Below are 57,671 nucleotides of genomic sequence, written 5' to 3'. Positions count from 1 at the left end.
GTGGTGAAGTATCGCGGCTCGGCCCACGGCACCAACGAGTACCCGTTCCTGATCGACGCCGAGGGCATCAGCGTCCTCCCCGTGACCTCGGCCGAACTCGATTACCCCGTCTCCGAGGGGGTGGTCGCCACCGGGATTGCCGGTCTCGACGCCATGCTCGGCGCGGGCGGCTTCTATCGCGGCTCGGGGATTCTCGTCTCGGGCGAGGCGGGCACCGGCAAGACCATGATCTGCGCCAGCCTGATCGAGGCCGCCTGCGCCCGCGGCGAGCGCTGCATGGCCTTCGTGTTCGAGGAAAGCGGCGAGCAGATCGTCCGCAACGCCCGCTCCATCGGCCTCGATCTCGCCCGTCACGTCGAGTCGGGTCTGCTCCGGTACGAGGCGGCCCGGCCGAGCCTCTTCGGATTGGAGATGCATCTCGCCCGGATGCAGCGGGACATCGACCGCTTCCGCCCCAACCTCGTGGTGGTCGATCCGCTCTCGTCGCTGCGCGGGCCGGATGCCGAACTCCAGGCGACGGTTCTGCGCATGGCCGATCTGCTCAAGAGCCGGGGCATCACCGCCGTGTTCACCAGCCTGCGCGAGGATGGCGAACTCGGCCGCGACGGCGATATCGGCGTCTCCTCGCTGATGGATGCTTGGATCAAGCTCCTCAACGTGGAGGCCAACGGCGAGCGCTCGCGCACGCTCTACGTCATCAAGGCGCGGGGGATGCGCCACTCGAACCAAGTGCGCGAGTTCGTGATGTCGGAAAACGGACTTCACCTCGTCGACGCCTATATCGGTCCGGCGGGCGTGCTGACCGGAACGGCGCGGGTGGTGCGGGAGGCGGAAGAGGCGGCGCAAGCGCTGCGTCGGCAGCAGGAGAACCGCCGCCGCCAGCGCGAGGCCGAGCGGCGGCGCCTTTCTCTGGAGCGGCAGATCGACGAGTTGCGTGCCGGCTTGGAGGCCGTGCGCGAGGAGGAGGCGATCCTCCTCGACGAGGACGAGCGGCGCGAGGCGTTGCTGGCGAGTGAGCGGCGCGACCGCGCCGCCCGCCGGGGAGGCGAAGGATGAGCGTGACCCAATCCGCCGAGTCCGAGGAGGGCCGCTACCGCCTGCGCCTCTACGTGGCCGGACAGACCGCCAAGTCGCTCGCCGCCATGAGCAATCTCAAGCGCTTCTGCGAGGAACACCTCGCCGGCCGCTACGAGATCGAGGTGGTCGACCTGTTGCAGAATCCGCAGCTCGCCGCGGGCGACCAGATCCTGGCGATCCCGACCCTGGTGCGCCGCCTGCCCGCCCCGCTCAAGCGCATCATCGGCGACCTCTCCAACACCGAGAAGGTGCTCGTCGGCCTCGACATCCGGTCCGATCTCGGTCCGTCGCCGGCCGCCGCGAAGGCCGGACGGCCTTGAGCGCGCCCGACCGCATCCGCCTGCGCCTCTACGTCGCCGGTCCGTCGCCGCGCTCGACGCGCACCATCGAGAGCGTCCGCCGCCTGTGCGAGGGGCCCCTCGCCGGTGCCTGCGATCTGGAGATCGTCGACCTGTACCAGCAGCCCGGCCTGGCCGGTCGCGATGGCGTCGTGGCGGCGCCGACCCTGCTGCGCCTGAGCCCCCTGCCCGCCCGCCGCGTCGCGGGCGACCTGACCGATGCGCACCGCGTCCTCGGCACCCTCGGCCTGGCAGACCCGGGCTCGGTCGCCGCCGCGTCGCTTCAGGTGGCCCAGCAACAGCAGCAGCAGGATCCGGCGCCCGGATTGGGAGGCCCCGATGTCGCCTGACCCGGTTCCGGGGGCCGATCCGCAAAGCGGAACCGCCGCCGCGTCCGACCCGCAGGCACGCATCCGCGAACTGGAGGCGCGCCTCGAAGAGGCCGAGGACACGCTCGCGGCGATCCGCCGGGGTGATTTCGACGCCGTCGTCGTCGAGGGGGCCGCCGGCGAGCGGCTGGTCTACACGCTGGAAAATGCCGACCGGCCCTACCGGGTGCTGATCGAGCAGATCCAGGAGGGCGCCTTCACCCTCGGGCCGGACGGGACGGTGCTCTACGGCAACCGCCGGCTCGCCGAGATGCTGGATATCCCGCAGGAGCGGCTGACCGGCCAACCGCTCGCCCGCTTCGTCGCCGAGGGCGAGGCGGAGACGCTGGCCCGGCTCCAGCAGGATGCGGCCCAGGCGCCGGCCCGCGGCGAGCTCTGCCTGCGCGACGGCGCCGGCGGCGAGCGCCCCGGCTACCTCTCGCTGAGCCGCCTGGAAAGCGGCGGGAGCGCCCTGCTCTGCGGCGTGCTCACCGATCTCACCGCCGAGCGGGTGCGCCTGCGCGAACTCGCCGAAGCCAATGCGCGCCTGCGCGCCGAGGTGACCGAGCGCGAGCGGATCGAGGAAGCCCTGCGCCAATCGCAGAAGATGGAGGCGGTGGGCCAGCTCACCGGCGGCGTCGCCCACGACTTCAACAACCTGCTGACCGTCATCAAGTCCTCGACCGACCTGCTGAAGCGCCCGGACCTGCCCGAGGAGCGGCGGCGCCGCTACGTCGAGGCGATCTCCGACACGGTCGCCCGCGCGGCCAAGCTCACCGGCCAGCTGCTGGCCTTCGCCCGGCGCCAGGCGCTCAAGCCCGAGGTGTTCGATGCCGGGCGCGGCGTCGCGGCGGTGGCCGACATGGTCGGCACGCTGACGGGCGCGCGCATCCAGGTGAAGACCCGGATCGATCCCTGTTTCGACGCGGCGGGCGAGCCCTATGCCTGCCTCGTCGAGGCCGATCCGAGCCAGTTCGACACGGCCCTCGTCAACATGGTCGTCAACGCCCGCGACGCCATGGACGGCGAGGGCACGCTGAGCATCCGCGTCGGCCATGCCACCCGCATCCCGGCGCTGCGCACTCACCCGGAAGTGGTCGGCGACTTCGTGGCGGTGTCGATCGGCGATACCGGCTCCGGCATCGCACCCGGCGACCTCAACCGCATCTTCGAGCCGTTCTTCACCACCAAGGGCGTCGGCCAGGGCACCGGCCTCGGCCTGTCCCAGGTGTTCGGCTTCGCCAAGCAATCGGGCGGCGACATCGCCGTCGAGAGCGTCCTGGGCGAGGGCACCACCTTCACCCTGTTCCTGCCGCGGGCCCGGCTCGCCCCCACCCCGACCGAGGCCGTGGAGGAGCCCGAGCCGCTGGCGCCGGGCCACGGCACCTGCGTGCTCGTGGTCGAGGACAATCGCGAGGTCGGCGCCTTCGCGACCCAGGCGCTCGCCGAACTCGGCTACGGCACGGTCTGGGCGATGGATGCGGATCAGGCGCTCGCCGAGCTGGAGCGGACGCCGGAGCGCTTCGACGTGGTCTTCACCGACGTGGTCATGCCGGGCATGAACGGCGTGGATCTCGCCCGCGTCATCCAGAAGCGGCGGCCGGACATCCCGGTGGTGCTCTCCTCCGGCTACAGCCATGTCCTGGCCGAGGATCAGCATCACGGCTTCCCGCTGCTGCACAAGCCCTACTCGGTCGAGGATCTCTCCCGGATCCTGCGCCGGGCGAGGCAGCGGAAGGGCGTGCGGCGGGGGTGAGCCCGCCGGCCCCGCTCTTCGACGTCATTCCGGAGCGTGCGGCGGAGCCCGGCATCCGCCCGTGATGCAGGGCCTCGCGAAGCGGCGCCGCCCGTCATGGATTCCGGGTTCCGCTCCGTGGCTCAGGGAACGACGGCGGGACGGTATGCGGCAAGGCCACCCACCGACACATTCCCTCCGCTTCGACAGGCGGCCACGAAGGGTGTAAAGGGGCCGCCTTCCCGGAGGCCCCCTTGCTGCACGTCTCGACCCGCGGTGCCGCCGCGCCCTTGAGCTTTTCCGATGCCCTGCTCGCCGGGCTCGCCCGCGACGGCGGCCTCTACGTGCCGCAGAGCTGGCCGCAGATCTCCCGCGATACGATCGCCGGGTTCGCGGGGATGCGCTACGCCGAGGTCGCCAAGCGCGTCCTGCGCCCGCTGATCGACGGCGAAATTCCCGATGCCGAACTCGATGCCATGATCGAGCTGGCCTATTCGGGCTTCCGCCATCCGGCGATCTGCCCGCTGGCGCAGCTCGACGACAACCTGTTCCTGCTCGAACTCTTCCATGGGCCGACGCTCGCCTTCAAGGACGTGGCGATGCAGCTCCTCGGGCGGCTGATGGACCATGTGCTGCGCAAGAAGGGCGCCCGGGCCACCATCGTCGGCGCGACCTCGGGCGACACCGGATCGGCGGCGGTCGAGGCGTTCAAGGGCCTCGATCAGGTCGACGTGTTCATCCTCTTCCCGCACGGGCGGGTCTCGGAGGTGCAACGGCGGCAGATGACCACGGTCAACGCGCCCAACGTCCACGCCCTCGCGGTGGAGGGCAATTTCGACGATTGCCAGAACCTCGTGAAGGCGATGTTCCAGCACGGCGACTTCGCCGACCGGGTGAGGCTCTCCGGCGTCAACTCGATCAACTGGGCGCGGGTCGCCGCGCAGACGGTCTATTACTTCACGAGCGCGGTGGCCCTCGGCGCGCCGCACCGGCCGGTCTCCTTCGCGGTGCCCACGGGCAATTTCGGCGACATCCTCGCCGGCTGGGTCGCCAAGCGCATGGGGCTTCCCATCGAGCGGCTGATGATCGGCACCAACGCCAACGACATCCTGGCCCGCACGCTCGAGCACGGCGCGTACGAGCCCCGCGGCGTGCAGCCCACCACGTCGCCCTCCATGGATATCCAGATCTCCTCGAACTTCGAGCGGCTGCTGTTCGAGGCGCTCGGGCGCGACGCCTCCTCGCTCGGCCGTCTCATGGACGGGCTCAAGCAGTCCGGCGGCTTCTCCCTGAGCCCCGACGTGCTCGCCACCGTCCGGAACGAGTTCGATGCCACCGCCGTGAACGAGACGGATGTGGCCGATGAGATCGCCGGCACCTTCCGCCGCACCGGCATGGTGCTCGATCCCCACAGCGCCATCGGCGTCCGCGCCGCCCGCCGCCTCTTGGAGAAGGACGCGGCCACGCCCGTGGTCGCGCTCGCCACCGCCCACCCGGCAAAGTTCCCCGATGCGGTCTCGCAGGCGACCGGGGCCGGGCGCCCGGAGCTGCCGCCGCACCTCGCCGATCTGATGACCCGGCCCGAGACGGTGGCGAATCTCGCCAACGATCAGGCCGCGGTCGAGCGCTACATCATCGAGCACGCGCGGATCACGCGGGGCGATTGAGAGGCCTCATGGAACGCCCGGGCAGCGAGGGTTCCCGTTCCCGGCGCGGCGGACGTGTGACGAGACAGAACGAGGGTCCATGAACCAGCATTTCTCGACGTTCGGCGCCTCGCCCGGCCTCACGGTGACGCGGCTCGACAACGGATTCACCGTTGCGAGCGAGACGATCCCGGGGGTGGCCACGGCGACCCTGGGCGTCTGGGTCGGGGCGGGCTCCCGCCACGAGCGGGCGGACGAGCACGGGCTCAGCCACCTGATCGAGCACATGGCCTTCAAGGGGACGGCGACCCGCTCGGCCCGCGCCATCGCCGAGGAGATCGAGAATGTCGGCGGCGAGATCAACGCCGCCACCAGCACCGAAAGCACGAGCTACACCGCCCGCGTGCTCGGCGAGGACGCCCGCGTCGCCCTCGACGTGCTCGGCGACATCCTGACCCATTCGGTGTTCGATGCCGGCGAACTCGCCCGCGAGAAGGGCGTGATCCTGCAGGAATACGCCGCGGTCGAGGACACCCCCGACGACGTGGTCTACGACGCCTTCATCGAGACCGCCTTTCCCGACCAGCCGATCGGCCGCCCGATCCTGGGCCGGCCGGAGACGATCACATCGTTCGACCGAACCGCGATCGAGGCCTACATCGCCCGCGAATACGTGCCGGGGCGCATGGTGCTGGCTGCCGCCGGGGCGGTGGAGCATGCCGAGATCGTCGCGGCCGCCGAGCGGCATTTCGGCGGGCTCAAGGCCGTGGAGGCACCCCCGGTCGTGACGGGCGTCTATGGCGGCGGCGAGCGGCGCATGAGCAAGCGCCTCGAACAGGCCAACCTCGTGCTCGGCCTGCCGGGCCTGTCCTTCCGCGACGAGGGCTACTACGCGCTGCACCTGTTCTCGCAGATCCTCGGCGGCGGCCTGACCTCACGCCTCTGGCACGAGGTGCGCGAGACCCGCGGCCTCGCCTACGAGATCCAGGCCTTCCACTGGCCGTTCGCCGATTGCGGCCTGTTCGGCATCGGCGCCGGCACCTCGGGGGCGGACCTGCCCGAACTCGTCGAGGTCGCCATCGCCACGACGCGGGAGGCGGCCGAACAGCTCGACGAGGCGGAGCTGGCCCGCGCCAAGGCGCAGCTCAAGGTCTCGCTGCTCTCGGCCCTGGAGACGCCGGGCGGGCGCATCGAGCGCAATGCCCGCCAGCTGCTCGCCTGGGGCCGGGTGATCCCGCCGCAGGAACTCATCGCCAAGGTCGATGCCGTGACCGTCGAGGACACCCGCGCCGCCGCCCGGACCCTGCTCGACGGCGCGCCGACGCTCGCCGCGATCGGTCCGCTCAAGGGGCTGCCGCCGCTCGCCAAGATCGCCGGGGCGCTGCGCGGCGCCTGACCGGAAGCCCCGCACCGGGCCCCGCGCGCGGCAGGGATCGAGGGAAGATGGGCGGTGACGCACGTTCCCGCCCTGGGTTATTTTTCGGAGCCCGGCCAGCCGACGAAGGCGCCGCCGGGAGCGGCCATCGAGCGAGCTCCATGAACCCCGTCGCCGTCGCGACCATGCTCGGCATCACCCTCGTCTTCCTCGGGCTCGTGGCCTACGCGCTGACGGTCGGTGAGGCGTGGCTGCTCGCGATCCTCGCCATCTTCGCCATCGCCCTGTTCATCCGCTGGGGAGAGTGATCCGGGCGCCATTCGGCCTCTCGCTTCGGCTCCGCCGCGGGATGACGGGGGAGCCGATCGGAGACCGACCGGGTCGGCCGAACGCCGCCTACTTCCCTTCCTCCAGCGCCGGCCCGCGGGTGGCGTCCAGCCCCTCCTTCGTCCCGGCCAGCGGCCCGACCTTGACCGTGGCGCCGGTGCGGGCCGCCTCGTAAATCGCCTCCATCAGGATCATGTCCTGCAGGCCTTCCTCGCCCGGCGTGCGGGGTTGGCGGTCCTTGAGGACGCACTCGGCCATGTGGTCGAGTTCGAGGGCGAACTGGTTCTTAGGGATCAGCACCGGCTCGTCGCGCTGCACGTGGCTGCCCTCGCGGTGGGCGATGCTGAGGCGCTGGCCGCGATAGGCGAAGGCGTTGTGCAGGGCGATGGCGCCGTTGGTCGTGTGGACCCGCAATTCGCGGCTCTCGTGCACGCCGTAGCTGGTGCCGCATTGCGCGATCACGCCGGAGGGGAAGCGGAGCGTGAAGGCGACGCTCTCCTCGACCTCCTTGAAGCGCGGATCGTTCTCCGGCGTCGCAATCTGCGCCTGCACCGAGACCGGCTCCTCGCCCAGCAGCGCGCGCACGCCGTTGAGGCAGTAGAGGCCGATATCGGGCAGCGCCCCGCCGCCCGCCAGCGCCCGGCGCAGGCGCCACTGCTCGGGGAGCGCCGTAGTCTGGCCGTTGAACGCCTCGATCATCTTCACCCGGCCGAACTCGCCCGAGCGGGCGAGCCGCACCACCGCGCGGTTGAACGGCTCGTACTGGCAGCGATAGGCGATCATCAGCTTGACGCCGGCCTGACGGCAGGCGTCGATCATCGCCCGCGCCTCGGCGGAGGAATTGGCCATCGGCTTCTCGCACAGCACGTGCTTGCCGGCGGCCGCCGCGGCCAGCACGTTGTCCCGGTGCAGGCCGTTCGGGGTCACGATGTAGACCACCTTGACTGCCGGATTGGCCTTCAGCCGGTCCCACTGGTCGTAGCCGTAGACCGCGTCGTCGGGGATCCCGTATTGGCGGGCGGTGAGCCTTGCCTTCTCCGGCGAGCCCGACATCAGCGCCACGGGCCGGGCCTTCTTCGCCTCGCCGAAGGCCGGCAGGATCTCCTCCAGGCTCAGGCGGCCGAGGCCGACGATCGCGAAGCCGACCCGCTCCCCCGGGGGCATCGGCGCGGGCGGCGGCGGGGGCGGGGCATCGCCCGCATCGCGCCAGTTCGGGAAGACCACGCGCTCGCCCTGCACCGCGCCGGTATCGGCCGGCACCGAGGGACCGGGCGGCGCGCCCTGCGCCTGCGCCCGTCCGGCGAGGCCCAGAGCCGCGCCGGTGAGGCCGGCGCTGCCCGCCGCTAGGAGGATGCGCCGCGACAGGTGCGGGGTCTTGCGCAAGTCTTCGCTCCGGTCTTCGCTCATGGGCCTCGCTCGTGGGCCTCGCTTCCGACGATACGAGGCCGGAACGTCTCACGTCGGCGGGACGGTTCCCTTGGTCGCCCCCTGGCCCGTCGTCGCGGGGGTGGGATCGGGATCCTCCACCTCGCCGCGCCGCTGAAGCTGGAGCGCCACGAACCAGCACAGGGCCGCCCAGGCGGCGCCGACGCACCAGCCGGCCACCACGTCGCTTGGCCAGTGCACGCCGAGATAGACCCGGCTGATCCCGACCGAGATCGTCATGACGATGCCGAGCCCCAGCATCAGCGCCTTGACGTGGCCCCGCCGCTCGACGCGGGCGAGCAGGGTCGCCAGCGTGAGGTAGGCGATGGCCGACATCATGGCGTGGCCGGAGGGGAAGCTCGCGGTGAACACCTCCATGCCGTGCGGCACGAGGTCGGGCCGCGGGCGGTGGTAGAACAGCTTGAGCACGGTCGAGACCGCCTCCCCGCCCCCGACCGCGGCGAGGACGAACACCGCGACCCGCCGCCGCCCCGACAGGGCGAGGTAGATCACGGCGGCGGCCGTGAGGAACACGATCGTCACCACGCTGCCCCAGCCGGTGATGTCGCGCATCGCCTCCTCCAGCCATGCGGGGCCGAGGGGATCGGCGAGATCGGCCGGGTTGCGCAGGGAGAGCAGGATCTTGCGGTCGAGGGCGGCGGTCGAGCCCTCGCCGACCTCGTAGGCCAGGGCGAAGAAGGCGTAGCCGAGCGTGCTCACCGCGAGCAGGGAGACCAGCGGGCCGACCTCGTTGAGGTGGAGCCGCAGCCAGAAGGCGGAGGAGCCGCGCCAGAGGGCGCCGCCGCCGTTGCGGGCGAGTTCGGGGATCCTCATGCCGCACCTCCGAACGGGATCGCCGCGAGCCGCTCCCAGGGGCCGCCGAGATAGCGCCACAGGATCACCCCCGGCGCCCGGAACCGCGTGGGTGCGAAATCCTGCGACAGGCTGGCGTGCAGCGCTCGCGCCTTGTCGGGCGAGACCTTGTTCTGGACCGTCACGTGCGGGCGCCAGCCCTGCCGGTCCTGCGCCGTCAGGGCCTCGCGGAACGCGCCCGCAACCCGGCCGCGGAAGGCCGCCAGGGGCTCGGAATCGAGGCTGTAGGCGACGCCCCGCCCGGTGAAGCGCACGCCCGTGACCGCGACCTCCGGCGGGCCCTCGGTGCGGGCCAGCGCCGTCACCGTCTCGATCACCGCCGCCGGATCGTCGCCCGGCAGGTGGTGGAACAGGGTCGCGTGGGCCGGGATATGGTTCAACGCCTCCGGAAAGTGGCGCCGCCGCAATCCGTCGAATTCGGCGAAGGCCGCCGCATCCATCTGCAGCGTCAGGATCAACGGGTCGGGTTCGGGCGAAGGTGGCACGAAAGGGGGCACTCGCAGCGATAGGGCGGGCAATCCTCCGGCGCTGAGGCGCGGATCAGGCAAGAGATGGCGCAGGCGCGTCGTGGTTCCAGCCATGTTGCCTGTGACGCGGCTGCGCTGTTCACGGGCCGGCGCTGCGATTAGACAGCGCCATGACCCGCAGGAACCGAGAACTCGTCCACCGGGGACGCGAGGGATGGCTGTTCCTGATCGGGGGCACCAACGGCGTCCTCGACCAATACCGGCGCACGCTGTCCGGCTGGTGGCAGTTGCGGCGCTGGGCCCGGCTGATCGAGGCCCGCACCGCCCGGGCGCAACGGCTCGGCATCCGCGCCATCCACACCATCGTTCCCGAGAAGCTCACGATCTACGACGATCGGACCCTCGATCTCGCCTACGATCCGCGCCTGTCTCCGGCCCGGCGCCTCGCGCGTCGGCTCGACCGGATGAGCGGCTTCGTCGATCTCGTCGCCCCGCTCCGGGCGGCCCGCGACGGCCCGGTGCCACTGTTCCGGCGCACCGATTCCCACTGGACCTATGACGGCTGCCTGATCGGCTACCGCGCCCTGATGCGGGCCTGCGGCGCGGTGCCCCCGCCCGACATCGCCGAGCGCCGCCGCTTCGAGACCGAAGGGCTGTGGGACCTCGGCGACAAGCTGCCCGACCGCCCCCGCGAGACGGTGGTGAACTGGGCGGTGCTGCGCGAGGCCTCGCGGAGCTACGCGAGCCCGTTGGTCGAGGCCTACGAGGCGGCGGGGCGAGCCGGCGACCTGCATGTCGGCGCCCACGTGATCTACCGGAACCCCTCGCCCCATGCCGACCCGCGCACGCTGGTGCTGTTCGGCGATTCCTACGCGCATTACGCGCCGATCCTGCTCACCAGCCTGCTCGCCGAATCGTTCCGCGAGATGCACTTCGTCTGGTCGTCGAGCCTGGACTGGGCCTATGTCGAGCGGGTGCGGCCCGACATCCTGATGGTCGAGATGGCCGAGCGCTTCCTCGCCCGCCTGCCGGACGACAGCTTCGACGTCACGGCCTGCGCGCGGCCGGAGATGGACGATCCGGTGCGCCCGGCGGAGGCCGCACCGGCGGCCTAGACAACGATCCTGGATCTTCGATCCGGGACGATGCGCCCGCCTTTCGGATGGATTCTCCCGGCCGTCGACGACCGCCGGGATCGTCCTACACCCCCGCCCGCTTCGGAAGGGCGTTGGCGGATGGCAGGTTCGGCGAGGGCGCGCCGATGAGCGAGGTCGGCGGCGCGGCGGCCTGAAGCTTGGGCGTCGGCGCCTCGTTGGCGGCGGGATCGGCGGCCTTGGGCTTGAAGCCGGCCACCAGCTCCCGCCCGCGGGCGAGATCGGCCGGGTTGAGCTTGCCGGCGACCTCGTCGCGCTTGCGGCCGGCCTCCTCGTCGCCCTGCGCCGCGGCGGCGGAGAACCAGAGGTAGGACTGGACCAGATCCTGGCTCACGCCGAGGCCACGGGCGTAGAGCACCGCGAGGTTGTACTGGCTGTCGCGCACGCCGTATTCGGCCGCGCGGCGGAAGGCGCTCGCCGCGGTGACGAAGTCGGGCCGGCCATTGGCCGCCGGGTTCTCGGCGTGCAGCACCGCGAGGTTGTGCATCGCGCGGGTGTTGCCCATGTCCGCGGCCCGGCCATACCAGGACTTGGCCTGGGCGATGTCGCGCACCACCCCCGAGCCCTTCTCGTAGGCGTTGCCGAGCTTGAACTGGGCCGGGGCGTAGCCCGCGCTCGCGAGCCGCTCGTACAGCTTGGCGGCCACCGCGAGATCGCGCGACAGGCCGCGCCCCTCGACGGCGCGGCCGGCGAGTTCCCAGATCGCGGCGCCGTCGCCGTCGAGGGCCGATTGCTTGAGGGGGGCCAGGGCCGTCGGAAGTCCCGCCAGATCCGCGCCGAGCCCGGCCATGGACGCGACATGCGGCATCGCGTGGGGCACGGCTTTCCGGCCGGTCTCGTCGGGCCGGGTCGCGGTCTCGGCCAAGGATTGCGTGGTGGCCGGATCGGCGAGAGGCGCGGCATTCTGCGACGGCAACCGGGCCGCCGCCGGGGGCGCCGCGCCGCGGTCCGCCGGGCTCTGCTCGGCCGTCTTGGCGTCGGCGGTCGCGCCCTCGCCGCCCTTCACCTCGGCACCCTTCACCTCGGCACCCTTGCCTGCGGCGATCTTGGTCGCATCCGGCGCCGCGGCGACGGCGTTGCGCTCGCTCGGCGCGGCGGCCTCTTCGGACGGCGCGCCGCCGTTGAGCTGGAAGGCCTGATAGGCGCCGAGGGCCAGCACCACCGCGGCGAGGCCGAGGAGCAGGGTCCGGCGGCGCTTCTCGAAGCCGCCGCGCATCCGCGACACGGCGCCTTCCTGGGCGCCCTCGGAGGCGATTGCGCCGGACTTCGCCCCGTGGCTCGCGCCCCCGCTGATCCGCTCGCGCAGGCGGGTCGTGAGAGGCTGCTCGGTTTCGGCTTCCGCCTGCGCGGCCTGAGCGGCGCGCCGGGCGGCGGCGATGAAGCTCGTCTTGATGTCCGAGCCTGCCGGAAGCGGTGCCTCCGCGGCCGGGCGGCCGGGAGCCGGGCGGCCGGCGCCGGGCTCGAGCAGCTCGTCGTCGCTGCGCGTCACCTCGCTCAGCACGTCCTCCGGCCGGACGGCGGGACGGGGGCGAGCCGGCATCGGCGCGGCGGATTTGTGCGGGGCGCCCTTCGGCGCGGCGGGCCGTTCGTGGGCCGCGCGCTCCCGCGACGGGACCTCTGCGAGCGACTCGGGCAGCGCGAGTTCGAACGTGCTGCCGGCGCGATCCGGCGCCGCCGCGGCGAGCGCCCCGGCCGATGTCATGGTCGCGGCGGCGGGGCGGTCGAGCTGGTCGCTCAGGCGCGACAGCAAGGCCTGCACGCCTTCCATCGTGGCGTGGAGACGCTGATCGGCATCGCGCTGGCTCGCGCGCATCTCGGCGAGGTCGGCGCGCAGCAGGCCGAGCGCCCCGTCCGAGACCGTCGCCGCCGTCACGCCCGACAGGGCTCCCTGCACCGCTTCGCGGGTGACGCGGTCGAGCACGGCCTCCAGATCCGGCCCGCCCTTGCCCGCCGCGGCGTGGCCGAGGGCCGACACTTGGCTGAGGGCCGACGCTTTGCCGAGGGCCGACACTTGGGCGACGAGCTCGCCCATGGTCCGTTCCAGCCGGCCGAGCGCGGGGTCGGCGGTCTTGGCGTCGAGGCGTTGGGCGAGGGCGACGACGTGCTGCTCCAGCGCGTCGAGACCGCGGTCGTCGGTGCCGACGCGGTCGACCTTCTCGGCCAGCGTCTCCAGCATGCCCTGGATCGAGGCGAGGTCCTTCGGCGCAGCAGGTTGCTGGCGCATGGTCTCGCCGAGCGTCTCCAGGCGTCCGATCAGGTCGCCGACGGGGTTGCCCCCCGGGGTCTCGGCGGCACGGTCCATCCGGTCGGCCAGGGCCTCGAACCGGCCGAGCAGCGCCCGCGACTCGTCGGGGCCCTTGAGCTCGCTGCGGATCTCTTCGAGGAGCGGCTTGAGGGCGGCGACCTCGGCGTCGCTGCCGCGCTGGAGCTGCGCGATCTGAGCGCTGATCGATTGCACGCTCTGCGCGAGGCTCTGGATCCGCTCCGGGCCCGCCAGGGCGGCGACGAGACGGCGAATCTCGTCGAGTTCGCGGAACACGGTGTCCAGCGCGCTCTGGTCGGCGAAGCTCGTCGCCGAGCCCGTCAGGGCGCCGTCGACCTTGCTGGCCAGCCGCTCGACCTCACCCGCGACCCGGGCATGGACGTTCTCGGCGACGTCCTCGGCCAGCCGCTCGACCTGCACCCGCATCAGCTCGATCGGGGCGGCGATGGCGGCGAAATCGCCGGGTTCGCGCGCCCGCTGGATGTCGGTCACCAGGGCGCGCATGGTCTGTTCCAGCGCGCCGACATCGCGGCCGGTGGCGAGGCCGCCGAGCGAGTCGCGCAGGCGCGTCGTTTCCTGTTGCAGCTCGACGATGGCCGGGGACGGCAGGCCGACCGCCTCCCCTGCCACGGGACGCGCGGACGCGGCGGCGTCGGCGATGGCGGCCGGGCGCTCGGCACCCTCCTCCAATTCCCGCTGACGGCGGCGCACTTCGGCCACGGCGTCGCGCATCTCGCTGGCGAGCGGCCGACCGCGGCGTCCCAGCGGACGCGGGGCGGCGAGCTGACCGGCGATCTCGCTCATCTGGCGCTCGATCTCGGCCAAGCGCCCGGTCACGGCGGCGGGCGTCTCCTCCGCCGTGGCAGCGGGGGACAGCTTCGCGGCGAGCCGCGCTTCGATTTCGCCGATCATCCGCGACGCGGCGGTCTTGGAGGCCTCGCGCTCCTCGTTGAGCGAGCGGTCGAGGGCGTCGAGTCGCTGCATCATCGCGGCGAGGGAGGCATTGAGCGGCGCCGCCTCGGCGGCGGACATGGCGCCGCGCTGCGCCTTGGCCGGCTGCGACGTCTCGGCGGCCTCCCGCGCCGGGCTCGATTCCCCGGAGCGACTGTCCGCCTTCGTGTCCTCCGGGGCGGAGCCGGGCGCGGTCACGGATTCGATCCAGGATTCCAGCGGCACGCCCGCCCGCTTGGCGACCTCGCGGGCGGCCGCGAGCACCTCCGGGTCGAAGCTGTCGATGCTGATCGGGGCGGTCTTGCTCATCGCACGGAGATCCGGTGTCGGCAGCGTCCGGGGTCCGGCCGGACGCTGACCCGTCCGGTCAGGGACGGGGCAAGGATCGGAACGGTTGATGCGACCTTTAACAATCTTGGTAAATGGCTGGTTAAGAAGCCGAGCCGGGACGAGGAAACTGCATTCCCTGATCGTTCGCGCCGGAAGCGACCCGATTGAAGAATTCGGGCGATCTACGGTTCGCCGTTAAGCCTTGCTCATCTGTCTATCATAAGATCGTTTCAGATCTCGCCGCGCCGCCGCGGAACAACGGTGCCGGACGATGTCGGAATGCGCTTCACCTCTTCGATTCATCGATTCGTGATTGAAACCTTGAACGTCGGGGCGGGCCTTGCAGTGATCCGCCGTGATAGTTTAGATATGAACTATCTGCGGGCGGCGAGGGTGGTCCGCCCGAATTCCTGCGGGAGGCTGACGCGATGCCGAGCTATCGGGCCCCGGTCGAGGACACGCTGTTCTTCCTGGAAGACGTTCTGGCCATCCACCGCCACGACAATCTGCCGGGCTTCTCCGACGCGTCGTCCGACGTCCTGCAGGCGATCCTGTCCGAGGGCGGCAAGCTCGCCTCGGACGTGTTCGCGCCCCTCAACCTGTCCGGCGACCGCGAGGGCTGTACCCGGCACGCGGATGGCCGCGTCACGACGCCGAAGGGCTTCAAGGAAGCCTATACGGCTTTCGCCTCGGGCGGCTGGATGGGCCTGTCGGTTCCGGAGGAATTCGGCGGCCAGGGCCTGCCTCACCTGCTCAGCACGGTGATGCAGGATTTCGTCTCCGGGGCCAATCTCGCGCTCAGCATGTATCCCGGCCTGACCCAGGGGGCGATCGCGGCCCTCCTCGTCCACGGCTCGGAGGAGCAGAAGCGCACCTATCTCCCGAAGATGGTCGAGGGCGTCTGGACCGGCACCATGAACCTCACCGAGCCGCATTGCGGCACGGATCTGGGGCTTCTCAAGACCAAGGCGGTGCCCAACGAGGACGGCTCCTACAGCCTGTCGGGCACCAAGATCTTCATCTCGGCGGGCGAGCACGACCTCTCCGAGAACATCGTCCACCTCGTCATCGCCCGGATCGAGGGCGCGCCGTCCGGCACCAAGGGCATCTCGCTCTTCGTCGTGCCGAAGTTCCTGGTGAACGCGGATGGCAGCCTGGGCGCGCGCAACGGCGTGTCCTGCGGCTCGATCGAGCACAAGATGGGCATCCACGCCAATTCCACCTGCGTGATGAACTACGACGGCGCCAAGGGCTGGCTGGTCGGGGAGGCGAATCGCGGCCTCAACGCCATGTTCGTGATGATGAACGAGGCGCGCCTCGCCGTCGGCGTGCAGGGGCTCGGCCAGTCCGAGGCCGCCTACCAGAACGCGGTCGCCTATGCCCGCGAGCGCCTGCAGGGCCGTGCTCTGACCGGCGCCAAGGAGCCCGGCAAGGCTGCCGACCCGATCATCGTCCATCCGGACGTGCGCCGCACCCTCATGCAGATCCGCGCCTTCAACGAGGCGGCCCGCGTGCTCGTCCTGTGGACGGCTCTCCAATCCGACATCGCCCACCGCTCGCAGGACGCCGCCGAGCGGCAGGCCGCCGACGATCGGCTCGGGCTGATGACCCCGGTGGTGAAGGGCGTGCTGACCGATCGGGGCTTCGCCAACGCGGTCGAGGCCCAGCAGATGTTCGGCGGCCACGGCTATGTCGAGGAATGGGGCATGTCGCAGTTCGTGCGCGATGCCCGCATCGCCATGATCTACGAGGGGGCCAACGGCATCCAGGCGATGGACCTGATCGGCCGCAAGCTGCCCAAGGACGGCGGCCGGGCGATGATGGCCTTCCTCACCGAGGTGCAGACCTTCATCAAGGACCACGACGAGGACGAGGGCATGAAGCCCTACGTCGTGCCGCTCCAGCCGGCGCTGAACGACCTCCAGGGCGCCGTCCTATGGCTGATGCAGAACGCCTTCACCAAGCCCGACAATGCGGGCGCCGGGGCGACCGACCTGATGCACCTGCTCGGCACTGTCGTGCTGGGCTACATGTGGGGCAAGATCGCCAAGGCGGCGCTGGCGGCCAAGGCCGAGGGGCGCGACACGGAGCGGATGGACGCCAAGCTGGTGCTCGGACGCTTCTTCATGGAGCGGATGCTGCCGGAGACGACCCTGAGGCTCGCGCGGATCAAGGCCGGGTCGGAGACGACCATGGCGCTGGCGGCGGAGGCGTTTTAAACGCGTGGCGTTCGCCCCTCCCCTCGCCGGGAGGGGACGACCGCGCGGATTGGGACGGACACGAGGAAGCGCATATGCCCGAGGCCTACATCTACGATCACGTCCGCACCCCCCGCGGACGCGGCAAGCCGGACGGGTCGTTGCACGAGGTCACGGCGCTCCGCTTGGCCGAGACGGCCCTCCGCGCCCTCAAGGACCGCAACGGCCTCGACACCCGGCGCGTCGACGACGTGGTGCTCGGCTGCGTCGATCCCGTCGGCGAAGCCGGGGGTGACATCGCCCGCGCCGCCGCGCTGGTCGCCGATTACGGCACCCACGTGCCGGGCGTGCAGATCAACCGTTTCTGCGCCTCGGGCCTCGACGCGATCAACTTCGCCGCGGCCCAGGTGATGGCCGGCCAGCACGACATGACGGTGGGCGGCGGCGTCGAATCGATGAGCCGCATCGGGATCGGCGCCTCCGGCGGCGCCTGGCCGGTCGATCCGGCGATCGCCGTGAAGTCGTTCTTCATGCCGCAGGGCATCTCCGCCGACCTCATCGCCACCAAGTACGGCTTCTCCCGCGACGCCTGCGATGCCTACGCCGTCGAGTCGCAGAAGCGCTCGGCGAAATCCTGGGCCGAGGGGCTGTTTAAGGACTCGGTCGTGCCGGTGCGCGACATCAACGGCATCACCCTGCTCGACCGCGACGAGCACATGCGGCCCTCGACCGACATGCAGTCGCTCGGCCAGCTCAAGCCCTCCTTCGTCCAGATGGGCCAGATGGGCGGCTTCGACGCGGTGGCGGTCGATGCCCATCCGGATGTCGAGGCGGTCGACCATGTCCACCATGCGGGCAATTCGTCGGGCATCGTCGACGGCGCCGCGGCGGTGCTGATCGGCTCGCGCGAGGCGGGCGACGCCGCCGGGCTGCGCCCCCGCGCCCGCATCCGGGCCTTCGCCAATATCGGCTCGGACCCGGCGCTGATGCTGACCGGCCCCGTCGACGTGACGAAGAAGGTGCTGGCGCGGGCCGGCATGGACTTGTCCGACATCGACCTGTTCGAGATCAACGAGGCCTTCGCCTCGGTGGTCCTGCGCTATCTCCAGGCCTTCGACCTCGACCCGGCCCGGGTGAACGTCAACGGCGGCGCCATTGCCATGGGCCATCCCCTCGGGGCGACGGGCGCGATGATCCTCGGCACCGTGCTCGACGAATTGGAGCGCACCGGCCGGGAGCGCGCGCTGGTGACCCTCTGCATCGGCGCCGGCATGGGCACCGCCACGATCATCGAGCGCGTGTGAGGCGAGGTCGGGCGGCGCCGCGTCGCCCTGCCCTCCGACGGCAAACGCTGTTAAGGGCCTCTCACGCCGCGCCCTTTCGCGCCGGGCGCGGGCCGAAACCAAGAACGGGAGAGACGCCACGATGAAGACCCTGACCGCCGCCCTGTGCCTCGCCACCGCGCTGGCCCTGCCCCTCGGCGCCCGCGCCGACGACGCGGCCGACAAGCTCGCCGTCGCCAAGACGCTGACCGAGAAGACGGTGCTCAAGAACCTCGATACCGGCTTCGGCGGTGCCCTGGAGAAGACGGTCTCGACCATGCCCGAGGAGCGCGCCGAGACCGTGCGCAAGGAAGCCCGGGCCGAGTTCGACAAGCAGCGCGGCGAACTGCTGGATGGCCTGTCCAAGCAATATGCGGAGAAGTTCAGCCTCGACGAGTTGAAGCGCCTCGGCGCCATCTACGAGGATCCGACCTACCAGAAGTTCCAGGCCGTCAACGCCGATCCGAAGTCGGAGATCAACCTGCTGTCGCAGGCGGTGGTGACGCGGCTCCTGAACATGCTGACGCTCGCCGCCGCGAGCGATCAGAAGGGTGGCATGCCGGGCGGGATGCCGGTTCCGGCCAAGTAACCGGGCCAAGTCGTAACGACGCCGCGGAGGAGGCCGGGCCGCCCCGGGCCCGGCCAAGGTCCGTAGGCGAGGACGGTCCCAGGCGACGATTGACAGGGGCGTCGGGGAACCGGCGCCCGAGGCGCGGGCGGCCCCGGCCGCCGGCTCGACGGGAGGTGCGAGGAAGAGCGATGAGCGAGTCCACGAAAAACTTTCGCTTCGAGACCGATGCCGACGGCATCGCCCTCGCGACCTGGGACATGCCGGGCCGCTCGATGAACGTCATCACCATGGCGGTGATGGACGAGCTGGAGGGCATCGTCGATGCGGTGGTGGCGGACGCGACCATCAAGGGCTGCGTCGTCACTTCGGGCAAGCCGAACTTCTCCGGCGGCGCCGACCTGACCATGCTGCAGGGGCTAGGCGCCGAGTACGAGCGCCTCAAGGCGGCGGAGGGCGAGGAAGTGGCCATGCGCCACTTCTTCGAGGCGTCGCGGCGCCTGAGCCTCGTGTTCCGCAAGCTCGAGACCTGCGGCAAGCCGTTCGCCGCCGCCGTGCAGGGCCTGTGCCTCGGCGGCGCGTTCGAGCTGGCGCTCGCCTGCCATCACCGGGTGCTCGCTGACGACGAGAAGACCCGCGTGGGTCTCCCCGAGATCAAGGTCGGGCTGTTTCCCGGCGGCGGCGGCACCCAGCGGGTCGCCCGCCTGATGCAGACGGGCGATGCCCTGCAGATGCTGTTCAAGGGGGAGCAGATCCGCCCGCTGATGGCCAAGAACATGGGGCTGGCCCACGAGGTCGCCCCGGCCGCCGAGATCGTCGAGCGGGCCAAGGCGTGGATCAAGGCCGGCGGTTCGGCGGTCGCCCCCTGGGACGTGCCGAAGTTCAAGGCGCCGTCCGGCAAGGTCTACTCGCCCGCCGGCATGATGATCTGGCCGCCGGCCAACGCGATCTACCGCCGGGAGACCCACGACAATTACCCGGCCGCCAAGGCGATCCTGGCCTCGGTCTACGAGGGCCTGCAGCTACCGATGGATCTCGGGCTGAAGGTCGAGAGCCGCTACTTCGCCTACATCCTGCGCACCAAGGAGGCGCAGGCGATGATCCGCACGCTGTTCATCTCCATGGGCGAGATCAACAAGGGCGCGCGCCGGCCGAAGGACGTGGAGCCGGCCCGGATCGGCAAGGTCGGCGTCGTCGGCGCGGGCTTCATGGGGGCGGGCATCGCCTACGTCACCGCGCAGGCCGGCATGGAGGTCGTGCTGATCGATCGCGACCAGGCGGCGGCGGATGCCGGCAAGGCGCATTGCCACACGCTCATCACCGGCCAGATCAACCGCGGCAAGGCCAAGACCGCCGACCGCGACGCGCTGCTCGCCCGCATCACCGCCACGTCGGATTACGCGGCGCTCGGCACGTGCGACCTCGTGGTCGAGGCGGTGTTCGAGGATCCGGCGGTGAAGGCCGAGGTCATCGGCAAGGTCGAGGCGGCGTTGCCGGAGCACGCGATCTTCGCCTCCAACACCTCGACGCTGCCGATCTCGGGGCTCGCCAAGGTCTCGAAGCGGCCCGAGCAATTCGTCGGCATCCACTTCTTCTCGCCGGTCGAGAAGATGCTCCTGGTCGAGGTGATCCGCGGCACGCAGACCGGCGACCGCGCGGTCGCCACCGCCCTCGACTACGTGCGGGCGATCAAGAAGACCGGCATCGTCGTCAACGATGCCCGCGGCTTCTTCGCCAATCGCTGCGTCCTGGCCTACGTCAAGGAAGGCCACAAGATGCTGATGGAGGGCGTGCCGCCCGCCATGATCGAGAATGCGGGCCGCATGGCCGGCATGCCGGTCGGCCCCCTCTCCCTCAACGACGAGGTGGCGCTCGATCTCGGCCTCAAGATCCTGAAAGCCACCGAGGCGCAGCTCGGCTCAAGCGCGATCGATCCGGACCAGAAGAGGCTGCTCCTCGAGATGGTGGAGAATCGCGGGCGCCTCGGCCGCAAGAACAAGCGCGGCTTCTACGACTACCCGGAGGGCGGCCAGAAGAAGCTCTGGCCGGGTCTGTCCGAGATCCAGCCGACCCGGCTCGACCCGGATTCCATCGACGTCGAGGAGCTGAAGCATCGCTTTCTGGTGGTGCAGGCGCTGGAGGCCGCCCGCACGGTCCAGGAAGGCGTCATCACCGATCCCCGCGAGGCGGATGTCGGCTCGATCCTCGGCTTCGGCTTCGCGCCGTTCACCGGCGGCGCGCTCTCCTACATCGACTTCATGGGGGCGTCCGCCTTCGTGGACCTCGCCCGTGCCTTGGAGGCCAAGCACGGTGCCCGCTTCACCCCGCCGGACAACCTGCTGGCGATGGCCGGCCATGGCGGGCGCTTCTACGACGCGCTGAAGCGGGCGGCGTAGGGCTCGCCGCTGACCCTCTCCCCTGCGCGGGAGAGGGTTGAGCGGAGAAGGTGGAACCGAGCCGCTCCGCTTTCGTTCTTGGCCCGAGCCGCACATCGCGCTTGGAGCTGCCCTTGTCGACCCTGATCAAGATCCTGATCGCGTTCTTCCTGCCGCCGATCTCGGTGCTGATGACGAACGGCTTCGGATTGCAGTTCCTGTTCAACGTCCTGCTGTGCCTGCTGTTCTACATCCCCGGCTCGCTGCACGCCCTCTACCTGCTGCTGCGCGACCGCTGATCGGGCCGACCTCAGCGACCCAGAGCCGACAACACGATCTCGCGCCGGTGACCCCGGTCGCGATGCTCGATCAAGTAGATCCCCTGCCACGTGCCGAGCGCCAAGCGCCCGTCGCGTAGGGGGACGGTGAGGCCGGAATCGGTCAGCATCGTGCGGATATGGGCCGGCATGTCGTCCGGCCCCTCCATCCCGTGAACGTAGTGCCCGTGTCGGGGCGCGAATCCGTCGAGCGCCGTCATCAGGTCCGTGCGCACGTCCGGATCGGCATTTTCCTGGATCGTCAGCGACGCCGAGGTGTGGCGGCAGAACACGCTGACCATGCCGTGACGCAATCCGCTCTCGCGCACGAAGGCGGCGACCGCGTCGGTGATGTCCGTGAATCCCTGGCCCGGCGTCGCGACGGTCACCGTCGCGCTCGCCTGCCGCGTGACCTCGCCCGCGGAAAAGCCCGCGAGCGGCCCGACCTTGTCCGCTTGCCTCATTCCGATGTCTCCATGCTCGCCCCCGGGGCGATCTCGCGCTCGCCGCGGGCCAGGATGCGCTCCAGCACCTCGATCCGGTCGGCCTCCGCGGGCGGCTTGTCCCACCGGATGCGGCTGACGCGGGGGAAGCGCATGGCGACGCCGGATTTGTGCCGGGTCGAGCGCTGCACGCCCTCGAAGGCGATCTCCAGGACGAGTCCGGCCTCGCGTCCGTGGGTCACCTCCCGCACCGGGCCGAAGCGCTTCACCGTGTTGTTGCGGACGTAGCGGTCGAGCTTCGCGAGTTCGGCGTCGGTGAAGCCGTGATAGGCCTTGCCGACCGGCACCAGCTCGTCGCCCACCTCGCCCGCGCGCCAGCAGCCGAAGGTGTAGTCCGAGTAGAACGACGAGCGCTTCCCGTGGCCGCGCTGGGCGTACATCATCACGGCATCGACGATGTGCGGCTCGCGCTTCCACTTCCACCACGGGCCCTTGGGGCGGCCGGGCAGATAGGCGCTGTCGCGCCGCTTCAGCATCACGCCCTCGATGGCGTCGGCATCCTCGCCGGCCCCGACTGAGGCCGGGTCGGCCCGTGCCGCCGCGAGATCCGCCCAGGTTCCGAACGGCACGACCGGCGAGAGGTCGATGCGGGCATGGTCGAGATGCGTCACCAGGGCCTCGAGCCGGGCGCGCCGCTCGGCGAAGGGCAGTGCGCGCAGGTCCTCGCCCTCCGCCGCCAGCAGGTCGTAGGCGCGGACATGGGCCGGGAACTCGGCGAGGAGCTTGCCCGTCACCGCCTTCCGGTTGAGGCGCTGCTGCAGCACGTTGAAGCTCTGCACGCGGCGCTCCCGCAGGATCAGCAACTCGCCGTCGATGGCACCAGTGAAGGTGATCGCCTCGGCGAGGTCGGGAAAGGCGTCGGTGATGTCCTCGCCGGTGCGCGAGTAGACTTTTCCGACCTGCTGCCCTTGGGCGTCGCGCCCGCCCGCGAGCTGCACGCGGATCCCGTCCCACTTCCACTCCGCCGAGAACGCCTCCGGGTCGAGCTTGTCGAGATCCGCCTCCTCCTCGATCGGATGCGACAGCATCGGCGGGCGGAACGGGGCGGGGTTCCGGTTTTCGGGTTGCTCGCCCCTGCCCTCGACCCAGGCGAACAGCTCGGCGTAGGGCGCCTTCAACCCGTGCCAGACCTGCTCGACCGCATCCGCCTCGTGGCCGCCGAGTGCGCCGACCGCGGTCTTGGCGAGCCGCGCCGAGACGCCGACCCGCAGGTTGCCGGTGACGAGTTTAAGCAGCGCCCAGCGGCCGGTCTCGTCGAGCGCGTCGAGCCAGCCGGCGAGATGCTGCGGGAGTGTGCGCTTCGGGGTGGTCGCGAGGGTTTCGACCACCTCGGCCAGGGTGGGGATATGGGGGGGCGGGTTGTTGTGGCCGATGCCGGGGCTGCCCGGCCGGGCGTCCGGGCCCGGCCAGATCAGCGCCGTCGTCTCGGCGAGATCGCCCACGTAATTGTGGGACAACCCGAACAGCACCGGATCGACCCGCTCCTCCACCAGCCCCCGGATCAGGGCGGGCTTGGCCTCGCGGAACGTCAGGCCCCCGGTCATGGCGGCGAGCGCCCAGCCGCGCTCGGGATCGGGGGTGGCGGCGAAGAAATCCTGCAGCAGCCGGAGCTTGGCGTTGCGGCGCGGCTCGTAGGCGAGGCGGTCGAGGAGAGCGGCGAAATCGTTCACGACGAGGCCTCCTCCAGGGCGGGGTTCGCCCCCGGATCGGGCTCGGCCTCGCCGTCGTCGCCATACCCGAGGAGATGCAGCGGCTTGGCGCGGATGCCTTGCGTGCCGCACCAATGCACCAGCGCGTCCTCCTGCCCGTGGGTGACCCAGACCTCCCCGGCGCCGGTGTCGCGGATGGTGCGGCAGAGATCCGGCCAGTCCGAATGGTCGGAGATGACGAGCGGCAGCTCGACGCCCTTCTGGCGGGCACGGGCCCGCACCCGCATCCAGCCCGAGGCGAAGGCGGTGACCGGATCGGGGAATTTGCGCGACCAGAGATCCTGGATCGAGGAGGGCGGGCACAGCACGATGGCGCCGTGCAGATCCTTGCGCTCGGCGGCCACCACCTTCGGCGTCTCCCCGAGCGGGATGCCTTCGTCCTTGTAGAGGGCCGTCAGCCGTTCCATGGCGCCGTGCAGGTGGATCGGCCGGTCCCAGCCCTCCTCCCGCAGCAGCGCCATCACCCGCTGCGCCTTGCCCAGCGCGTAGGCACCGACGATGTGGGCGCGCTCGGGGAAGAGTTTGACGGAGTCCAGAAGCTTGCGGACCTCGTCCCGCGTGTCGGGATGGCGGAACACCGGCAGGCCGAAGGTCGCCTCGGTGATGAACACGTCGCAGGGCACCACCTCGAAGGGCAAGCAGGTCGGATCGGGCGCACGCTTGTAATCGCCGGAGACGACGATCCGCCCGCCTTCCCCCTCGATGGCGATCTGCGCCGAGCCGAGCACGTGGCCGGCAGGGGCGAAGAACACGGTGACGTCGCCGATGCGCATGCGCTTGCCCAGCGGCGCCTCCTCGCGCCGGCGACAGAAATCCTCGCCGTAACGGGTCGCCATGATGCGCAGCGTCTGGTCCGTCGCCAGCACGGAGCCGTGACCGGCGCGGGCGTGGTCGGCATGCCCATGGGTGATGAGCGCCCGTTCCACCGGCCGGGTCGGATCGACGTGGAAGCGCCCGAGCGGGCAGTAGAGCCCTTCCCGCGTGAGGGTGAGGAGATCGGAGGCGCGCTGCGGCATCCGACGGGATATAGGGCGCCCATCCGCGCTTCCTCGATCCTTCCCGCACCGATGTCGCATCAGCGCTCCTCCGGAAACCTCCTCGCCGACCGCCGCTACGCCTATGCCGAGGCATGCTTGGCCGAGGGCGACCCTGCGGCGGCCGCCGATCTGGCCGCACAGGTGCTGGAGATCGCCCCGGATTTCGCCCCCGCCTGGGACCTCGTCGGCCGTGCGCGGGCGGCGTCCTTCGCCGATGGCGGCGACGCGGCCGACCGGGCGGCCGCTCTGGAAGCGTTCGGACGGGCGCTGGCCCTCGACCCCGAGGACGGGCTCGGCAGCCGCCTGCACCTCGCCGATCTCGGCGCCGGGGAAGCCGCCACCGCGATCGGTCCGGCCTATGTCCGGGCCCTGTTCGAGGGCTACGCGCCGCGCTTCGAGCGCCATCTCGTCGAGGAACTCGGCTATCGCGGCCCGCAGATGATGGTCGACGCCCTCGATGCCGGTTTTGCTGCGCCGCAGCATTTCGCTCGCGCGCTCGATCTCGGCTGCGGCACCGGGCTGATGGGCCGCGCCCTCGCAGGGCGGGTCGGGCATCTGTCCGGCTGCGACCTCTCGCCGGCGATGCTGGCCCAGGCGCGCCGCACCGGGCTCTACGCGCGGCTCGTCGAGGCCGATCTCGTCGCCTTCCTCGTCGCCGAGGCGCCCGGCTCCGCCGACCTCGTCACGGCGGCGGACGTGTTCATCTATCTCGGCGACCTCGCGCCGGCCTTGTCCGGCATCGCCCGCGTCCTCGCATCGGGCGGCCACGCGGTGCTGACCGTGCAATCGCCGCCATCGTCCCGGGAAACGGGAGACGGACCGGTGCTCGGGGCCGATGGGCGTTACGCCCATCCGGATGCGGTCGTGCGGGCAGCGGCGGAGGCGTCCGGCCTCACGGTGGCCGCCGATCTCCCGGCCGCGATCCGTCGGCAGAACAGGAACGACGTTCCAGGCCGGATTTTCATCCTTCGCAAGCTCTGCACAAACACTTGATCGGAAGCGGCGCAATACGTGCAACCCCTCCCACGTCATACCGTTGTGTTGCGAAGCAATATCTGAGGACCCGATGGCGGACGAGACGAACAAGGCCTTTCCGGCGAGCCCGGTCACACGGGTGCCCTTCGCTTTGATGCTGGCGGGATTGGCCGGAACTGCGGATTCGATCGGCTTCCTCGAATTCTCCCAGCTGTTCATGTCGTTCATGAGCGGCAACACCACCCGCTTCGGCGTCGCCGTCTCAAGCTACGATTGGGGGGGCACCACCCGCTTCGCCAGCGTCATCGCGATCTTCTGCTTCGGTGCCTTCCTCGGCACGCTGATCGCCGCGTGGTCGGGCCGCTGGCGGCTCTCGGTGCTGCTGATCATTCAGGCCATCCTGTTCGCGATCGGACTCTACGTCCCGTTCGGCACGGACGCCTTCCCGCTCCACGCCTACCCGATCGTGCTGGCGCTCGGCATCCAGAACGCGACCCTGCAGGACGAGGCGGGCCGCAGCCTCGCCCTCACCTACGTCACCGGTACCGTGGTGCGCTTCGGCGCAGGCGTGGCCAACATCCTGCTGCACAAGCCGGCGCCGTCCTTCTGGATCCAGGCGCCGCTCTGGGGGGCGCTCAGCACCGGTGCGGTGCTCGGCGGCTTCCTGCATCACTGGTTCGACGAGAAGGCCTTCCTGTTCCCGGCGGGCTTCGCCGCGCTCCTGGCCGTCGTCTCGCTCGTCCTGTCGATCGTGCTGAAGGACACCCCCTACGTCTCGGGCTGGGCGGCGCCGCAGCCCGACGCCCACCCGGAGGCGAAGCCCACCGCGACGGTCCCGGCGAGCTGATCGGCCTCGAACTCAGAGCGCCTCACAGAACGGCGTGATGCGGTTGGTGAAGCGTTGGTCGAGTGCGGCGCGACCTCCGCTGTCCACTGTTCTGGATCGAGTTGCCCCTCTCCTGCCGCCGCCCCGTCCCTACCCAAACGGCGGACGGCCTGCGATCGAAAACCATGCTGCGCTCAGGCTTGGCCTTGGGCGATGTTGCCAGCCGACGGTGCTGCTGCACCGCCTCGACGCGGCCCGGCGAAATCGACTGGCGGCGGGCGAGCCTGGACAGTGCTGGTGTCCCAGCCAAGAAGGGGGCTGCCACCGGCCGGAACCCGACGGAAAGGGGCAAGGCGGAAACGAAGCGCCGCCGCGTCATCGACGTTCGCGGCACGCCCCTCCTGGTGAGGTCGACGAGCCATCGGCCTGACGCTGACCGCGGCAAAACGACACGACCGTCCGCAGATGGCCCTGACCTGCGATGCCATTTTGCCGCTGGGCGCGGGTCGGCGGGGCCGACCGCCCCGACAAGCTGCAGGCCGACAAGGCCTAGGACGCCGCGACCTGTCGGCCGGAGTGCCGGGCGCGTGGGATCGTGCCCCGCCTTGCCTGCAAGGGCCTCGAGAGCCGTGAAAGGCTCGGCCCCCAAAGCTAGGTGGTGAAGCGCATCCAAGCCCGGTTCGATCGCTTTCGCCGCCGGCCGATCCGCTACGGGCATCGAGCCGACATTTGCGAGGCCTTCCCAAGCCTTGCGGCCAGCCTCATCACCATCGAGCGGATCAGATGGTTCTGCTAAGGCGCTCCTACATGCGCCCCCCTACTCAGGGTCAGATACGAAAAGTGCATTACACCCTCCGTCCCTTCGTGTTCGCCAGATCGACTTGATGCTCGCAGAACGCGCGGACCGGATCCCGATTGTCACAGGCAGCTAGGAACGGATCGGCCGTGTAGCTAGGCTGGACGATCTCGCGAGAAATGTGCCTGTTTTCGATCCTGGCCAGAATGGTATTGGCAACAACATCGCTCTCCCAAGACAGCGTCCTACGGCGGACCTGAGACTGCGCGTATCGGCTCCGGTTCACTCTTTGGACATCGTTCGCCGCGAGTAAATCCATAAGAGCGGCCGCTACAGATTCGGCGCTTTGGTAAGCAAGCACAGCTGTATCATTTACGTAGTCGAACAGGTTATTGTATCGGAATAGATCGACCGGAATGCAGCCGGCCGCCATCATTTCGAACGGAATCCGAGAGGGATTTGTCAGACTCAAGCAGAGCCCGGCAGAGCACTGATTGTACAATGCATTAATTTTCTTAAGATCGCGTATGAGACCAAGATTGATAATATCGATGTCGGAATTGATCGTTTGATTGCTTCCGAACGCGTAGATCGTGATGCTTGGATCATTTTGCTTAACAAGCGACAGTGCGGCAAGCGCCATCTCGGTTAAGCGACGCGGCTTCTCCGGTTGATAGAGGAAACAAATCGCGCGCTCCCGCTTTACTGTTTCGTCCTGGAAGTACACACCCGTATCCACACCCAGGCCTGACGAGATCGCAGTGCTGCCCGTCAGATTCCCAATGACGTGCGATAACCATCGGCCAACAGTGTGGTGCGTCAAGCCGTATGCATAACTGTTTTCAGCAACGATGTACCCGTTGCTCATCGGATTGAAAGATGCCTCGAAGTCTTGAACCAAGTAACCTTTGTGTGTCGCGTAAGGTAAGTCTGCGACGAATCTCGCTGAATGTGCGATTGTGGCGAGAGCATAGTCACATGGAATATGCTTGTGCCATTGTGAGTGCAGAATGGCCGGTGTATCGCCGAGCCATTCCTCAACTAGTTCGATGCCATCGCCCTCGCCATCCATGAAGCAATGCAGTTCGAAGCCCAGCGCTTGCACGGCTTTCGCCGCACTCATGATTGTCCGATGCCCCCCCGAACCAGTGAGGGGAGACGGTGTGTACACGCAAACTCGGCCGAGATCCGCTTTCAACCCGCGCCGCACTTGGAACGCCGAAATCGCGACCGGGGCAGCGAGACGCTGGTTGGTCGTCTCTTGGTCCCACCATCGAGAGACTAGCGAGCACCCGTAAAGCGCTTCCGGCCAGCGATTTTTGGAGGCAATCGACGACATCTGGTGATGGAAGTCGGCGCCGACGTGATGATGAAGGAGATGCTTCAGCTCCGTCTCGTTGTGAATGATCTCAAGCTGTCCCGTCCCGAATGTCTCATTATGCTCAAGCGCAAGGAAGGCGTCTGCGAACTCAACGGGTGGTCTTTTTGCCAACTCGACGACGAGCGATTGAGCGAGTCCCCTGAGATCACGTGACACTAACCCGTGGAGTCGGATATAATTGACGATATCAGCCGTCGCTTCCAGCATTCCACGCTGTATTGGCTCGATGTATGTGGAGACAACCTTGTCCTCCCCAGCGACGATTTGTCGAACGGGGTGTATGCTGCCGTCACTCTCCTGATATCTAATAATTGATCCACCAACACAATTGAAGAGCATCTCTAACGGTGCGACTTCTGACACGAATGAACCGACATGCTCGGTGTTTTCGTTGTAAATCCATCCAAATTTCAGGCATGTTTCGGCCTGCTTATTGATAAATCTGAACAAACCAAGGTAGTGCCCGCGCGACGGTCGGTGAATGATGTGGGCTAAATTATCCTGGATTGTTCCGCGCCATCCAATATCGACCACGCTGTATGGCTTCTTCGGGGCTTCCTTCAGACCAATTTTGTCTAAATAAGCGCGGATCTGCTGACGCTGCTCCGCACAGGAAGCCTTCAGATGTTCCTTGAACGTCTGATCCTGGAGGAGCTGTCGGAACGATTCGTCCTGCCATGGATATTGGATCGTTGCGTCGGGCGATATGCTCACGCGTCGGCAGCCGGCCTCAAGTTCTCGCATATCCAGATTGAGCGAGGCAGCAAAAGATCGCGGCGATTGCGAACTGTACAAGTTCCACATTCGCATAAATTCATCAGTCTCTCCGGCCTCGATGGAGGCTGCAAACGTTGCCCGTCTGCTCACCTCTAAAAGACGAAGGTCGGGATATTTGGTATGATACGGATCCAATGCCACAATTTTGCGAGCGACATCGAGGAAAAATTTGCCCTCTCGCGTAAAGAAATACACGTCAGGGATGCTCTCGGAAATCGCATCTTCCAGAACCGAAAGAACGAATCCGATTACGATCGGTGAGAGCCGAGCGCCGATTGCTGCCAGTCGATTGCCTTGATTCTCCAAGCGTCGCGCGACGTGCTCCGTGAGAGCCTGTAGCCGCAGTTCGTGACACTTCCCAGCCCGGTTCATGTAATCATCGTACGCCTCGTGAAAGAAGCGCGTACGACTCAGTTCGCTATCGTTTTGATAGTGTTTAGCCGTAACACCGAAAGCATCAGCTCTCTCGACATCGGCATGCTTGTGATCGCCAACATGTATCCAGTCCTTAGAAGGCTTTATATCCAGATGTTTGGATATTACATCGTACAGTTTACCGCTACGTTTCGTCTCGAATGTTTCGCAGGAAGAAAAACCGCCGACGAAAAGATCACCTGCTCCGTGATAAGACAGAATTTGCTGTATGAATTTGCTGGGAGCATAAAAATCTGAGGCAAAATACTTGCATTTTTGGTAGTTTTTGAGTGCGCGATGAGCCGGCGCGTCCAGCCGGGTCGATCGCTGCTCTGCGACCAACTCCCAATCGAGCAAGGTTTGAAGGATGTCCGAGAGGACGCCTTCGTCGACTGTGCGCAGTGTCGTGATTTGAAGCCAACGGACGAACGATGATTTCAGATCGTACTCATAGTCGGCCGTTGCAACCTCTCGCTCGGCCTCAAAACGGGCCCGCAACAGTATTGTTGGATGATTATAGTATGGCTGTAGGAGCAATTTGTGATTGATTAACAAGCTTCTGGCGGTCTGAAGTTTAATTTCGTCAGGATGACAGTTTCTTCTCAAAATTGTATCCCAAATATCGACAGTGAGAAACTTCGCGCATTGTATATCTGGGAAAATTACTTCATCATCCTTAAATAATGGTGCGGTCTGCGCGTAAATATTTTCTTGATAGTGCGCTTTAGTTGAAGGATCCGAATTTTTAATGCCGCCGGAGAGAACTCGATAGCCGAATCTGTTATTATAATCGGCTTCATTGGTAGCTCTTGATGGATAATTATTTACCAAATCGATGAGGGTAGCACTGGAGTTTTCAGACCGATCCAGATAGCGGTTTGCATACCAGCGTAGGTCGACATTCGGATGGGGGGGGCGGCCCTCTGCAAGGCCGTGAGCCAAGTAATGGAACAGCGGATTGATGCCCGAAGCGAGTACATCGGGATTGTTGTTCAAATACCAAGTCGTATTGAAGTGCCGGCTCGGGTGAAGGCCCTGCTCCCATCCAAAATTCAGAAAATGTAAAAATGCGGGCGCATCCTTGACGTCAGGGCTCTCGTTTTTCGTCGTGGCCGCCAGCTGAGAGATATAATATTGTGTATCAAACAGGGGCGAAGGGTTGCGGCCTTCGAACTGACCGTGAATCAGGAAATGACGCAAGGCCTGGATGAAGCTACCCTGTATATCGACATATTTACTTTTATAGAAATCAGCATCAAAGAGATAAAGTTTTTCGATTCTTCGCTTTTCTAAATACATAAGCATGGCATTAAAATTTTTTGGCCGCTCGTCTCGACGTGAAAAATATCCATTAACTTGAAGAAGCTTTAGCAAAAGGCTTTCGCTGGCTGTTTGCGATTCAATCTTAATCGACGACTTGAATCGTGACACAAACGACATCGTTTACAACCTCTTTTATTATTGGGGTATAATTTTGTTTTGGATCTATTTACTTGACATCAGATGGTATGTATCGGTGTATGCTGGCCTGCCTCCATTCAGTGAGCCTGGTTCAAAGTTGGTGCATCGTTGGACGCTTGGCGATGGCCGGGTGAGTGACTGGTGCAGAAGCGTTTGGTTTCAGATTGCCTGATGACGACCTGAAGCGAGGGCGGGCGGTATCTGAGGGATGGGTGCCACCAGTTAGTATTGTAGTCCTTCCGTATTGTTTTCTTAGATTGGGTAGAATGCATTGCCAGAGAGGGCTTCGCCATGCAGCTTTGCGTTAAGTCTCTTGCCAAAACCATCCGTCTATAGATTTTATAGATAAATATAGACTGTATGTGGACAAGATATTGTTACCCTGTATCCATCGCAATTTGCGGTGAACTTTGGAATTATTATCTCAGTAGACCCGACTTGATACGCCGCACAGACTGGAAAGATCCAAGCGAATACAGATCACATCAATTGCCCTTGGTTTGCGCGCGACCCGGATGGCCCTGCGCTCGTGGGTGAACTCGTCGATCACCTTCAGCGTCCGGTGCTTTCGCCCGTTGCGCGTGCGGTGCTCGACAAAGTCGCGGTACCAGGCGTGATTACGATGCTCTAGCCGCAGTTGCAAGCGCGAGTCATTTTGCCTTGACTGAGAAATTTGATCGCATATCTGTAATGCCATCAGAGAAATATAGTATATACGATTTTTAGTATGCGATATATGCAAGTTAAAAGGTCGTAATAAATTGGATGACGCCATCTCGAAGCGGCAACTCGCACGTGATCATGAGGGGTCGAGCCTCGTTGTAGTGGCCACTCCGCCCACAATACGCTTGCAATCATCGGACAGTAACCTAAATCATGATGCGTTCACGGATTCCGCCAGTAAACGTCTATTGATCAACTTAATGGGGCATAGTCGGTCGTTTTGGCTGGTTGGGAAATCGATCTCGACCCCATTCGGATAGGCCCACTGGTCAAACATGTGACCGGCGAACTCAGAGCGCCTCACAGAACGGCGTGATGCGGTTGGTGAAGCGTTGGTCGAGTGCGGCGCGACCTCCGCTGTCCACTGCTCTGGATCGAGTTGCCCCTCTCCTGCCGCCGCCCCGTCCCTACCCAAACGGCGGACGGCCTGCGATCGAAAACCATGCTGCGCTCAGGCTTGGCCCTGGGCGAAGTTGCCAGCCGACGGTGCTGCTGCACCGCCTCGACGCGGCCCGGCGAAATCGACTGGCGGCGGGCGAGCCTGGACAGGGCTCGTGTCTCAGCCAAGAAGGGGGCTGCCATCGGCCCGAACCTGCCGGAAAGAGGCAAGACCGAAACGAAGCGCCACCGCGTCACCGACGCTCGCGGCACGCCCCTCACGGTGAGCTCAACGAGCCATCGGCCTGAGGCTGACCGCGGCAACCGACACGACCGCCCGCAAGCGGCCCCGACCTGCGATGCCATCCTGCTGCTGGGCACGGGTCGATGGGGCCGACCGCCTCGACGCCCCGACCGGCTGCAGGCCGACAAGGCCTGGTACGCCGCGACCTGTCGGCCGGAGTGCCGGGCGCGCGGGATCGTGCCACGCCTTGCCTGCAAGGGCCTCGAGAGCCGTGAAAGGCTCGGCCGCCAAAGCTAGATGGTCGAGCGCATCCAGGCCCGGTTCGATCGCTTTCGCCGCCGGCCGATCCGCTACGGGCATCGAGCCGACATTTGCGAGGCCTTCCCAAGCCTTGCGGCCAGTCTCATCACCATCGAGCGGATCAGATAATTCTGCTGAGGCGCTCCTACTCGCTGTCGCCCGGGCCGCCGCGCAGCCGCTTGATGCTGCCGCGGCGGCTCTTCGATTCGAGCCGGCGGGTCTTCGAGGCCAGGGTCGGCCGGGTCGGGCGGCGCGGGGTCGGCGGCACCGCGGCCTCGGCCACCAGGGCGGCGAGCCGTTCGCGGGCATCCGCCCGGTTGCGCTCCTGGGTGCGGAAGCGCTGGGCGTTGATCACGAGCACGCCCTCCCCCGTCAGGCGCCGTCCGGCGAGCCGCATCAGCCGCACCGCCACCGCGTCGGGCAGGCTGCGGGAGCGGCGCACGTCGAAGCGCAGCTGCACCGCCGTCGAGAGCTTGTTGACGTTCTGCCCGCCGGGACCCGAGGCGCGCACGAAGCTCTCCTCGATCTCGGATTCGTCGATTTCGATCTGCGGCGTGCAGACGAGCGCCACGGCGCCCTCCCCTTCGATTCGCGTCAGCCCGCCTCGGCGGGTGTGCGGGCCCGCACCGCGAGAGCGTGCAGCCCCCGCTGGAAGGCCTGATCCAGCAGCGCATTGACCATGCGGTGACGCTCGATCCGGCTCTTGCCTTCGAAGGCCGGCGAAACGACATCCAGTCGGAAATGCGTCTCCCCCTCCGGCCGTGACCCGGAATGGCCCGCATGGAGGTGGGATTCGTCGATCACCTCCAACGCCGTGGGGGCGAGTTCGTCGCTCACGCGGCCGGCGATCCAGTCCCTCAGGGTCTCGGTCATCTGGTCGGTTCCTCTCATCCCCGGATCGCCCGCAGCGCGCTTTCGCGCCGCTCGGGCGTCAAGCCCGCATCCACGCATGCGTCATCAGGCCCGACGGCCTTGTCCGCCGCCTTGTCCGCCCCTCATAATCGGGTCGTCATGGATCTCAACTCGCCCCTGTTCGACCGCATCCGCATCAAGCCGACCTGCGACGACCCCAAGGACGGCTCCAAAGCGAGTTCGAAGGGCGGTCGCGCCGGCGCGAAGGCCAGCGCGACCACGGCCGCAGAGGCCACCTGCGAGGCGCCGGGCTGCACCGGCGCCGGGCTCTACCGCGCGCCCAAGGGGCGGCGGCACGAGGGCCAGTATTACCGCTTCTGCATCGACCACGTGCGCGCCTACAACGCCGCCTACAACTACTTCGACGGCATGAACGACGCCGCCGTCGAGGCCTACCAGAAGGACGCCATGGTCGGCCATCGCCCGACGTGGTCGATGGGCGTCAACGCCGCGGCCGGAGCCGGCGCCGACAAGGCGGCCAAGCCGGAGGCCGAGCGCGATTGGGCCTATGCCGACCCGCTGGGCATCCTGCGGGCCAACGGCCTCGGCGGCGGCGCGCGCCGAGCGGCGCAGCCGGAGCCGCAGCGCCCGCGCCATTCGGCCGCCGTGACCAAGGCCCTCGACGTGATGGGGCTCGACGACACCGCCGACACCGCGGCGATCAAGGCCCAGTACAAGACCCTGGTGAAGCGCTTCCACCCGGATGCCAATGGCGGCGACCGGTCCTTCGAGGAGCGCCTGCGCGACATCATCCGCGCCCACGACGTGCTGCGCGCCGCCGGGATGTGCTGACGCCGTGCCGGCGGGGCGGCACGAAGGATGCACGCAGCGCTGGGCTCTTCGGCCCGCATGGGGCGGACATTCGGCGCCGGGCTCCTATATCGCCGCGGAGCGCCTGTATCTGTTACCCCGCTGTTCCCCCTTGGCGATGCCGAGGGCCGGCGATTAAGGAAGACGGCCCCCCGGCCGATGCGTTGACGATCCCAACACGAGTCAAAGTGCGATCGCGCCGGGCCCGACGCCCCCGCCGGTCGCTCCGATGAGGTCCCGTATGCTGTCCGACGAAACGCCCGCTTCCCTGCCCGACCGTCAGGTCTCCGTCCGCGAGGTGTTCGGCATCGACCTCGACCTCAAGGTTCCGGCCTATTCCGAGGCCGAGGAGCACGTGCCGGACCTGGACCCGGACTACATCTTCGATCGGGAGACGACGCTGTCGATCCTGGCGGGCTTCGCGCGCAACCGCCGCGTCATGGTCACGGGCTATCACGGCACGGGCAAGTCGACCCATATCGAGCAGGTCGCCGCGCGCCTGAACTGGCCCTGCATCCGGATCAACCTCGACAGCCACGTCTCGCGCGTCGACCTCGTCGGCAAGGACGCCATCGTCCTCAAGGACGGCAAGCAGGTCACCGCCTTCCAGGACGGCATCCTGCCCTGGGCGCTGCAGAACAACGTGGCGCTGGTCTTCGACGAATACGATGCCGGCCGCCCGGACGTGATGTTCGTGATCCAGCGCGTGCTGGAACTGTCGGGCCGTCTGACGCTGCTCGACCAGAAGCGGGTGATCCGCCCGCATCCGGGCTTCCGCCTGTTCGCCACCGCCAACACCGTGGGCCTGGGCGACACCTCCGGCCTCTATCACGGCACGCAGCAGATCAACCAGGGCCAGATGGACCGCTGGTCGATCGTCACCACGCTCAACTATCTGCCGCACGACCGCGAGGTCGACATCGTGCTCTCGAAGGCGACGCACTATCAGGGCGAGGGCGGGCGCGACACGGTGAGCCGGATGGTCCGCGTGGCCGACCTCACCCGCAACGCCTTCATGAATGGCGACCTCTCCACCGTGATGAGCCCGCGTACGGTCATCACCTGGGCCGAGAACGCCGACATTTTCCGCGATATCGGGTTCGCGTTCCGCGTGACGTTCCTCAACAAGTGCGACGAGCTGGAGCGGCCCCTGGTGGCCGAGTTCTACCAGCGCGCCTTCGGCAAGGAGTTGCCCGAGAGCGCTCTGAACGTCGCGCTGAGCTGAGGACGGTCGCGGGCTTGGCCCGCGAACGTTCCGAGGCGCTCCCCGCTCGAATGCCGGTGAACCTGTAACGCCATGGCCCTGACCAACCGCAACAAGTCCGGTGAGCGCAAGGAACCCGGTGCCGAGCCGCTGAAGCGCTCGGTGGCCGGCTGCCTGCGCGCCATCGCCAAGCGGCCGGAGATCGAGGTCACCTATGCGAGCGATCGGCCGGCCCTGATCGGCGACAAGGCGCGCCTGCCGGAGCCGACCCGGCGGCTGACCGCCGAGGATGCCGCGATCCTGCGCGGCCATTCCGACTCGATGGCCCTGCGGCTCGGTTGCCACGACATCGGTGTCCACCGCCGCCTGGCTCCCGAGAATGCCGCCGCGCGCGCCGTCTACGACGCCGTCGAGCAGGCCCGCGTCGAGGCGATCGGCTCCCGCCGCCTCGCGGGCGTGGCCTCCAACATCACGGCGATGCTCGAAGACCGCTATCACCGCGGCGGAAAGTACGAAAACATCACCGACCGGGCCGACGCGCCGATGGAGGACGCCGTCGCCCTGATGGTGCGCGAGCGCCTGACCGGTCAGGCGCCGCCGCCGGCCGCCGCCCGGATCGTCGAGCTGTGGCGCGACCACATCGAGGCGCGGGCGGGGAAGAATCTCGACGGCCTGCTGGGCTCGATCGAGAACCAGCGCGGCTTCGCCCGCTCGGTGCGCGATCTCCTGTCCTCCCTCGACATGGCCGACGAGACGCCCCTCGACCAGGACGACGAAACCGACGAGGACGAGAACCAGTCCCAGGACGACGAGCAGAGCCCGAGCGAGGGCGAGGCCGAGGAGAAATCGCAGGGCGACCGTGCCGAGATCGAGGTGACCGACGAGTCCGCCGACGAGTTGGAGGAAGGCGCCACCGAATCCGCCGACGCGCCTTCGGGGGAATTGCCGGAGGAGGCGGAGGACGCGGAATCGGAGGAGGCCTCCGAATCCTGGCGCCCGCCGACCAGCCGCGGCAACGAGCGCACCGGTCCGGATTACCGGGTCTACAACCCGCGCTTCGACGAGGTCATCGAGGCGGAGGAGCTGTGCGATGCCGAGGAACTGACGCGCCTGCGCAGCTATCTCGACAAGCAGCTCGCCCATCTCCAGGGCGTGGTCGGGCGCCTGGCCAACCGGCTCCAGCGCCGCCTGCTGGCGCAGCAGAGCCGGGCTTGGGAATTCGATCTGGAGGAAGGCCAGCTCGATCCGGCCCGCCTCGTGCGCGTCGTCATCGACCCGTTCCAGCCCCTCTCGTTCAAGCGCGAGAAGGACACGGACTTTCGCGATACCGTCGTCACGCTGCTCCTCGACAATTCCGGCTCGATGCGCGGACGCCCGATCACGGTCGCGGCGACCTGCGCCGACATCCTGGCCCGGACCCTGGAGCGCTGTGGCGTGAAGGTGGAGATCCTGGGTTTCACCACCCGCGCCTGGAAGGGCGGCCAGAGCCGCGAGGCGTGGCTCGCCGGCGGCAAGCCGGGCAATCCCGGTCGCCTGAACGACCTGCGCCACATCATCTACAAGAGCGCCGACGCGCCCTGGCGCCGGGCGCGCAAGAACCTCGGGCTGATGATGCGCGAGGGGTTGCTCAAGGAGAACATCGACGGCGAGGCCCTGGATTGGGCGCACAAGCGCCTGCTCGCCCGTCCCGAGCAGCGCCGCATCCTGATGGTGATCTCCGACGGTGCGCCGGTCGACGATTCGACGCTCTCGGTGAACCCCGGCAACTACCTCGAGCGCCACCTGCGCTACATGATCGAGGAGATCGAGACCCGCTCGCCCGTGGAATTGCTGGCCATCGGCATCGGCCACGACGTGACGCGCTACTATCGCCGTGCGGTGACGATCATCGATGCCGAGGAACTCGGCGGGGCGATGACCGAGAAGCTGGCGGAGCTGTTCGAAGAGAATGCGAACGGTGGGCGCATGGCGCCCGCGCCGCGGCGTGCGGCCGGGGGGCGCTGAAGCGTCCTCTCACCCCACCCACCCCCTCATCCTGAGCTGCTGCGCAGCAGCCTCGAAAGAAGGCTCCAGCGGATCGCGCGGTCCCTGGCACCCTCCTTCGAGGCCCGCTGACGTGAGTACCTCAGGATGAGGTCGTCGGGTGACGCAGTTGCGCTCAGAACGGACTCACCGGAAAGAAGCGCAGGTACAGCTCGGCGTATTTTCCGTCGTCCCACACCCTCTGGAGCGCGTCGTCGAGCGCCCGCGACAGGGCCGCGTCCTCGGTCCGCGTCACGAGGCCGATGCCCTCGCCGAAATAGCGGTTCTCCAGGTAGTCGCCGCCGATGAAGGCGCAGCAGCTCTCCGAATCCTGGCCGTTGAACCACAGCGCGAGGTTGAGCCCGTCGGCGAACAGGTAGGCGACCTCGCCGCGTTTCAGCGCGCCTTGCGCGGTCGCGAGGTCGGGAAACGTCTTGCGCACGGCGTTGGGGAAATAAGCCTTGAGATAGGCCTCGTGCGCGCTGCCCTCGACCGCGCCGACGTTCCGCTCGGCCAGTGCGGTCGCGGAGGGAATGGGCAGGTCGGCGCCCTGGCGCACGGCGAAGCGGGCCGGCCAGCGGAAATAGGGCCGCGTCGCGAGGAAGCGGGCCCGCAGGGACGGCGTCAGCGGCACAGCGGCGGCGACCACGTCGCCCTGCTTGTCGGCGAGGGCGTCGAGCAGCGTGTCGAAGCGGCGGGCCTGGACCGTGCAGGCGATCGTGAGGCGCTCGCAGACGGCCCGGGCGAGTTCGACGGAGAAGCCCGTGGGCGTCCCGTCCGGGCCGGCGAAATGCAGCGGCGGGAATTCGTCGTCAGTCATGAAGCGCACCGCCCGACCGGTCTGCGGGGCATCCACCCGCTCGCCGCGGGCGCGGGGATTCCAGAAGTTCGGGATGGTGACGGAGGGCGCCGGGGCGGCGGGAGCCGGGGGCGGCTGTTGCGCCTGGGCCACGTCCATCACAAGAAAGTTAACACAGATTAACAAAGCGCGTTTCAACCCACGCGGGTGCCTTGACGCGCGGGTCGAGCCGGTGGAGCGATCGGCATGCGTGGAGAGGTCTCGGCCCATGCCTCTCCCTAGCACGGCGCGGGCCCGCAGGGAGCCGCCGCCCTGTCCCACCTCGCGAGATCGATGCCGCTGCCTGCGGAGATCGCCTTCCTGGCGGGCCGCGTTCCGCCCGCCACCCTGAACCGGGCCGCCATCCTCGCGCGGCATCTCGGCACCGACGCCGCAACCGTGCTCCTCAATGAGGGTTGGATCGCCGAGGACGCGTTCTATCGTGCCCTGGCCTACCGGCTCGACACCGAGTTCCTGGATCACGCCATTCCGCTCGGCGACGGCCTGCGCCACCGCCAAGCGGTCGCGGCCGGCGCGGCGCCCCTCGCCCGCGGGAACATCAGAAAGCTCGTCGCCGCGCCGCGCGGATACGCCGTCGCCCGGCTGATCGAGGCGGCGGAGCGCCTGGAGGGCCCACCCGCCATCACCTCGCCGACGCGCCTTCGGGAGGCGATCTTCGCCCAGTGCGGCCGGGCGATCGCGGAGGAGGCCGCCGACGGGCTTGCCCGGCATCGCCCGGAATGGTCGTGCCGGCCCGGACCGCAGACCGTCGACCTGACGCTCGCCGGCCTCGTCCTCGCCCTCGTGGTCCTGTTGACGCGATTGCCGACCCTGACGAGCCTCGTCCTGCTGGCCCTGATCCAGGCGGCCATGCTGGCGCTCCTCACCGTCCGCCTCGCGGCGGTCGGGATCGCGACGACCGAGGCGCCGGAATCCGCCCCCGATGCGCTCCTCCCCGACGCGGCGCTGCCGACCTACACGGTGCTGGTGGCACTCTTCCGCGAGGCCGCGGTGGTGCCGCGGCTGGTTCGGGCGCTCGGCCGGATCGATTATCCGGCGGCCAAGCTCGACATCAAGTTCCTGCTGGAAGCCGAGGATGCCGAGACCCTCGCGGCCTTCCGCGCCGTGCCGCTGCCGGCCCGGTTCGAGGTCGTGGTGGTCCCCGACGGCCAGCCCCGCACCAAGCCGCGGGCGCTCAACGCCGCCCTGCCCCTCGCCCGCGGCGCGCATCTCGTGGTCTACGACGCGGAGGACGTGATCGAGCCGGATCAGCTCCGCCGCGCCGCCACCCTGTTCGCCCAAGCTCCGGCCTCGACCGCCTGCCTCCAGGGGCATCTCGTCATCGACAACCAGGGCGACGGGCTGCTGCCGCGCCTGTTCGCCATCGAGTACGCGGCCCTGTTCGAGGTGCTGGGGCCGGCGCTCGCCGCGTGGCGCGTGCCGACGCCCCTGGGCGGAACCTCCACGCATTTCCGCACCCGCGTGCTGCGGGCGCTGCACGGGTGGGACTCGTGGAATGTCACCGAGGATGCCGATCTCGGCCTGCGTCTGGCGCTCGCGGGCTACCATGTCGGCGATCTGCCGAGCGCGACCTACGAGGAGGCGCCGAAGCATCTCAAGGCGTGGCTGCGCCAGCGCACCCGCTGGATGAAGGGCTTCCTGCAGACGAGCTTCACCCATGGGCGCGATCCCGTGGCAGCGTGGCGCCGCCTCGGGCCGGTCGAGAGCCTGTGCGCCCTGGCGCTCCTGCCCGGCACGGTCGTCTCGGCCCTGTTCTACCCGTTCATGATGGGGCCGGGGCTTGTCGAACTCGTGCTTGGCGCCCCCGGCCCCGATGCCGGCCTCCTGGCCCACGCGACCCATGCCGGCGCCTGGACGGTGTTTCTCGGAGGGCTGATGGCGATCCTGATCCCCGGCTTCGTGGGCTGCCATCGCCGGGGCTGGCGCGACCTGATGCTCCTGGTGCCGCTGCTGCCGCTCTACTTCGTGCTGGTTAGCCTCGCGGCGTGGCTCGCCGTGATCGAACTCGCCCGGCATCCCCACCGCTGGAACAAGACCGAGCACGGCCTGTCGCGCAGCTCGCGGACCGGGGCGCTCGGCCGCAGGCGGGCGGCCGACGCTACAGCCGCTTGCTCAGCTCCGCGGCCGTCTCCTGCGCCGGCCGGTTGATGTTGACCGCGCCGACGAAGCCGTTCTGGGCGTCCATCAGGTAGACCAGCGCGGTGTGCTCCATGGTGTAATCGTTGCCCTGGCCCGGCACCTTCTTGGCATAGGCGCGAAACGTCTTGACCGCCGCCGCCACCTGCTCGGGGCTCCCGGTGAGGCCGACGATGCGCGGATCGAAGCTCGACAGGTAGGTCTTCAGGGTGTCCGGGCGGTCGCGCTCGGGATCGACCGTGACGAAGGCGACCTTCAGGCGGTCCGCCTTCGGGCCCATCGCGGCCAGGACATCGCTGATCTGCTGCAGCGTCGTGGGGCAGATATCCGGGCAATGGGTGAAGCCGAAGAAGGCGAGGTAGGGCGTGCCGGCGAAATCGCGCTCGGTCACGGTCTGTCCGTCCTGATTCACCAGGGTGAAGGGCCCGCCGATGCCGCTCGCCGCCACGCCCTGGCGCGCCTGCGGCACCAGCGTGATCACGGCGGCCGCCGAGAGGGCGACGAGACCCGCCACGAAGGCGGCGATGGGCAGGAGGACGCGGCGGGACGGGCGCATGGGGTTTTCGCGTGTGGAGCGGGTTTGGCCGCGCATCATCACGGCCTGACCCGACCCTGCAACCCCCCTGCGCGCCAGGGCGGCGCATCGCCGCCGCGATCACGCAGCCTCAGAGGCTGTCGGATCGGGCCCTCGGAGGCCGGAGGGATGGGACGTTTCCGTTCCTTCCCGTCCACACCCCCATCCCGAGGCGCGAAGCCTCGAAGGCGGGTTTTAGGGATCGCGCGACTTCCGGAGCCCTCCTTCGAGGCCGCTCGCGCGGCACCTCAGGATGAGGGCCAGGGTGGGAGCAGCGATCGAACGGCTCTTACGACGCCGCCGCCTGCAATTCCGGCCCCGGCAGTGCGGTGCCAGCCTCGTGTCGGCCGAGCGCCTCGCCGACCATCAGGATCGCCGGTCCCTCGAAGCCCGCAGCCTCGACCCGGTCGGCGAGGTCGGCGGCGGTGCCGGCGACGGTCTGCTGGCCGGGGCGGGTGGCGTTGAACACCACGAGGGCGGGCGTCGTCGGCGCGAGGCCCTCCGCCACAGCCCGCGCCAGCAAGGCGCCGAGAGTTCGCTTGGGCATGTAGACCACGGTGGTGACGCTGCCGTCGGCCAGCGCGCCCCAGTTCAGGTCTTCGGGAAGCGCGCCGCGCCGGTCGTGGCCCGTGACGAATTGCAGGCGCCGCGCCGCGTCGCGGTGCGTGAGCGAGACGCCGAGCGCGGCGGCCGCCCCCTGGGCCGCCGAGACGCCGGGCACCACGGTGCAGGGAATGCCGGCGAGCCGGCAGGCCTCGATCTCCTCGCCGGCCCGGCCGAACACCAGCGGGTCGCCGGATTTCAGCCGCACCACCTGCTTGCCGGTCTTGGCGAGCGAGACCATCAGGGCGTTGATATCGTCCTGGCGGCAGGAGGGGCCGTGCCCGGTCTTGCCGACGAGCATCGTGCGGGCCTCGCGGCGGGCGTAATCGAGGATCTCGGGGGCGACGAGGTCGTCGTAGAGAATCACGTCGGCGTTGCGCAGGGCCCGCAGCGCCTTGAGGGTCAGCAACTCGGCATCGCCCGGTCCGGCGCCGACCAGCGTGACCGCCCCGCCCATCGGCAGCGCCTCGGTCTGGCCCATCAGCTCGTCGAGATCGGCCTGATTCGGTGCCCGGTCCGGCTCGGCGAAGGCGCGGTCGGTGAACCGCTCCCAGAAGCCGCGCCGCTCCGAGAAACCGTGGAAGCGGGCCGAGACCGTCTCGCGCCAGTCGCGGGCGGCCGCAACCCAGTGCTTGAAGCCGCGCGGCAGCATCGCCTCGATCCGCGCGCGCACGGTCTGGCCGAAGACCGGAGCGGCGCCTTCCGTGGAGATGCCGACGACGAGCGGCGAGCGGTTGACGATGGCGCCGAACTTCACGTCGCACAGATGCGGCCGGTCGACGGCGTTGACGATGGCGCCCGCGGCGCGCGCGGCCGTGACGAAGGCGACGCAATCGTCCTCGTCCTCCATGGCGCCGATGGCGAAGGCGGCGCCGTGCAGGTCCTCGGGCGTCCAGCGTCGCTCGTGGAGAGTCACCGAGCCGGCGGCGATCTCGGCGGGCACGCCGCGCAGCTCCTCGCTCGGCTCCTCGGCGTAGACGTCGACGCGGGCGCCCGCGGCGGCGAGCAGCTTCACCTTCCACGGCGCGCCGCCGTTGGAGCCGGCGAGCACCGCCCGCTTGTCCTGAAGCGGCACGAAGACCGGCAGAACCGCCAGCGGCTCGAGGCCGGCGCGGGTTTCGCGGGGTTGACGGGGTATGCTCATGGGCTTCGACGCGTCACTCGATCCGTGAGGCCGGGACAACCGGCTCGTTCCATCTCCGCCCTCATCCTGAGATGCCGAAGCGAAGCGGAGGCCTCGAAGGCGGGCTCCCGTTCGCGCGGCGATCCCTGGAGCCCTCCTTCGAGGCTGCTTCGCAGCACCTCAGGATGAGGGCGAGAGTGGGACGAATGGGGAAAACTTGCGCTCAGGCGGCGTTGCGCGCAAGCGCTCCGGGCAACAGCTTGCGAATCTCGGGGATGCACGAGCCGCAATTCGTCCCCGCCTTGCAGGCCGCCCCCACCGCCTCGACCGAGCCGGCGCCGCCCGCGATGCAAGCTGTGATGACGTCGAGGCCGACGCCGTGGCAGGCGCAGACCACCGGACCGGCCGAGGCCCCGGCCGCCCGACCGGACAGCAGCGTGCGCCGGTCCACCGCGTCGATGTCTCCTCGTGAAAAAACCTGCTTGGCGAGTTCCCAGTCGGGCCGGCTTTCGCCCGGCGCGAGGGAGAGCGCTGCGACGAGCCTGCCCTCCGTGTAGACGGCGCAGCGGTAGAGCCCGCGGGCGTGATCGACGTATTCGGCGAGTTCCTGCCCCGGAAACATCCCGCGGATCGCGAGCGCCATCTCGCGCGAGCCCTCCTGGGTGGCGAAGAGCAGGCCGGAGCCGCCGGAGACGGTGGCCCGCGCCCACCACCAGCCGGCCGGTGCCGCGAGCGGCGCGCGCGTCAGCAGGTAGCCGCGGGAGCGGTAGGCGACCGGTGCGATGCCCGCCGGCGTCGCTTTCAGCTCGGGCTGGCCGGAGACCGGATCGGTCACGCCGCGGGCGAGCGCGGCCCCGCGCCCGTCGGACGACGTCATGTCGCTCCAGTGCATCGGCACGAAGATCGCGCCCGGCCGCACCCCGTCGGTGACGGTGACTTCGAGAATGGCGGTGCCGACCTCCGAGGCCACGCGGGCGAAGCCGCCGTCCTTGAGCCCGAAGCGGGCCGCGTCGTCGGGATGGACCTCGACGAAGGGCACCGCGCGGTGGGCCGAGAGCCGCTGGCTCTTCCCGGTGCGGGTCATGGTGTGCCAGTGGTCGCGCACGCGGCCGGTGTTGAGCACCAGCGGACGCTCCGGGCTGACGCCCTGCGCCAGCGCCGGGGGCTGCACCGCGACGAAGCGGGCGCGCCGGTCGAAGGTGAAGAATCGCCCGTCGGCGAAGAGCCGGGCGCGGCCCTTCGCCTCCGTGCCGCGCTTCGGCAGCGGCCATTGCGCCGGCAGATACCCGTCGTAGGCGCGGTCGCTGAGGTCGGCGAGGCCGCCGATGTCGAAGTCGCGGGCACCGTCATTCTCGAAGGCCGAGAGCGCGGCGTGCTCGCGGAAGATCTCGGCCGCGGACCGATAGGCGAAGGCGTCGCCGTGGCCGAGCCGGCGGGCGACGTCGCCCATGATCGCCCAATCGGCCCGCGCCTCGCCGGGCGCCTTGAGGAAGGCGCGCTGGCGCGAAATGCGCCGCTCGGAATTCGTCACCGTGCCGTCCTTCTCGCCCCAGGCCAGCGCCGGAAGCAGCACGGTCTTCTTGCCCGCCGCGCAGGCGCTGTCGCTGGTCGCGATCGCCTCCGACACGACGTAGAGGTCGAGCTGGCGAACCGCGTCCCGGATGCGGTCGGCCCGGGGCATCGAGACGAGCGGGTTGGTGCCCATCACCCATAGAGCCTTGATCTTGCCGCGCTCGATCGCCTCGAACAGGGCCACCGCCTTCATCCCCTCGCCGGTGATGATGTTGGGCGCCTTCCAGAAGCGGCGGACGCGGTCGACCTCCTCGGGAGCGAAGTGCATGTGGGCGGCCAGCATGTTGGCCAGGCCCCCGACCTCGCGCCCGCCCATGGCGTTGGGCTGGCCGGTCAGCGAGAGCGGGCCCATGCCGGGCTTGCCGATCCGCCCCGTGGCGAGGTGGCAGTTGATGATGGCGTTGCCCTTGTCGGTGCCCTGCGCCGACTGGTTCACGCCCTGGCTGAACCCGGTGACGACCTTCTGCGTGGCGGCGAACAGATCGAAGAAGGCCTGCACGTCGCCGGTGGCGAGGCCGGTGGCCTGGGCGGTGGCCTCGGCGCTGGGCGCGATCTGACGGGCCCGCTCCAGGGCGCCGTCGAAGCCGGCGGTATGCTCCGCGACGAAGCGCGCATCGAGCCGTCCGGCCTCCGCGAGGTGGACGAGGAGGCCGGAGAATAGGGCGGTGTCCGTGCCGGGCATGAGGCCCAGATGCAGGTCGGCCTCCTCGCCGGTCTGGGTGCGGCGGGGATCGATCGTGACGATCTTCGCGCCGCGCTTCGCCCGGGCGTCGATCATCCGGCGGAACAGGATCGGGTGGCACCATGCGGCGTTGGAGCCGACCAGAACGATCAGGTCGGCCTCGTCGAGATCCTCGTAGCAGCCGGGCACCGTGTCGGAGCCGAAGGCGCGGCGGTGGGCCGCGACCGCGCTCGACATGCACAGGCGCGAGTTCGTGTCGACATGGGGGGTCCCGACGAAGCCCTTCGCGAGCTTGTTGGCGACGTAATAATCCTCGGTCAGCAACTGGCCCGAGAGGTAGAAGGCGATCGAATCCGGCCCGTGCCGCTCGGCGATGCGTTTGAGGCCACCGGCGACGGCACCCAGCGCGCCCTCCCAGGAGGCGACCTGCCCGTCGACCATGGGCTTGAGCAGCCGGTCCTGAAGGTCGACGGTCTCGCCGAGTGCCGAGCCCTTGGAACAGAGCCGTCCGAAATTCGCCGGATGCTCGGGATCGCCCGCGATGGCGACGCCGCCCTGCCCGTCCGGCGTGGCGAGCACGCCGCAGCCGACCCCGCAATAGGGGCAGGTCGTCTTCACCGCGGGGGCGGCGAGAGCGGGAGACGGTTGGGTCATGGCGGATCCTCTGCGGATTCTTCTCGGTCACCGGACGGGACGAGGTCGAGCAAGGATCGGGCCGGTGGCCATGCGTATTGCGGCCGCACGGGCCGGGGCCGGCACATCGCGGGAGGGTGACGAAGGTCAGGAAGCTTGGGCCCAAGGACGAATGTTCGCGGCTGCATCCGCTCTGCTAATCTTGTCGCAAGTGACGGATTCGTGCGCCGAATTCACGACCGGTTTCGTCCGGGGTTCTTGGACTTCCGCCGGGACGGGCTCAGATAACGACAACGCGATAAACAGGGAGACGCGACGATGAGCGAGCAGGTGTCCAACCCGGCCGAGACCATCGATCTGGTGACCGCCGAGCAGGCCGACAATGCGGGCACACCCTTGCGGGTGACGGCGACGCCCGCCGCCCTCGAGCTGATCGCCGAGCTGAAATCCGACTACGGCCCGGTGATGTTCCACCAGTCGGGCGGGTGCTGCGACGGTTCCTCGCCGATGTGCTACCCCGTGGGTGACTTCATCACCAGCGACGGCGACGTGCATCTCGGCCAGGTCGGCGGCGCGGATTTCTTCATCTCCCGGTCGCAATTCAGCGTCTGGAAGCACACCCACATCATCCTCGACGTGGTGCCCGGCCGCGGCGGCATGTTCTCCCTGGAGAACGGCCGCGAGAAGCGCTTTCACATCCGCTCGCGGTTGTTCTCGGCGGCGGAGAACGAGGCTCTGGCCGGCGCCTGCCAGCTTTGAGGACACGGGTTTGACGCAGCCGTCATTCCGGGGCCGCGCAGCGGAACCCGGAATCGACCCGTGATGCGACGCCCTTCACGCCCTCGCGGCCCGTCGTGGAATCCGGGTTCGCTGATCAGCGCCCCGGAATGACGAGCGCGTCGCGTAACGAGGATCGCTCCAACCCATCCCCCTCATCCCGAGGTGGCGGCGCCCAGCGTCGCCCTCGAAAGAGGGCTCCAGCCGGCCGCGCCATCTCTGGAGCTGCCCCTTTGGGCACTTCATGATGCGGGTTGGGAGAGCGGATAGAGAAAAACCTCAGCGCGCGCCGAGCGTGACCCGCGCCTCGTCCGCGGCCAACCGAAGCCCGGTCTCCCCCATGGCATCGATCGGGGCGAGGTCAGCCCGCTCGCCCCGGAGCACGGCGCCATCGCCGCTGAAGCGACCGACGAGCAGGCCCGGCCGGAGACGGCCATCGGCCGTCGTCACGCGCCAGGTCAGGGTGCGGGCGCCCTCCCCGTCCGTGCCGGGCGGCAGGAGGGCGGCGTAGCCCTGGCGCTGCCCGTCGGCCGTCACGAGGTGGCAGGCCGCGCCGCGGGTCTGACCGAGGACGAGGCCGAGATCGGGATTCGTCCGGCAGGTCAGGGTGCCGACGGTCCGGCCGGGGCCGGCCTCGTCGAGGCCGTGCGCGTAGGCGATGGTGGCGGCGGCGGTACCGAGGGTGAGGGCGACGAGGATCGAGCGCATGGGACGGGTCCGGGAGCAGGTCTTCGGGGCGGCGGTCCGTCTCGAAAGCGGACCGCCCGCTTCCGCGGGGAAGCGTTGCCGTTAACCATGATCCCGGTGCATTTCCGGCCGATGCCGTCGCGCGAGCGGATTGTTGCGTCGTCGGCCCGTGCGACGCAACGAACGATCAGCCGGCGCGCCGCAGGGCGTGGACCGAGAACAGCCCGTCCGTATCGGTCCAGGCGTCGAGGGCCGACCAGCCGGCCCGGGCCGCGAGAGCCCGGAAGCTCTCGATCGTGTACTTGCAGCTGTTCTCGGTGTGGATCGATTCGCCCTCGGCGAAGGGGAAGGCACGGCCCGCGACCCGCACCGTCTGCGCGACGCGGCTGACGAGATGCATCTCGATGCGCGATTCCGCTTCGTTGAACAGGGCGCGGTGGGCGAAGCTCGCCGGATCGATGTCGCCGCCGAGTTCGCGGTTGATCCGATGCAGCAGATTCAGATTGAACGCGGCCGTGACGCCGGCAGCGTCGTCATAGGCGGCCTCCAGCACGTCCCGGTCCTTCACCAGATCGACGCCGAGGATCAGGGTTGCGCCCTCCCCCAGGATGCGCCCGAACACGTCGAGGAGGCGGGCCGCCTCGGCGGGCTCGAAATTGCCGATGGTCGAGCCGGGGAAGAAGCCGGCCAGCGGCCGTCCGGACAGGCTCGGCGGCAGGGTGAAGGGCTGGGTGAAATCGGCGGCCACCGGCTCGACCGGGAGATCCGGGAAGTCGGCCCGCAGCACCCGTGCCTGCTCGGCCAGGAATTCCCCGGAGACATCGACCGGCACATAGGCCGACAAGCCGGGCAGATGCCGCAGCAGGCGACGCAGCTTCACCGTCGAGCCGCTGCCGAATTCGACCAAGGCGGCGCCCTCGGGCAGGCGGGCCGCGATCTCGGGCCCGCGCTCGTCGAGGATGCGCAGTTCCGTTCGGGTCGGGTAGTATTCCGGCAGGACCGTGATCTTCTCGAAGAGGGCCGAGCCGGCAGCGTCGTAGAAATACTTGGCCGGCAGGGACTTCCGGCGCGCGCCGAGCCCGTCCCACACATCGGCCAGGAACAGCCCGTTCTCGGGAAGCGGCGAAGCCGGAGCGTCGGCGCTCAGGCGGGGATCGATCGTCAAGGTGACACTCCGTCTGAGCGGCGGACAGGTAAGAGACAGGTCTGGAAGGCGTCAGGCGATCGCGTCCGCGAGCCTCAGGCCCGTGAACTGCCAACGCTGATGGGGGTAGAAGAAGTTGCGATAGCCGACCCGGGCATGGCCCTCGGACGTGGCGACCGAAGAGCCGCGCAGCACGTATTGGCCCGACATGAACTTGCCATTGTATTCGCCGAGCGCGCCGGAGACCGGGCGGTAGCCCGGATAGGGACCGTAGGCGCTGCGGGTCCATTGCCAGACGAGGCCGAAGGCATCGTCGATCAGGCCGTCGCGGGCCGCGACCTCCCACTCGGCCTCCGTCGGAAGATCGCGCCCGGCCCAGCGGGCATAGGCGTCGGCCTCGAAATAGCTGACATGGCTGACGGGGCCGTCCGGATCGACGGGCTTGCGGCCGGCCAGCGTCATGATCGACCAGCCCTCGGCCTCGCGGCGCCAGTAGCCCGGCGCCTCCCATCCGTCGCGCTGGACGCAGAGCCAACCGTCGTTGAGCCACAGCTCGGGTCGGGTGTAGCCGCCGTCCTCGATGAAGCCGAGCCAATCGCGATTGGTGACGAGGCCGCGGTCGATGGCGCCGCCGAGGATCAGGGTCTCGTGACGGGGGCTCTCGTTGTCGAAGGCGAAGCCGGTCCCGTCATGGCCGATCCGCGTAATGCCTTTTTCGAAGGCAGCCTTGCCCGGTGTTGCCTTCGGCGTAGGCATCGCCCAGGCGGCGTCCACCACCGGATCGAGGGGATTCTGCGAGAAGGCGTGCAGGATGTCGGTGTGCATCAGCTCCTGATGCTGCTGCTCGTGGTAGAGCCCGATCTCCAGAACCGGCAGGATCTTCGCGAGGGCGTCGTCCGAGGCCTCGCGCAGGAGCACCGTCACGGCGCGATCGACATGGGCACGGTAGCCCGCGGTCTCCTCCGCGGTCGGCCGGGTGATCATGCCCCGCAGGAAGCGGGGCTGCCGGGGGCCGGCCTGCACGTAGTAGGAATTGAACAGGTAGTGCAGCCGCTCGTCGTAGGGCCGGTAGCCGGGCAGGTGCTCGGCGAGGAGAAACTGCTCGAAGAACCACGTCGTGTGGGCGCGGTGCCACTTGGTCGGGCTCGCATCCTCCATCGACTGGATCTGCTGATCCTCCGGCGAGAGGGGGGCGGCGCGCCGCTCGGTCTCGTCGCGCACCGTGCGAAAGGCGGCGATCCAGGCATCCCGGTCCGCGGGCTTCGCATCGAGCGGCGGCGGCGGGAAGGCCGCGCGGTGGGCATCCGAGTGAGAAAGTGCTGCGCTGGCGGCCATGCGTAAAATCTCTTTCCCCGTCCAGCTTCGGAAATAGATGTCGTTTGCTACAGGGCAACGCTCGAAGGCGGCGGCCCGTTCGTCGCACCCCGCCGCCGCAGGCAAGCGCAGCCTTTTTGCAGCCCCAGTGAGATGTCCTTAACCGTCGCGCCCGGAGACTGGGCTTTTCCATGCGTCGCGAGCGGGCCCGGGTGACGGTCATGCGGATCGATCTGATGGCAGGGGCGACCAACTCCGCGACACACTCCGCGGCTCGTCCCGTGATGCCTCCGGTGCGGCAGCCGCAGCCGGTCATCCTGGTATTCGATTCCGGCCTCGGCGGCCTGACCGTGCTGGAGCAGGTGCGCCGTGCCCGGCCCGACGCGGCCTATCTCTACGCCGCCGACGACGCGGCCTTTCCCTACGGCCGCCTCAGCGAAGCGCAGCTCGTGGACCGGGTTCTGGCCGTGATGGAGCGGCTCGTCGCCCTCCACCGGCCCGACCTCGTGGTGATCGCCTGCAACACCGCCTCGACCCTGGTGCTGCCCGCCCTCCGCCAGCGCTTCGCCACGCCCTTCGTCGGGGTGGTGCCGCCGATCAAGCCGGCCGCCGCGCTGACCCGGTCGGGGTTGGTCTCGCTGCTCGCCACCCCCGGCACGGTGGCCCGGGCCTATACGCGCGACCTCGTGCGGGACTACGCTGCGGCCTGCGAGGTCAGCCTCGTCGGCTCGGTCAACCTCGCCCGTTACGCCGAGGCCGAGATGGCGGGCATGCCGGTGCCCGACGCCGACATCCTCGCCGAGATCACCCCCTGCTTCGACGAGCGGGCGGACGGGCGGCGCACCGACGTGGTCTGCCTGTCCTGCACCCACTATCCGCTGCTCCTGGCGCGCTTCGAGCGCCTCGCTCCCTGGCCGGTGACCTGGATCGATCCGGCGCCGGCCATCGCCCGCCGGGTGGTGCAGCTCCTGGGCGAGCCGGAGGCCGGGCCGGTGCATGTTCCGGAGGCGCTCGCGATCTTCACCGGCGGGGCCGGGCTCACGCCGGCCCTGGCCCGCTCGCTGGCGGATCGGGGCCTCTCCGAGACGGCGGTCGAAGCGATGCCGCTCTCGGCGGAGTGACGGCCCGATCCGCGGGGCGGCCTCACGCCGCGAGCAGGATCACGCCGCCGATCAGCAGGGCGCAGCCGCCGAGGCGCCGGGGACCGACCGGCTCGCCCAGGACGACGAGCCCCAGCAGGGCACCGACCATCATCGACATCTCGCGCATCGGGGCGACGAGGCTCAGCGGGGCCCCCCGCCCCAGGGCGTCCAGCACGAGAATGTAGGAGAGGGAGGACAGCAGGCCGACACCGACCGCGAGGGGCCACGCGCCCCGCATGGCGGTATTGGCGCGGCGCGGATTCGCGACGGCGAGGGGCGCCAGGACGATGAGGCGCAGCAGGTTCGAGAACCAATCGAGCACCACCGGCGCGATGCCGAGAACCTTCACCGCATAGGCATCGGTCACCGTGTAGGCCGCGATCAGGCCTCCGGTCGCCATGCCCCAGAGAAGGCCGATAGGCCCCTTTGGCCGACCGAGACCGGACAGCCTACCGTCCGTCGCGATCAGGCCGATGCCGATCACCACGAGGGCGAGGCCCAGCACCCCGCGCCCGGTCGGCACCTCGCCGAGGAGAAGGATCGCTCCGAACGTCGACAGCATCGGCCCGGTGCCCCGCGCCACCGGATAGACGACGGAGAAATCGGCCTGCCGATAGCCTTCCTGAAGGCACAGGCTGTAGGCGAGGTGGATCAGCCCGCTGAGCAGGATCAGGCCCACGGCCGCCCCCTGGACCGGAACGGCGCCCTCGAGCAGGAGCGCCACGGCCCAGGGGGCGTAAACGATGCAGGCGACGAGATTGTAGGCCGCGACGAAGACGGGGCCGATCGGGGCCGCGCGCTTGGCCAGCAGGTTCCAGCTCGCGTGGAGGATGGCGGCGAGCACGACGAGAAGGAGCGGCGCAGCGGACATCGAGATCCCTCCTGGCACCGTCCGGTGCCGGTCGATCTCGACCTCTCCTCCCCTGGGCTTTTGTCCCTTGGGTGCAGCCGCGAGAGGAGCCCGCGGTTTCCGCAACGCTCGGTCCAGCGACGGCTTGGCCGCCCGGAACCCTAGTTGCCATTCGGTCGATGAGCGAAGGCTAGCCGTAAACGCCGCCCGCGATCAAGCCGACGCCGTCTCAGAGCCGATCGATCAGGGCCGCGGCCCAGACGAGCGCGGCGATCCCCTGCGTGAGGAAGGCTCCGGCCGAGGCCAGATCCTTCACGATGCCGATGCGGGCATGCCGGTCCGGGTGGAGGTGGTCGCACAGCTTCTCGATGGCGGTGTTGAGGAACTCGGCGCCGAGCATCAGGAGCAGGCTCGTCAGCAGCGCCACCCGGATCCAGAGCGAGCCGCCGAGCCAGAGCGCGGCGGGCAGGCCGAGCGCCAGCAGGACCAGTTCCAGCCGGATCGCCCGCTCGGTGCGCGCCCCGAAGACGAGGCCGCGCCAGGAATTCAGGAAGGCGAGCCAGAGCGCCCTCACCGGGCACCCTCCCCGGCCGGGGCGGCGCGGGCGATCCACCGGGCGAGGATCGGGCCCGTGAGCAACACCACGAACAGGCGCAGGGTCTGCACCGCGAGGACGAAGGGCACGTCCACCTTCGAGCCGACCGCGATGATTGCCACCGAGTCGAGCCCGCCGGGGCTCGTGGCCAGGAAGGCCGTGAGATAATCGATCGACAGGAGGCCGGTCAGGCCCCAGGCCCAGGCGGCGCAGATCAGCACGATCGCCACCGTGGCCGCGAGGATGCCGGGCAGCGCGTGGATCACGGTCCGCAGGGTCTGCCGCGTGAAGCGCAGGCCGACATACCAGCCGATCCCGGCATAGGCCGCGGCGAGGAGCGGCTCGGGCAGGGCGAGATCGGCGAGCCCCGCCGCGTGCAGCCCGGCCCCGAGCAGCATCGGCCCGATCAGGGCGGCCGAGGGCAGGCGCAGCAGGGTGGCGACGCCGGCGCCGACGAGGGCGACGGCGAGCGTCGCGGCGACCGAGGTGAGCGTGGGCGTCGGCGCGGCGGGGGCCGCCGCGAGCGCTCCGACATCCGCCAACAGGCGCGCGGCCAGCGAGGCCGAGATCACGACGACCGCGACCCGCACATATTGCATGAACGCGACGAGGCGGGCGTCGGAGCCGTAGTCCTCGGCCATCGCGACCATGGCGGCGGCCCCGCCCGGCGAGGAGCCCCAGGCCGCCGTCGTGCCGGGCAGGATCTGGAGGCGGGTGAGCACCACGCCGACCACGCCGCTCACCGCCACCGTGACGAGGACGACGGCGAGGATGACGAGCCCGTCGTCGTGCAGGGTCGCGGCGATCTCGCCCGTCGCCGAATGGGCCACGAGGCACCCGACGATCGCCTGCGCGGCCAGGAAGCCGAGGCGCGGCACCCGGATCGGCGCGCCGCGCACGCCGAACAGGATCGCGACCAGCATCGGCCCGAGCAGGAAGGCGGCGGGAAAGCCGGCATGGCTCAGGGCCCAGCCGAGCAGGCCGGAGGCCGCGACGAGGGCCGCCCAGCCGAGAAGTTGCGGTCTGTCGATCAAGGGGGATGCAGGGTGGGTGGCGGTGGGCCCGGCGCTACACCGGTTCGGGCCGCCTGTCACGGCGGCCCCTGCGGGTCAGGCCGCCTTCATGCCGGACAGGAAACGATGCAGCTCGGTCCGGAGATGCTCGGATTGGCGCGACAGCTCGGTGGCCGAGGCGAGCACCTGGGAAGCGGCGGCCCCCGTCTCCTCCGAGGCCCGGGCGACGCCGGAGATGTTGCCCGTCACCTGCGCGGTTCCAACGGAGGCTTCCGCGACGTTGCGGACGATCTCGTTCGTCGCCGCGCCCTGCTCCTCGACCGCGGCGGCGATGCCGGTGGCGACCGCGCTGATCTCGCGGATGCGGGCGGTGATCGCCGCGATGGCCCCCACCGCCTGGCCGGTGGCCCCCTGGATCTGGCCGATCTGCGCGCCGATCTCGTCGGTGGCGCGGGCGGTCTGGCCGGCGAGTTCCTTCACCTCGGTCGCGACGACGGCGAAGCCGCGTCCCGCCTCTCCGGCCCGGGCGGCCTCGATCGTGGCGTTCAGGGCGAGGAGATTGGTCTGCGCCGCGATGGTGGAGATCATCTGCACCACGTCGCCGATCCGGCTCACGGCGCTTTCCAGAGCGTTCACCATCGTGGCCGCCTGATCGGCCTCGGCCACCGCCTGCTGGGCGAGGTCGGAGGAACTCGCGACCTGCCGACCGATCTCGCTCACCGAGGCGCCCAGTTCCTCGGCGGCCGAGGCCACGGTGTTGACGTTGACGGAGGCCTCCTCCGCCGCCGACGCCACCGTGATCGACTGGCCCGCGGTCTGCTGCGCGGTCGAGCTCATCTGCTGGGCGGTCGCCTGCAGCTCGGTCGCGGCCGAGGACACCGTTCCGACGATGCCGCCCACCGCCCGCTCGAAGCCGTCGGCCATCTCGGCCATGGCAGCCCGGCGCTGGGCCTCGCTCGACGCCCGCGCCAGGGCGGCGTCCTCTTCCAGCTGGCGGTTCCGGATCAGGTTGTCCTTGAAGACCTGAACGGAGGCGGCCATGCTGCCGATCTCGTCCCGCCGGCCGGCACCGGGGACCGGCTGTGTCGCATCGCCGGTGGCCAATCTCCGCATCATCGCCGTCATGGCGTGCAGCGGAGCGACCACGCCGCGCAACACCACGATGAGGGCGAAACCGGCGGCGATCGCACCCAAGACCAGGGTGGTCAGGCGTAGAGCCTTCAAGGTCTCCGAGAAGGCGACGTAATCGTCGAAGATCTTGTCGCTCTCGTCGATCTGGAGGTTGATGAGCGCCAGCATGGCGGTGCTGACCGGGTCGATGCTCTGATAGAGCCGGTTCGTCACGAAATCCGTCAGCGCCGCCTTGTCGCGACGGGCGATGAGGGCGGACAGCTCCTTCACCGCCGCATTCGCCGCGATCATCGCGCGTTCCGTCTCGGCGACGAGCTGCTTCTCCGTGTCCGTCAGCTTCGTGGCCAGATAACCGGACCAGATCTTTCCGATGCGCTCCTGGGCTTCATCGATCAACGGTGCGCCCTTGGACCATGCGATGTTGCCGTTGTTGAGCTTGTGGGAGGTGTCCACGATGTTGACGGCATACAGGTCAGCCACGATCTTGAGATCGCGCAGGGGGACGATGCGATCGCTGTAGAGGCTGCTGATGCTGGCACCCGTCCGGGCGGTCGAGTACAGACCAAGCGTGACGTTGAACGCGAGAGTGACGATCAAAGCAATGATCGCGGCGACAAGCCGGAAACGGATCGAGTTCATCCCTGCAACCTATAGTTATTGATCTCGTAAATTAACACATGTTATTTAATGAGGGACTAATGCGAATGACCCGCGAACGCGAGGTTGAGCTGTTGCCCGCTTTTGCCTTCGACGTTCGGGCTGAGCGTTGAAGGGATGCCACCTCACAACTTGGTCGATTGGTGTCGGATCTCGCGTGCGGTCAGGACAGTCGGCCGGAAAAGCCGGTTGACAGAGCGGGGGCTCTCCCTGCCGCTGGCCGTTTCGTACATCTGTCCGCCGCGATTTCGTCTGCGTCGCATGCGCATGCTGTGATTGAAGATCTCGTCAGCCTCGCAACTTTTGGAACTGTATAAATGTAACAGCTTCTTAAATAACATATGTTGGTTTGGCGCGCCAAGCTCGAAAGTCATTGGTGGGCCTATGTTTGCATTTCGTCGTCATGAGAAACCGGAATCGACCGCTCTCGATCGGGCGATCGGCGTCGATTTCCGGGCCGTGCTGGAAGCACTGCCCGTCAATGTCCTTGTCCTCGATCCAGCCTCCGCAAAGATCACTTTCGCGAATGGGCCGAGCGTCACCACCCTGAACGCCCTGCGCGAGCACCTGCCCCCCGGCGTCGATCCGGACGCCATGGTCGGCTCGTCCATGGATGTCTTTCACAAGAATCCGGCGCACCAGCGCGCCATCGTCTCCGACCCGTCGCGCCTGCCCTGGCGCACCAAGATCAAGCTCGGGCCGCGGACGCTCGATCTCCATGTCTCGGCCGTCCGCGACCTCGACGGCCACTACGTCGCGGCCGTTCTGTCCTGGGCGGACGTGACGACGCTGGCGGATTCGATCTCCCGGTTCGACCAGAGCATCCAGTCGGCCTTCGCGGAGGCGGCACAGGCGACCGAGGCCATGCGCGGCGCCGCGCGGGCCGTCGACGATGCCACCCGGGAGACCTCCAGCGCTGCTTCGAGCGCCTCGGCCGGGGCGACCTCGACGAGCGGCAACGTCCAGGCGGTCGCGGCGGCCGTCGAGGAGATGACGGTCGCCAATCGCGAAGTGTCGCGCCAGATGAACGAGACCAGCCGCGCCGCCCAGCAGGCCGTCGCGGAAGTCGGCCACGCCCGCGAGAGCGTCGATGCGCTGTCGCAGATCTCGCGCAAGATCGGTGAGGTCGTGAACATGATCACGGCGATCGCCGAGCAGACGAACCTGTTGGCGCTCAATGCGACGATCGAGGCGGCCCGGGCCGGGGCCGCGGGTCGCGGGTTCGCGGTGGTGGCGGCGGAGGTCAAGGAACTCGCCAACCAGACCGCGCGGGCGACGGCGGAGATCTCCGGACACATCACCCAGGTCCAGAGCGCGACCGCCGCCACCAGCGGCGCGGTCGGTCGCATCGCGGAGATCATCGTGACGGTCAATCAGAGCGCGACGACCGTCGCCGTGGCGGCCGAGCAGCAGGGCGCGACGGTCGCCGAGATCGGCCGCAGCGTCCGCTCGGCCTCCGAGCAGACCGTGGCCGTCGGACAGAACATCGATGCCGTCGCGGTCAGCGCGGCAAATTCGTCGGGATCGGCCCGCACCGCGTTGGACGCCACGGCGCGCTTGGAGACCGAACTCGAGGCGATCACCGGCGCGGTTCAACTCTTCATGGGCGAGGTGAAGAAGATCTGACGGCCTCGGAGTCGGGTCGGCGCTCGGGATCGCGCCGGTCCCCGTACCTGGAACGGAAGCCAGCGCCTCGCCGTCACCCCGCGACGCTGGTGCTGCGAACGCCGGTCGCCGAAACGCCGCCCGCCAGAACCTCACCCTCGCGAAACGCCCGCGTGCTCGCCGGGGCATGTGTGCGGAAGAATGCCGCCAGATGGGCGAGCCCGGCCGCCCGGGGATCGCTGGAGCGCCAAGCCAGAGCCACCGTGCGGCCGGGCCCCTCCCCCTCGAAATGGCGGGTCACGGTCAGCCCGCTCGGATCGGGGCCCGAGGGAACGGCCAGGGCCGGGATCAGGGTGTAGCCGGCGCCCGCCGCCACCATCGAGCGCAGCGTCTCCAGGCTGGTGGCGTGGCGGCCTGCGGCGCGGGGCGCCCCGCAGGCCGCGATGGTCTGGTCGCGCAGGCAATTGCCCTCGTCGAGCAGCAGCAGGTCGGGGCCGCCCACCGTCTCCGCTCGCGGCGGCGCACCCTGCGCGAGGGGATGGTCGGCCGGACAGGCAAGGCGGAACGGCTCGACGAAGAGCGGCGACAGGGTCAGCCCGGAGGTCGCCACCGGCAGGGAGACGAGGGCCGCGTCGATGCGCCCGTCGCGTAGGCCGTCGAGAATCTCGGCGGTGCGTGCCTCGGACAAGGCCAGCGTCAGGAGCGGGAATTCCTGGCGCAGGAGCCGCAGGATCAGCGGGAAGAAATAGGGGCCGAGCGTCTGGATCGCGGCCAGCACCAGCCGGCCGGTCAGCGGCGAGCCGCGCCCCTCGACCGCGAGCGCCAGGAGGCGCTGCGCCTCGGCCAGCACCACGCGGGCCTGCCGCACGATGGCTTGGCCGGCCATGGTCAGGAGCACGCCGCGGTTCGAACGTTCGAACAGAGCCAGCCCGAGCGCGTTCTCCAATTTGCGCACCTGCACCGAGAGCGTCGGCTGGCTGACGTTGCAGCGCT

The 57,671-nt window shown here is 68.8% G+C and carries 44 protein-coding genes and 2 pseudogenes (2 of these 46 running past the window's edge); 24 read left to right on the top strand and 22 right to left on the bottom strand.

Annotated elements, in window-relative coordinates:
* From kaiC to OWC43_RS10210, 7 genes are all read left to right on the top strand, one after another.
* A protein-coding gene (gene kaiC / locus OWC43_RS10240) for a circadian clock protein KaiC (protein WP_393956594.1) crosses the window boundary here: on the top strand, positions 1–1,056 show its 3' portion. Its footprint begins 657 nt before the window's first position; the window shows 1,056 of its 1,713 coding nt (coding positions 658–1,713); its start codon lies beyond the left edge, outside the window; it ends in the stop codon at positions 1,054–1,056.
* Positions 1,053–1,397: a circadian clock KaiB family protein gene (locus OWC43_RS10235; protein WP_393956593.1), complete on the top strand. Its 345-nt coding sequence runs from the start codon at positions 1,053–1,055 to the stop codon at positions 1,395–1,397. Before kaiC ends, OWC43_RS10235 begins: the two co-directional genes overlap by 4 nt.
* Positions 1,394–1,765, top strand: coding sequence for a circadian clock KaiB family protein (locus OWC43_RS10230; protein WP_137829389.1), 372 nt, complete (start codon positions 1,394–1,396; stop codon positions 1,763–1,765). Before OWC43_RS10235 ends, OWC43_RS10230 begins: the two co-directional genes overlap by 4 nt.
* The gene (locus tag OWC43_RS10225; protein WP_238307790.1) at positions 1,755–3,539 is read left to right on the top strand and encodes an ATP-binding protein; all 1,785 of its coding nucleotides are present in this window, start codon (positions 1,755–1,757) and stop codon (positions 3,537–3,539) included. The genes OWC43_RS10230 and OWC43_RS10225 overlap by 11 nt, the downstream gene beginning before the upstream one ends.
* 233 nt (positions 3,540–3,772) lie before the next feature.
* Positions 3,773–5,185, top strand: a complete 1,413-nt coding sequence (gene thrC / locus OWC43_RS10220) for a threonine synthase (RefSeq protein WP_137829387.1) — start codon at positions 3,773–3,775, stop codon at positions 5,183–5,185.
* A 79-nt stretch (positions 5,186–5,264) separates the two neighbouring features.
* Positions 5,265–6,560: a M16 family metallopeptidase gene (locus OWC43_RS10215; protein WP_393956590.1), complete on the top strand. Its 1,296-nt coding sequence runs from the start codon at positions 5,265–5,267 to the stop codon at positions 6,558–6,560.
* 140 nt (positions 6,561–6,700) lie between these two features.
* On the top strand, positions 6,701–6,847 hold the full coding sequence (locus tag OWC43_RS10210; RefSeq protein ID WP_171015461.1) for a hypothetical protein: 147 nt from the start codon (positions 6,701–6,703) through the stop codon (positions 6,845–6,847).
* Positions 6,848–6,935: 88 nt separating this feature from the next.
* Here the strand turns inward: OWC43_RS10210 and OWC43_RS10205 are convergent, their stop codons facing one another.
* The 3 genes from OWC43_RS10205 to OWC43_RS10195 are packed head-to-tail and all read right to left on the bottom strand — an operon-like array spanning position 6,936 to position 9,604.
* On the bottom strand, positions 6,936–8,273 hold the full coding sequence (locus OWC43_RS10205; protein ID WP_393956589.1) for a Gfo/Idh/MocA family protein: 1,338 nt from the start codon (positions 8,271–8,273) through the stop codon (positions 6,936–6,938).
* Positions 8,274–8,321: 48 nt separating this feature from the next.
* The gene (locus OWC43_RS10200; protein WP_137829385.1) at positions 8,322–9,125 is read right to left on the bottom strand and encodes a phosphatase PAP2 family protein; all 804 of its coding nucleotides are present in this window, start codon (positions 9,123–9,125) and stop codon (positions 8,322–8,324) included.
* Entirely contained in the window at positions 9,122–9,604 is a 483-nt protein-coding gene (locus OWC43_RS10195; protein WP_393958537.1) for a 2'-5' RNA ligase family protein, read from the bottom strand. Before OWC43_RS10195 ends, OWC43_RS10200 begins: the two co-directional genes overlap by 4 nt.
* A 197-nt stretch (positions 9,605–9,801) precedes the next feature.
* Here OWC43_RS10195 and OWC43_RS10190 point away from each other — a divergent pair, with 197 nt between their 5' ends.
* Positions 9,802–10,746 (top strand): hypothetical protein, encoded by a 945-nt coding sequence (locus tag OWC43_RS10190; RefSeq protein WP_137829384.1) that lies wholly within the window; start codon positions 9,802–9,804, stop codon positions 10,744–10,746.
* Positions 10,747–10,831: 85 nt separating this feature from the next.
* Here OWC43_RS10190 and OWC43_RS10185 read toward each other — a convergent pair whose 3' ends face one another.
* Positions 10,832–14,308 (bottom strand): hypothetical protein, encoded by a 3,477-nt coding sequence (locus OWC43_RS10185; protein WP_393956586.1) that lies wholly within the window; start codon positions 14,306–14,308, stop codon positions 10,832–10,834.
* Between the two features lie 449 nt (positions 14,309–14,757).
* Between OWC43_RS10185 and OWC43_RS10180 the strand changes: the two genes are divergently transcribed.
* From OWC43_RS10180 to OWC43_RS10160, 5 genes are all read left to right on the top strand, one after another.
* Positions 14,758–16,548, top strand: a complete 1,791-nt coding sequence (locus OWC43_RS10180) for an acyl-CoA dehydrogenase C-terminal domain-containing protein (protein ID WP_393956584.1) — start codon at positions 14,758–14,760, stop codon at positions 16,546–16,548.
* Positions 16,549–16,622: 74 nt separating this feature from the next.
* Positions 16,623–17,831, top strand: coding sequence for an acetyl-CoA C-acetyltransferase (locus OWC43_RS10175; RefSeq protein WP_137829381.1), 1,209 nt, complete (start codon positions 16,623–16,625; stop codon positions 17,829–17,831).
* A 121-nt stretch (positions 17,832–17,952) separates the two neighbouring features.
* On the top strand, positions 17,953–18,438 hold the full coding sequence (locus OWC43_RS10170; protein WP_137829380.1) for a hypothetical protein: 486 nt from the start codon (positions 17,953–17,955) through the stop codon (positions 18,436–18,438).
* Between the two features lie 170 nt (positions 18,439–18,608).
* Complete coding sequence (locus tag OWC43_RS10165; RefSeq protein ID WP_137829379.1) at positions 18,609–20,813, top strand: FAD-dependent oxidoreductase; 2,205 nt, start codon at positions 18,609–18,611, stop codon at positions 20,811–20,813.
* 113 nt (positions 20,814–20,926) lie between these two features.
* Positions 20,927–21,091 carry a YqaE/Pmp3 family membrane protein gene (locus OWC43_RS10160; protein ID WP_137829378.1) on the top strand — a complete coding sequence of 55 codons (165 nt, stop codon included), beginning with the start codon at positions 20,927–20,929 and terminating at the stop codon, positions 21,089–21,091.
* 11 nt (positions 21,092–21,102) lie between these two features.
* On the opposite strand, the gene OWC43_RS10155 is transcribed toward OWC43_RS10160, so the two are convergent.
* Genes OWC43_RS10155 through OWC43_RS10145 form a run of 3 tightly spaced genes read right to left on the bottom strand, consistent with a single transcriptional unit; the run spans position 21,103 to position 24,337 of the window.
* The gene (locus tag OWC43_RS10155; protein ID WP_393956583.1) at positions 21,103–21,573 is read right to left on the bottom strand and encodes a secondary thiamine-phosphate synthase enzyme YjbQ; all 471 of its coding nucleotides are present in this window, start codon (positions 21,571–21,573) and stop codon (positions 21,103–21,105) included.
* The gene (locus OWC43_RS10150; RefSeq protein WP_393956581.1) at positions 21,570–23,282 is read right to left on the bottom strand and encodes a cisplatin damage response ATP-dependent DNA ligase; all 1,713 of its coding nucleotides are present in this window, start codon (positions 23,280–23,282) and stop codon (positions 21,570–21,572) included. Before OWC43_RS10150 ends, OWC43_RS10155 begins: the two co-directional genes overlap by 4 nt.
* Positions 23,279–24,337: a ligase-associated DNA damage response exonuclease gene (locus tag OWC43_RS10145; RefSeq protein WP_393956580.1), complete on the bottom strand. Its 1,059-nt coding sequence runs from the start codon at positions 24,335–24,337 to the stop codon at positions 23,279–23,281. The genes OWC43_RS10150 and OWC43_RS10145 overlap by 4 nt, the downstream gene beginning before the upstream one ends.
* 51 nt (positions 24,338–24,388) lie before the next feature.
* Here OWC43_RS10145 and OWC43_RS10140 point away from each other — a divergent pair, with 51 nt between their 5' ends.
* From OWC43_RS10140 to OWC43_RS10130, 3 genes and pseudogenes are all read left to right on the top strand, one after another.
* Positions 24,389–25,351 carry a class I SAM-dependent DNA methyltransferase gene (locus tag OWC43_RS10140; protein ID WP_393956579.1) on the top strand — a complete coding sequence of 321 codons (963 nt, stop codon included), beginning with the start codon at positions 24,389–24,391 and terminating at the stop codon, positions 25,349–25,351.
* A 73-nt stretch (positions 25,352–25,424) separates the two neighbouring features.
* Complete coding sequence (locus tag OWC43_RS10135; RefSeq protein ID WP_393956577.1) at positions 25,425–26,180, top strand: YoaK family protein; 756 nt, start codon at positions 25,425–25,427, stop codon at positions 26,178–26,180.
* A 37-nt stretch (positions 26,181–26,217) separates the two neighbouring features.
* Positions 26,218–26,955: pseudogene (locus OWC43_RS10130) on the top strand (IS5/IS1182 family transposase).
* Between the two features lie 49 nt (positions 26,956–27,004).
* Here OWC43_RS10130 and OWC43_RS10125 read toward each other — a convergent pair.
* On the bottom strand, positions 27,005–30,967 hold the full coding sequence (locus tag OWC43_RS10125; protein WP_393956576.1) for a hypothetical protein: 3,963 nt from the start codon (positions 30,965–30,967) through the stop codon (positions 27,005–27,007).
* A 1,059-nt stretch (positions 30,968–32,026) separates the two neighbouring features.
* On the opposite strand from OWC43_RS10125, the pseudogene OWC43_RS10120 reads away from it, so the two are divergent.
* Positions 32,027–32,762, top strand: a pseudogene (locus OWC43_RS10120) (IS5/IS1182 family transposase).
* Between the two features lie 16 nt (positions 32,763–32,778).
* On the opposite strand, the gene arfB reads toward OWC43_RS10120, so the two are convergent.
* Together arfB and OWC43_RS10110 are read right to left on the bottom strand one after the other, a co-directional pair.
* Positions 32,779–33,204, bottom strand: a complete 426-nt coding sequence (gene arfB / locus OWC43_RS10115; protein WP_393956574.1) for an alternative ribosome rescue aminoacyl-tRNA hydrolase ArfB — start codon at positions 33,202–33,204, stop codon at positions 32,779–32,781.
* A 23-nt stretch (positions 33,205–33,227) separates the two neighbouring features.
* Positions 33,228–33,506 carry a BolA family transcriptional regulator gene (locus OWC43_RS10110; RefSeq protein ID WP_137829371.1) on the bottom strand — a complete coding sequence of 93 codons (279 nt, stop codon included), beginning with the start codon at positions 33,504–33,506 and terminating at the stop codon, positions 33,228–33,230.
* Between the two features lie 138 nt (positions 33,507–33,644).
* Between OWC43_RS10110 and OWC43_RS10105 the strand changes: the two genes are divergently transcribed.
* The 3 genes from OWC43_RS10105 to cobT all read left to right on the top strand — a co-directional run bounded on the left by OWC43_RS10105 (position 33,645) and on the right by cobT (position 37,563).
* Positions 33,645–34,337, top strand: coding sequence for a J domain-containing protein (locus OWC43_RS10105; protein ID WP_137829370.1), 693 nt, complete (start codon positions 33,645–33,647; stop codon positions 34,335–34,337).
* 259 nt (positions 34,338–34,596) lie between these two features.
* On the top strand, positions 34,597–35,580 hold the full coding sequence (cobS, locus tag OWC43_RS10100; RefSeq protein ID WP_137829369.1) for a cobaltochelatase subunit CobS: 984 nt from the start codon (positions 34,597–34,599) through the stop codon (positions 35,578–35,580).
* A gap of 72 nt (positions 35,581–35,652) precedes the next feature.
* Positions 35,653–37,563, top strand: coding sequence for a cobaltochelatase subunit CobT (cobT, locus tag OWC43_RS10095; RefSeq protein WP_137829368.1), 1,911 nt, complete (start codon positions 35,653–35,655; stop codon positions 37,561–37,563).
* 154 nt (positions 37,564–37,717) lie between these two features.
* On the opposite strand, the gene OWC43_RS10090 is transcribed toward cobT, so the two are convergent.
* On the bottom strand, positions 37,718–38,539 hold the full coding sequence (locus OWC43_RS10090) for a transporter substrate-binding domain-containing protein (RefSeq protein WP_393956573.1): 822 nt from the start codon (positions 38,537–38,539) through the stop codon (positions 37,718–37,720).
* A 174-nt stretch (positions 38,540–38,713) separates the two neighbouring features.
* Between OWC43_RS10090 and OWC43_RS10085 the strand changes: the two genes are divergently transcribed.
* On the top strand, positions 38,714–40,588 hold the full coding sequence (locus OWC43_RS10085; RefSeq protein ID WP_393956571.1) for a glycosyltransferase: 1,875 nt from the start codon (positions 38,714–38,716) through the stop codon (positions 40,586–40,588).
* Here the strand turns inward: OWC43_RS10085 and OWC43_RS10080 are convergent.
* The 3 genes from OWC43_RS10080 to OWC43_RS10070 all read right to left on the bottom strand — a co-directional run bounded on the left by OWC43_RS10080 (position 40,539) and on the right by OWC43_RS10070 (position 45,784).
* Positions 40,539–41,132: an SCO family protein gene (locus OWC43_RS10080; protein ID WP_393956569.1), complete on the bottom strand. Its 594-nt coding sequence runs from the start codon at positions 41,130–41,132 to the stop codon at positions 40,539–40,541. The two genes, OWC43_RS10085 and OWC43_RS10080, sit on opposite strands and share 50 nt — an antisense overlap.
* Positions 41,133–41,439: 307 nt before the next feature.
* Positions 41,440–42,897 (bottom strand): siroheme synthase CysG, encoded by a 1,458-nt coding sequence (gene cysG, locus OWC43_RS10075; protein ID WP_393956567.1) that lies wholly within the window; start codon positions 42,895–42,897, stop codon positions 41,440–41,442.
* 202 nt (positions 42,898–43,099) lie between these two features.
* Entirely contained in the window at positions 43,100–45,784 is a 2,685-nt protein-coding gene (locus OWC43_RS10070) for a molybdopterin-dependent oxidoreductase (protein WP_393956565.1), read from the bottom strand.
* Between the two features lie 297 nt (positions 45,785–46,081).
* On the opposite strand from OWC43_RS10070, the gene OWC43_RS10065 reads away from it, so the two are divergent.
* Complete coding sequence (locus tag OWC43_RS10065) at positions 46,082–46,522, top strand: DUF779 domain-containing protein (protein ID WP_393956563.1); 441 nt, start codon at positions 46,082–46,084, stop codon at positions 46,520–46,522.
* 297 nt (positions 46,523–46,819) lie between these two features.
* Here OWC43_RS10065 and OWC43_RS10060 read toward each other — a convergent pair whose 3' ends face one another.
* The 3 genes from OWC43_RS10060 to egtB all read right to left on the bottom strand — a co-directional run bounded on the left by OWC43_RS10060 (position 46,820) and on the right by egtB (position 49,706).
* Complete coding sequence (locus OWC43_RS10060; RefSeq protein WP_393956562.1) at positions 46,820–47,248, bottom strand: DUF992 domain-containing protein; 429 nt, start codon at positions 47,246–47,248, stop codon at positions 46,820–46,822.
* Between the two features lie 166 nt (positions 47,249–47,414).
* Complete coding sequence (egtD, locus tag OWC43_RS10055) at positions 47,415–48,392, bottom strand: L-histidine N(alpha)-methyltransferase (RefSeq protein ID WP_393956560.1); 978 nt, start codon at positions 48,390–48,392, stop codon at positions 47,415–47,417.
* A 51-nt stretch (positions 48,393–48,443) separates the two neighbouring features.
* Positions 48,444–49,706, bottom strand: coding sequence for an ergothioneine biosynthesis protein EgtB (gene egtB / locus OWC43_RS10050; RefSeq protein WP_393956558.1), 1,263 nt, complete (start codon positions 49,704–49,706; stop codon positions 48,444–48,446).
* A 200-nt stretch (positions 49,707–49,906) separates the two neighbouring features.
* Between egtB and murI the strand changes: the two genes are divergently transcribed.
* Complete coding sequence (gene murI / locus OWC43_RS10045) at positions 49,907–50,806, top strand: glutamate racemase (RefSeq protein ID WP_393958536.1); 900 nt, start codon at positions 49,907–49,909, stop codon at positions 50,804–50,806.
* 22 nt (positions 50,807–50,828) lie between these two features.
* Here murI and OWC43_RS10040 read toward each other — a convergent pair whose 3' ends face one another.
* The 4 genes from OWC43_RS10040 to OWC43_RS10025 form a co-directional block, all read right to left on the bottom strand.
* A complete protein-coding gene (locus OWC43_RS10040; protein WP_393956556.1) occupies positions 50,829–51,698 on the bottom strand; it encodes a DMT family transporter in 870 nt (289 codons plus the stop codon).
* Between the two features lie 208 nt (positions 51,699–51,906).
* A complete protein-coding gene (locus tag OWC43_RS10035; RefSeq protein WP_137829357.1) occupies positions 51,907–52,251 on the bottom strand; it encodes a diacylglycerol kinase in 345 nt (114 codons plus the stop codon).
* The gene (locus OWC43_RS10030; protein WP_393956554.1) at positions 52,248–53,306 is read right to left on the bottom strand and encodes an AbrB family transcriptional regulator; all 1,059 of its coding nucleotides are present in this window, start codon (positions 53,304–53,306) and stop codon (positions 52,248–52,250) included. The genes OWC43_RS10035 and OWC43_RS10030 overlap by 4 nt, the downstream gene beginning before the upstream one ends.
* A 75-nt stretch (positions 53,307–53,381) precedes the next feature.
* Positions 53,382–55,055: a methyl-accepting chemotaxis protein gene (locus OWC43_RS10025; RefSeq protein WP_393956552.1), complete on the bottom strand. Its 1,674-nt coding sequence runs from the start codon at positions 55,053–55,055 to the stop codon at positions 53,382–53,384.
* A 477-nt stretch (positions 55,056–55,532) separates the two neighbouring features.
* Here OWC43_RS10025 and OWC43_RS10020 point away from each other — a divergent pair, with 477 nt between their 5' ends.
* Positions 55,533–56,699, top strand: a complete 1,167-nt coding sequence (locus OWC43_RS10020; protein WP_393956550.1) for a methyl-accepting chemotaxis protein — start codon at positions 55,533–55,535, stop codon at positions 56,697–56,699.
* Positions 56,700–56,772: 73 nt separating this feature from the next.
* Here OWC43_RS10020 and OWC43_RS10015 read toward each other — a convergent pair whose 3' ends face one another.
* On the bottom strand, positions 56,773–57,671 hold the 3' portion of the coding sequence (locus tag OWC43_RS10015; RefSeq protein ID WP_393956548.1) for a LysR substrate-binding domain-containing protein. Its footprint extends 82 nt past the window's final position; the window shows 899 of its 981 coding nt (coding positions 83–981); its start codon lies beyond the right edge, outside the window; its stop codon occupies positions 56,773–56,775.

It is taken from the genome of Methylorubrum sp. POS3 (genome assembly GCF_043352485.1).
GTDB lineage: Bacteria > Pseudomonadota > Alphaproteobacteria > Rhizobiales > Beijerinckiaceae > Methylobacterium > Methylobacterium suomiense.
This window is presented reverse-complemented; position numbering and strand designations above follow the sequence as displayed.

What these genes read in the sequence shown, in the direction of transcription:
- OWC43_RS10235 (WP_393956593.1), top strand. Translation starts at nt 1,053, where the DNA reads ATGAGCGTGACCCAATCCGCCGAGTCCGAGGAGGGCCGCTACCGCCTG.
- OWC43_RS10225 (WP_238307790.1), top strand. Translation starts at nt 1,755, where the DNA reads ATGTCGCCTGACCCGGTTCCGGGGGCCGATCCGCAAAGCGGAACCGCC.
- OWC43_RS10215 (WP_393956590.1), top strand. Translation starts at nt 5,265, where the DNA reads ATGAACCAGCATTTCTCGACGTTCGGCGCCTCGCCCGGCCTCACGGTG.
- OWC43_RS10210 (WP_171015461.1), top strand. Translation starts at nt 6,701, where the DNA reads ATGAACCCCGTCGCCGTCGCGACCATGCTCGGCATCACCCTCGTCTTC.
- OWC43_RS10205 (WP_393956589.1), bottom strand. Translation starts at nt 8,273, where the DNA reads ATGAGCGAAGACCGGAGCGAAGACTTGCGCAAGACCCCGCACCTGTCG.
- OWC43_RS10200 (WP_137829385.1), bottom strand. Translation starts at nt 9,125, where the DNA reads ATGAGGATCCCCGAACTCGCCCGCAACGGCGGCGGCGCCCTCTGGCGC.
- OWC43_RS10195 (WP_393958537.1), bottom strand. Translation starts at nt 9,604, where the DNA reads ATGGATGCGGCGGCCTTCGCCGAATTCGACGGATTGCGGCGGCGCCAC.
- OWC43_RS10190 (WP_137829384.1), top strand. Translation starts at nt 9,802, where the DNA reads ATGACCCGCAGGAACCGAGAACTCGTCCACCGGGGACGCGAGGGATGG.
- OWC43_RS10185 (WP_393956586.1), bottom strand. Translation starts at nt 14,308, where the DNA reads ATGAGCAAGACCGCCCCGATCAGCATCGACAGCTTCGACCCGGAGGTG.
- OWC43_RS10180 (WP_393956584.1), top strand. Translation starts at nt 14,758, where the DNA reads ATGCCGAGCTATCGGGCCCCGGTCGAGGACACGCTGTTCTTCCTGGAA.
- OWC43_RS10175 (WP_137829381.1), top strand. Translation starts at nt 16,623, where the DNA reads ATGCCCGAGGCCTACATCTACGATCACGTCCGCACCCCCCGCGGACGC.
- OWC43_RS10170 (WP_137829380.1), top strand. Translation starts at nt 17,953, where the DNA reads ATGAAGACCCTGACCGCCGCCCTGTGCCTCGCCACCGCGCTGGCCCTG.
- OWC43_RS10165 (WP_137829379.1), top strand. Translation starts at nt 18,609, where the DNA reads ATGAGCGAGTCCACGAAAAACTTTCGCTTCGAGACCGATGCCGACGGC.
- OWC43_RS10155 (WP_393956583.1), bottom strand. Translation starts at nt 21,573, where the DNA reads ATGAGGCAAGCGGACAAGGTCGGGCCGCTCGCGGGCTTTTCCGCGGGC.
- OWC43_RS10145 (WP_393956580.1), bottom strand. Translation starts at nt 24,337, where the DNA reads ATGCCGCAGCGCGCCTCCGATCTCCTCACCCTCACGCGGGAAGGGCTC.
- OWC43_RS10140 (WP_393956579.1), top strand. Translation starts at nt 24,389, where the DNA reads ATGTCGCATCAGCGCTCCTCCGGAAACCTCCTCGCCGACCGCCGCTAC.
- OWC43_RS10135 (WP_393956577.1), top strand. Translation starts at nt 25,425, where the DNA reads ATGGCGGACGAGACGAACAAGGCCTTTCCGGCGAGCCCGGTCACACGG.
- OWC43_RS10125 (WP_393956576.1), bottom strand. Translation starts at nt 30,967, where the DNA reads ATGTCGTTTGTGTCACGATTCAAGTCGTCGATTAAGATTGAATCGCAA.
- OWC43_RS10110 (WP_137829371.1), bottom strand. Translation starts at nt 33,506, where the DNA reads ATGACCGAGACCCTGAGGGACTGGATCGCCGGCCGCGTGAGCGACGAA.
- OWC43_RS10105 (WP_137829370.1), top strand. Translation starts at nt 33,645, where the DNA reads ATGGATCTCAACTCGCCCCTGTTCGACCGCATCCGCATCAAGCCGACC.
- cobS (WP_137829369.1), top strand. Translation starts at nt 34,597, where the DNA reads ATGCTGTCCGACGAAACGCCCGCTTCCCTGCCCGACCGTCAGGTCTCC.
- cobT (WP_137829368.1), top strand. Translation starts at nt 35,653, where the DNA reads ATGGCCCTGACCAACCGCAACAAGTCCGGTGAGCGCAAGGAACCCGGT.
- OWC43_RS10090 (WP_393956573.1), bottom strand. Translation starts at nt 38,539, where the DNA reads ATGGACGTGGCCCAGGCGCAACAGCCGCCCCCGGCTCCCGCCGCCCCG.
- OWC43_RS10085 (WP_393956571.1), top strand. Translation starts at nt 38,714, where the DNA reads ATGCCGCTGCCTGCGGAGATCGCCTTCCTGGCGGGCCGCGTTCCGCCC.
- OWC43_RS10080 (WP_393956569.1), bottom strand. Translation starts at nt 41,132, where the DNA reads ATGCGCCCGTCCCGCCGCGTCCTCCTGCCCATCGCCGCCTTCGTGGCG.
- cysG (WP_393956567.1), bottom strand. Translation starts at nt 42,897, where the DNA reads ATGAGCATACCCCGTCAACCCCGCGAAACCCGCGCCGGCCTCGAGCCG.
- OWC43_RS10070 (WP_393956565.1), bottom strand. Translation starts at nt 45,784, where the DNA reads ATGACCCAACCGTCTCCCGCTCTCGCCGCCCCCGCGGTGAAGACGACC.
- OWC43_RS10065 (WP_393956563.1), top strand. Translation starts at nt 46,082, where the DNA reads ATGAGCGAGCAGGTGTCCAACCCGGCCGAGACCATCGATCTGGTGACC.
- OWC43_RS10060 (WP_393956562.1), bottom strand. Translation starts at nt 47,248, where the DNA reads ATGCGCTCGATCCTCGTCGCCCTCACCCTCGGTACCGCCGCCGCCACC.
- egtB (WP_393956558.1), bottom strand. Translation starts at nt 49,706, where the DNA reads ATGGCCGCCAGCGCAGCACTTTCTCACTCGGATGCCCACCGCGCGGCC.
- murI (WP_393958536.1), top strand. Translation starts at nt 49,907, where the DNA reads ATGCGGATCGATCTGATGGCAGGGGCGACCAACTCCGCGACACACTCC.
- OWC43_RS10040 (WP_393956556.1), bottom strand. Translation starts at nt 51,698, where the DNA reads ATGTCCGCTGCGCCGCTCCTTCTCGTCGTGCTCGCCGCCATCCTCCAC.
- OWC43_RS10025 (WP_393956552.1), bottom strand. Translation starts at nt 55,055, where the DNA reads ATGAACTCGATCCGTTTCCGGCTTGTCGCCGCGATCATTGCTTTGATC.